Source organism: Sorangium sp. So ce693, from assembly GCF_051521375.1.
Lineage (GTDB): Bacteria > Myxococcota_A > Polyangia > Polyangiales > Polyangiaceae > Sorangium > Sorangium atrum.
Genome location: NZ_CP150347.1, coordinates 57672 through 115342, shown reverse-complemented (window position 1 = coordinate 115342; position 57671 = coordinate 57672). Strand labels below are relative to the sequence as shown.

Genomic DNA, 57671 nt, shown 5'->3' with positions numbered 1-57671 from the left:
CGCGCCGCGAGCAGCGTTGACATCACCGCCAGGCTTGCTCCAATGCGAGTGCCCGCTCCGCGCCGTTCAAACGAGGAGGCATCCGATGCGGCACTTCCTGACCACGATGGACTACACCCGCGCAGAGATCGAGGGCCTCCTCGAGCGCGCGCAGCGCTTCAAGCGGCGGCCGATCGAGCCGCGCCTCAAAGATCGCACCATCGCGCTCGTCTTCTTCAACCCATCGCTGCGGACGCGCACCTCCTTCGACGTCGGCATCCGGGAGCTCGGCGGCCACGCCGTCGTGCTCGAGCCTGGCCGGGGCGCCTGGCCCATCGAGTTCGAGGAAGGCATCGCGATGGATGGCGAGCCGGAGGAGCACATCCAGGAGGTCGCTCGCGTGCTCTCCCGCTACGCCGACCTCATCGGCGTGCGCGCGTTCCCCAAGTTCCAGCGCTGGGAGGACGATCGCCAGGACAAGGTGCTCCAGGGCTTCGCCCGTTACGCCACCGTGCCGGTCGTCAACCTGGAGACCATCACGCACCCCTGCCAGGAGCTCGCGCTCGCGCTCACCATGAAGGAGCGCCTCGGCCGCCTCGACGGCAAGAAGTTCGTCCTCACCTGGACGTATCACCCGCGCCCGCTCAACACCGCGGTCGCCAACTCGGCCGTTCTCATCGCGTCCAAGCTCGGCATGGACGTCACCCTCCTCTGCCCCAGCGAGGAGTACCACCTCGACGAGCGCTACCTCGACGCCGCCAGGAAGAGCGCCGAAGGCAACGGGCAGAAGCTCTCGATCACCTACGACATCAAGTCCGCCTACGAGGGCGCCCACGTCGTGTACGCGAAGAGCTGGGGCGCGATTCCCTACTTCGGGCGCTGGGAGCAGGAGAAGCCCATCCGCGACAGGCACAAGCACTTCATCGTCGATGAGCAGAAGATGGCGCTCACCGCGGGGGGGCTCTTCTCCCACTGCCTGCCGGTCCGGCGCAACGTCAAGGTCACCGACGCGGTGATCGACTCGCCAGCATCGATGGTCATCGACGAGGCAGAGAATCGGCTGCATGTCCAGAAGGCCGTGATGGACGTGCTGGCCAACGGGTGGTGACGACGATGGGTTCGACGCAAGACGTCATCGTCCGCCTGCTCAGGAACCTCGGCAGCCGCAAGGAGGTCGAGCAGTACCTGAAGCAGTACGCGGCCGTCGATCAGCAGAAGTTCGCCATCATCAAGGTCGGCGGCGCCATCCTCGACGAGGACCTCGAGGCGCTCGCGACCTCGCTCGTGTTCCTGAACCAGGTCGGGCTGTACCCCGTCGTCATCCATGGCGCCGGGCCGCAGCTCGATCGGGCGCTCGCCCAGGCGGGCATCCCGACGGAGCGGGTCAACGGCCTGCGCGTCACGACGCCCCGCATCCTGGAGATCGCCCGCCGCGTCTTCCTCCGCGAGAACCTGCGGCTCGTCGAGGCGCTCGAGGAGATGGGCACGCGCACGCGGCCGATCACGGCGGGCGTCTTCGAGGCCTCGCTGCTCGACGAGGAGCGCCTCGGGCTGGTGGGCAAGGTCGAGCGCGTCCATGTCGACGCGGTGAGGTCCAGCCTCCGCGCCGGGCACCTGCCGATCCTGGCCTGCCTCGGGGAGACGCCGGGCGGGCAGATCCTCAACATCAACGCCGACGTCGCCGCGCGCGAGCTCGCGCTCGCGACGCAGCCGTTCAAGATGATCTTCCTCACGAGCACGGGCGGCCTCCTCGACGAGCACGGGCGCATCATCTCGGCGATCAACCTCGAGGAGGATTTCGCGGGCCTGATGGCCCAGCCCTCGCTGAACGGGGGCATGCGCCTCAAGCTGCAGGAGATCAAGCTCCTGCTCGACGGGCTGCCGGCGACCTCCTCGGTCTCGATCACATCGCCGGATCACCTGGCGAAGGAGCTCTTCACGCACACGGGCTCTGGCACGCTCGTCCGTCGCGGCGAGCGGATCCTCCGGCACGACGCGCTGGACGACGCCATCGACCGCATCCGGCTCCGCGATCTGCTCGAGGCGTGCTTCCAGCGGAAGCTCGACGAGCACTACTTCGACAAGAAGCCTTTCTATCGCATCTACCTGTCCGACTCCTACCGGGCGACGGCGATCCTCACGCTCGACCCGGGCGGGAGGGCCCCGCTCACTCCGTACCTCGACAAGTTCGCGGTGACCTCGGAGGCGCAGGGCGTGGGAATCGGCGGCTCGCTCTGGACGCGGATGAAGAACGAGAACCCGAAGCTGTTCTGGCGCGCCCGGAACGGCAACGAGATCAACCCCTGGTATTTCCAGCAGGCCGAGGGCAGCTACCGCAACGAGAACTGGACGGTGTTCTGGTACGGCCTGTCGAGCTTCGACGACATCCGGGCCTGCATCGATCACGCGCTGTCCTTGCCAGCAACGCTGCGCCAGCACGGCAGGGTTTAACCCCGACCGACGCCGCCTTTTATCCGCCGTGGCGAGGGCGCCTCTTCGCGCTCGGGCTCACGGCGGGTCGCCCCCGCCGTCGGTCTCCACCTCGTCGAGCGGATCGCTCTCCTCGTCCGTCGCGGGGCCGGGCAGGCGCGACGTCGGCGGCGGGGCGCTCGACCTCTTCTCGCCGCCGCGCGCCTTCAGCGGTTTTCGCGGCGCTCGCTTCGGCTTCGCGGGCGCGCCGAGCGCGTCCGGGTTGCGGGGCTTCTTGAGCGCCCGAGGCGGCAGGAGCTCCGCGTCGACAGCGACCTTCTTCGCCATGAAGATCGCGGCGTCGAGCCGGTAGAAGCTGCGCTTCCGGTAGAACTTGAGGGCGCCGATGTTGTTCTCGGCCACCTCCAGCACGAGGTGGGTGCAACCGTGGATACGCGCGAGGTGCTCGAGCTGCTCGAGCATGAAGGCGCCGACGCCGCGGCCCTGGTACTCGGGGTGGACCGCGAGCTCCTCGACGAAGAGCGGGCGCATGTCGTGCTTCGTGAAGTAGCGCTCGTTCATCCAGTTATCGGTCCCGGTGATCTCGAAGGCGCACTCCGCGTAGCCGACGATCTCCTGACCATGCGCCGCTCGGACCTCGAAGAGGAGCTGCTCGACCCCTTCTTCTTCGTAGACCTCGAGGAACCGCTTCTTCGAGCGAGGCCGCTGGTATTCGACCGTCTCCCGGTTGACGTCACGGAACACCTTCTTGAGGAATTCCCAGACCCGGTTCAGGTCGCGCCGGTGGATCCGGCGCACGTAGATGAGGCTCTCTTCCCCGACGGCGCGGGTGCTCGGCTCGGCCTTGCTCATCGCCGCGCCCAGTCTACAGGACGAACGCGGCCGGGGCACTGGGGGCGAGCCATGATCTGGAAAGCCGCGTCTCGTTGGGCAGTCCAGCCCGAGGGGAAGGTGGTCGTCGCGTGGCGCAGGGAGCGCCGAACTCGCCGGTGGGACGGCGGGGGTGCAGGCCCCCGCCGTGCAACGAATCAACCCTGCTGAGCGTGCGGCCCGATCTGCGCGAGGCGCGCGTTGATCACGTCCCAGTTCAGGCCCGAGAGGACGTTGGCCACATAGTCCGCCTTCTTGGTCTGGTAGTCCGCAAAGTACGCGTGCTCCCAGGCGTCGACGGCGACCATGATATGCGTGTTCGCGAACAGACCGACATCGTGCTCGGTCCGGATGAGGTTATTGAAGAGCTTCTGCTCCTGGTAGTCGTACACGAGCACCGTCCAGCCGTGCGCGCTGAGGAGCGCCGCCTTCGCGTCGGCCAGCCAGGCGTCGAAGCTGCCGAACGACGCCTCGATGAGCTTCTTCGACTGGGCGCTCGGCTGCGTCGAGCCGTTGCCGATGTTCTCGAAGTACAGCTCGTGGAGCACCGTACCGTTGAAGGCGACCGGCTCGCGACGCTTCAGCTCGCTGTACGCGTTGTACGAGTAGTTCGGCGCGCTGCGGTCCGCCTTGCCAAGCTGCTCCCAGATCTCGTTGAGCTTCTTCACGTAGCCCTGGTACAGCGTGAAGTGCGCCTTGAGCTGCAGGTCGCTCAAGCCCTTGGCGTTGCCGCCGAGGAGGTTGTCGAAGTTCTTGGGTTCGCGCGCCATGGTCCCTCCTGAACGAGTACCGCGAGCAGTGCGTGCCGCGGGGTCAGGCGGCCGCTTTACCGCCGCCGCTCCCCGGTAGCAACCCTGCCGTACCAGGCGACACACCGCCGACTCACGACGCCAGCGGGCCTGACCTTCCGCGCAGGAAACTCCGGACGCCGGCTCGATCCGCGCCGTGAGCCGGCGAAGGAACGCCACGCCCCCACACCCCAGAGCGCAGCGCCCGAGCTGGCCCGATCGGCCGGCGCGCGTCCAAAAACCTCGTGAAACGTTGAACGCCGCCGCCGTTTCGGTCGATACTCCTGGAACTTGCTGTTCCTTCGCGCAGGGAGGCGACCTCGTTCATGCCGGCTCGTACACAGGGGACCCATCCGACGGCCGCGCTCGCGGCGGCGCTGTGCCTGCTCGGCGCAGCGGCTCACGCCGAGGCGCAGGAACCCGCGAGACCCGAAGGCTTCGCGCTCGACAGGTTCCAGCCTGCGCCCGCCGGCGACAGGATGTTCGGAGTCCAGTCCGCCTACACGGCAGGGAGCGCCACACCCCACCTCATGCTCCTCGGCGATTATGCCCAGGATCCGCTCGTGTTGCGGCGGTTGTCGGGGAACGAGGAGTTCGGTGACGGCAAGGTCGTCGGCAGCCAGCTCCTGCTCCACCTGAGCGCCTCGCTCTCTCTTTGGGAGCGCCTCACGGTGAACATCGATCTGCCCCTCGCGCTCCAGTCGGGCGACGGCGGGGCCGCCTCCGGCGCCTTGCTGCCGCAGCCGACCAGCAGCGCCCTCGGGGATCTCCGGCTCGGCGCGCGCGCGACGCTCTTCGGCGGCTACTTCGATCCGTTCCAGATCGCCCTCGGCGGCTACGTATGGCTGCCGACCGGCGATCCCGAGGCGTACTCGGGCGACGGCAGCGTGCGCGGCGGTCCGCAGCTCGTCCTCGGCGGCCACCTGGATCGCGCGGTGTGGTCGCTCGCCGCGGGGCCGGAGTTCCGGTCCACGAAGCAGTTCGCCAACGTCGAGCAGGGCATGACGGTGCACTGGGGCGCCGGCCTCGGGCTGCTGCTCGACGACGAGCGACGCCTGCAGATCGGCCCCGAGATCACCGGCGCCATCACGGTCACCGATGTCCAGCAGCGCACGACCAACCTGGAAGCCCTGCTCGGCGGGCGCTACCGCTTCGCGGACGACTTCGAGGCCGGGCTCGGCGTGGGCCCTGGCCTCACCCCCGGCGTCGGCACCCCCTCGTTCCGCGCGGTGGCCATGGTCTCCTACTCGCCCGAGGTGAAGCCGCCCGTGCAGGACCAGGACGCCGACGGCATCGCCGACGCGGACGACGCCTGCCCGCACACAGCGGGCGTCCGCAGCCCGGATCGCGCGAAGAACGGCTGTCCGCCGCCCAAGGACGCGGACCACGACGGCATCCTCGACGCGGTCGACGCCTGCCCCGCCGTGGCCGGCGTCGCCTCGCCGGACCCGAAGAAGAACGGCTGCCCGCCGCCAGGGGACCGCGACAAGGACGGCATCACGGACGACATCGACGCGTGCCCGGAGCAGGCCGGCCCGGCGAACGACGACCCGAAGCAGCACGGGTGCCCGCCGCCGCCCGATCGCGACGGGGACAAGGTCCCCGATGCGTCGGACGCCTGCCCGGATCTGGCCGGCCTCGTCACGACCGACCCGGCCACGAACGGCTGCCCGGGCGACACCGACGGCGACGGCATCCGCGACGACAAGGACGCCTGCCCGAACGAGAAGGGCAAGCCGAACGAAGATCCGACGCAGAACGGGTGCCCGGTCGCGGTCCGGGTGACCGAGACCGAGATCGTCATCCTGCAGCAGGTGCAGTTCGACATCGGCAAGGCGACCATCCGGCCGGTGAGCAACGAGCTGCTCGACGAGGTCGCCGGCGTGCTCAAGGACCACCCGGAGATCCTCAAGATCGAGGTCCAGGGCCACACGGACGACCGCGGCACGCGCCAGTTCAACACGAAGCTGAGCCAGGCGCGCGCGGAGTCGGTGCTGAAGGCGCTCGTCGATCGCGGCATCGCCGCCCAGCGCATGCAGGCGAAGGGCTACGGGCCCGACGTCCCGATCGCGGAGAACAAGACCGAGGCGGGTCGCCAGAAGAACCGGCGCGTCCAGTTCAACATCATCGAGAAGGAAAAGAAGCAGCCCTAGGCTGGAGGCGTCGATGGCAAAGCGATTGGCATTCACGGGGCTCACGAGCGCCGCGCTGCTCGGGGCGCTCTATGGGACCGCGAGCGCGGCTCCAGTGCGGCGGGTCCAGGTCGCGCAGCGGGGTGATTTCGTCCTCATCGGCAACACGCTGGCGCACGACTGCGCGTCGTCCACGCCCGCGCCGCTGGTGGGCACGGTCGGGACGTGCGGCACGGCCGCGACGCTGGCGGACTCGGCGCCCGACATCTACTGGCGGGGCGACAGCCCCCTCGCAGGACAGGCCGAGGCGAGCACCACCATCGATCCCGCGGCGGCCCGCAGCACCGCGGTCCTCAGCCTCCCCGCGGGCGCTCGGGTGACCCACGCGTACCTCTACTGGACGATGAGCCGCGACAGCGGCACCTCGGCCGATCTCACCGTGACCCTGGATCGGCCTGGCGTCTTCTCCTCCAGCGTGACCGGTACGGTCTCGGGCCAGACGGAGATCTCGGGCCTCGCCCACGCCCAGACGGTCGCCAACGTCACCTCGATCGTGCAGACGCGCGGCGCGGGGGCGTATCGCCTGAGCGGGATCTCCAACGGCACCGTTCTGAACAGCGTGAGCCAGCAGATCGCGTTCGCCGGCTGGTGGATGGTCGTGCTCTACGAGCTGACGACCGGGCCCGCGCGGAACCTCGCCGTCTTCGACGGGCTGGATCAGGTGATCGACGGCGCGACGGTGGGGTGGAGGATCTCGGGGTTCGTCGTCCCCTCGGGCGGGGGCCAGGCGAAGCTCGGCGTCGTCGGGTACGACGGCGACAGCTCGACCGGCGACGCGCTCGAGTGGAACGGGACCGCGCTGTTCGACGCGCAGAACCCGGTGAACAACTTCTTCAACAGCTCCCGCTCGTTCCTCGGCGCGCCGATGTCCTCGGCGGGCGATCTGCCGAGGCTCACCGGCGGGCCGCTGAGCATGAGCGGCATCGACATCGACGTGGTCCAGGTGCCGGCCGCCCTGCTCGCAGCCGGCGACACGGAGGCCCAGGTCGGAGCGGCCGTCAACGGCGCCGACAGCTACCTGCTCGGCGGCCTGATCACGTCGGTGCCGACGCGCCTCCCGGATCTCTCCACGTCGACCAAATCGGTCCTCGATCTCAACGGCGGCGGGGTCACGCCTGGGGACACGCTCGAATACACGATCATCGTCGCCAACACCGGGGATGACAACGCCGCGGCCGTCGTGCTGAGCGACCCGCTGCCCGCCGGGGTCACCTACGTGCCGGGCTCGCTCGAGATCGCCTCGGGCCCGAACCTGGGCGGCGTGACCGACGCGCCCGGCGATGACGAGGGCGAATACGTCGCGGCATCGAGGGCGGTCCGCGTCCGGCTCGGCGACGGCGCCGACGCGGCCCAGGGCGGGTCGCTCGGCGTCAACGAGACCACGACGGTGCGGTTCCGCGTGACCATCGATCCGGACACGGGCGGCGAGATCGCGAACCAGGCCATCATCACCGGGCAGAGCCCCGAGGGGGGCGCTGCCCAGGACTACCCGACGGACGGCAACGGCGCGGAGCCGGGCGCGCCGCCCACGGAGATCCTCGTCGACAGCGACGGCGACGGGCTGAGCGACGGAGACGAGAAGGCCGCTGGCACGGATCCGAACGACGTCGACACGGACGACGACGGCGTGCCCGACGGCGACGAGCAGCTCTGGGATCGCGACACCGACGGCGACGGCCTCATCAACGCGCGGGACGTCGACAGCGACAACGACGGGCTGCTCGACGGGACCGAGGTCGGGCTGGCGGACTGCGACGGCCCGGGGACGGACCCGCGGAAGGGGCACTGCGTGCCCGACGGCGACGCCGGGGCGACGACGACCGATCCGCTCGACGCGGACACCGACAACGGCGGCGTGCCCGACGGCTCGGAGGACGCCAACCTGAACGGCGTGCTCGACGCGGGCGAGACCGACCCGACGACCGGGCGCGGCGCCGACGACCGGCGCGCCGACACGGACGGCGACGGGCTCAGCGACGCTCTCGAGAGGACGCTCGGCACCGATCCGAACGACGCCGACAGCGACGACGACGGCGTGCGCGACGGCGACGAGCCGAACCCGACGGACGACAACGACGGCGACGGGCTGATCAACCCGCTCGACATCGACAGCGACGACGACGGCCTCTTCGACGGCACCGAGCTCGGCCTGGGCTGCGACGGTCCGGGCACCGACGCGGCGGCGGGCAACTGCGCTCCCGACGGCGACGCGGGCGCCACCAGGACGTCGCCGCTCGAGGCCGACACCGACCGCGGCGGCGCGAGCGACGGCTCCGAGGACACCAACCTGAACGGCGTGCTCGATGCGGGCGAGACCGACCCCCGCTCCGGCCACGGCGACGACGATCCGCAGAACGCGGACACCGACCACGACGGGCTGAGCGATGATCTCGAGGTCTCGCTCGGCACGGACCCGAACGACGCCGACACCGACGGTGACGGCGTCCGCGACGGGCTCGAGCCGAACCCGGCTCACGACACGGACGGCGACGGGCTCGTCAACGCGCTCGACGTCGACAGCGACAACGACGGCCTCTTCGACGGCACCGAGCTCGGCCTGGGCTGCAACGGCCCTGGCACCGCGCCGTCGCGGCACTGCGTACCGGACGAGGACGCCGGCGCCACGAAGACGTCGCCGCTCGACGCGGACACGGACAAGGGCGGCACGACCGATGGATCCGAGGACGCCAACCTGAACGGCGTCGCGGACGACGGCGAGACCGACCCGACCCGCGGGCACGCCGATGACGATGACGAGAACAACGACCGGGACGACGACGGGCTGAGCGACGACCTCGAGAGGACGCTGGGCACGGACCCCGGCGACGCGGACTCGGACGACGACGGCGTGCGGGACGGGCAGGAGCCGAACCCGTCGGACGACGCGGACGGCGACGGGCTCATCCACCCCCTCGACGTGGACAGCGACGACGACGGCCTCTTCGACGGCACGGAGATGGGCCTCGCCTGCGACGGCCCCGGAACCGACGCGGACGCCGGGCACTGCACGGCGGACGGGGACAGCGGGGCCACGACGACGTCGGCGCTGAACCGTGACAGCGACCGAGGCGGCACGACCGACGGCTCGGAGGACGCCAACCTGAACGGCGTGCGCGAGGCCAGCGAGACCGACCCGACCGCCGGCCACGGCGCCGACGACAGCCACAACGCCGACGGAGACGCCGACGGGCTGAGCGACGATCTCGAGGTGTTCCTCGGCTCGAACCCCGAAGATCGCGACACCGACAACGACGGCCTGCTCGACGGCGAGGAGCCGAACCCCAGCGACGACGGCGACGGCGACGGCCAGGCCGACGTCCTGGACGCGGACAGCGACGGCGATGGGCTCTTCGACGGCACCGAGGCGGGGAAGGACTGCGCGGACGCGGACACCGACGCCGCCGCCGAGAGCTGCATGCCCGACGCCGACGGCGGGACCACCACGACGAGCGTGGTGAATCCCGACACGGACCGCGGCGGCCAGAGCGACGGCGATGAGGACCTGAGCCACGACGGCAAGGTCGACGAGGGCGAGACCGATCCGAACGACCCCGGGGACGATCGCGGCGATCGCGACGGCGACGGCCTCTCGAACAGCGAGGAGACCGCGCTCGGCACCGATCCGGACGACGCCGACAGCGACGACGACGGCGCGCTCGACGGCGAGGAGATCGAGCCTGGCGTCGATACGGACGGGGACGGGAAGATCAACGCGCTCGATCCCGACAGCGACGACGACGGGCTCTTCGATGGGACCGAGCTGGGCAAGGGCTGCTCGCACGAGGACACCGACGCCGACGCGGAGACCTGCGTGCCGGACGGCGACGAGGGGGAAACGACGACCTCGCCGACGCAGGCCGACACCGATGGCGGCGGCGCGATCGACGGCGAGGAGGACGCGGACCACGACGGCGTGGTCGACGAGGGCGAGCGCGATCCGAACAACCCGGCGGACGATCAGCCTGCGGAGTGCGAGCAGGACAGCGCCTGCGGCACAGGGATGGTGTGCGACGAGGCCACGAAGGAGTGCGTCCCGGGCTGCCGCAACTCCGACGACACGATCGGTCCGTGCACGACGCCGCTCCCCGGTGAGGGCGTCGTGGTGCAAGGCGGCGGCTGCGCCTGCACGGTGGGCGCGGACGGCGACGGCGGTCGCTCGGCGCCGTGGGCCTTGCTCGCGGCCGGCGCCTGCGCCGCCGCGCTGCACCGGCGCCGCCGGCGCAGCTGAGCTCTCCCCCCCGGGCGCCCCCGCGTCGCGCAGCAGGGGGCGCCTGTGCTACAAGCCAACGGAATAACTATGCTTTTATGCGAGGCGCGCCCGCCCGCGGGGCGCCTCTGCCTGCGACGACCGATGCGCCGTGGGTTGCCATCGGCCGTCCGTGGCTTAACGATGTTTTCTCACGGGAGAGTGCCTCTTGCCCCGACCTTCTGATTCCGTCGTCCGTGCCATCACGATGGATGGCGCCTTTCGCGTCATCACGGCGCTGACCACCGAGACCGTGCGGGGGGCCGTCGCGGTGCAAGCTGCGACCGGCGCGACCGCGCAGCGGCTGGGAGAGCTGATCACCGGCGCCATCCTCGTGCGCGAGGCGATGGCCCCGAACCTGCGGGTCCAGGCGATCGTCAAGGGCGCGGCCGGTCACGGGAGCCTGGTGGCCGACTCGCACCCGGACGGCACGAGCCGCGGCCTGGTCAACCTCGGCAAGGGGGCCACGGCGGAGAGCGCGGTGGAGATCGGCGGAGGGTCGCTGCTTCAGGTCATGCGCACGCTGCCGAGCGGCATGCTCCACCAGGGGGTCGTCGAGATCCCGACCGAGGGCGGCATCTCCGCGGGCCTGATGGCGTACATGCAGGAATCGGAGCAGGTCGTCTCCATGATCGCGGTGGCGACGCTGATCGGCGAGGACGGCGTCGGCGCCTCCGGCGGCTACCTCGTGCAGCTGCTCCCGGAGGTCGAGCGCGGTCCGCTCATGGTGATGACCGAGCGGCTCAAGGATTTCGAGCGCCTCGACGACGTGCTCGCGCACGAGGGAGCCTCGGCGGACGTGCTGCTCGGCGAGCTGCTCTACGGCATGCCGTTCTCGCGGCTCGACGACTCGCCGCTCAGCTTCAGCTGCCGCTGCAGCGAGCTCCGGGTCATGGCCACGCTGGCGAGCCTGCCGCGGAGCGACATCGAGGAGATGGTCACGGACGGGAAGGTCCTCGACATCCGCTGCGATTATTGCGGGAAGGACTACCAGGTGTCGCCGTCGCAGCTCCGCTCGCTGCTGACCACAAGCTGAGCGGCCGCGCGCCCGCGCGCAGCAGGCGCGACCTCACGCTGGCTGGCCGGGCGAGAGGCCGCGGCTCACGAACGCGATGACCCGCTCGATCTCCGCCTCGTCGTCCCACGCCGCGTCGGGAGCGATGAACACGCGGTGGAGGATGTACCCCGCGAACGTCGAGACGATGCAGCGCAGGACGAGGGGCGGCGGCCACGGGACGACCTGCCCGTCGCGCTGGAAGCGCTCGATCAGGGCGATCCCCTTCGCGAGGATCGGCGCGTACACCCGGCTGGCGATGCCGATCCGCAGCTCGGCGTCGAACGGCAGCTCCTGCGCGAGGATGCGCGCGAGCTGCGGGTGCGCGCGGACGAACGCGGTGCGCTCGGCGAGGAGCGCCCGCAGGAACGCCTCGAAGGTCGGGTAGCTCGCGTCGAAGAGCGGATCCATGGAGCGCGCCATCGCGGGCCCCACGAGGTGCTCGATGGCGGGACCGAGCACCCCCAGGAGGAGGTCCCTCTTGCTCGGGAAGTACTTGAAGATCGTCGCCTCGGCGACCCCTGCGCGCCGGGCGATGTCCCGCGTCGCGGTCCCGTGGAAGCCCTGCTCGGCGAAGGCCGCCACGGCGGCCTCGACGATCTTCTTCTGCGCCTCGGTCAGCGTGTCGCTCGAGCGCGGTCGTCGGCTCATCGGCGCTCTCCCTGGCCACCGTCGGCCTCGGCCCTGCGCGTGAAGAGCCGGTCGAGGGCCCGGCGGAGCTCGCCCTCGTCGAGCGGATCGCTGCGCACGCTGACATGGCCGTCGGGCCGGACGAGGACGGCGGCCGCCGACGCGGCGCCGTACGTCGCGTGGGCGTGCCCGTCGGGATCCGCATAGCCTCCGGCCTCGGGCGCGCCGATGACCAGGGCCTCGAGGTCGGGTCCCCGGAGCTGCGCGGCGAGCTTCCGTGCCTGCTCGCGCGCCCCGCCGTCCGCCTGCGGGCCGGTGAAGAGCAGCAGCATCCATTCTGCGCCGCGCATCAGGTCGAAGAGGTGGACCTGCGCGCCCGCCTCGCTGCGCAGCACGACGTCCGGCGCGCGATCCCCGGCGTGGGGCCCGCGCTCGGGAGGGCTTCCGATCTGCACGGAGAGCGGGCTGTTCCGGTAGCGGATCTTGAGCTGCGAGAGGAATCCCACGATCCGGCGCTGCACGGCGGGGATGCCGAGGAGGCGGACCGCGAGGCGCGGCGCGACCGCGCGCAGCGTCCGGCCCAGCGGACCGTGCCCTGCCATGAGCCCGAAGAGGCGGTCCGTGAAATCGACGAGCCGACGGGCGACAGGCAGCCGCTCCAGCTCGTAGGTGTCCAGCAGCCATGCTGGCATCCGGCCTCGTTCGACGGCTGCGAGCTTCCACGCCAGGTTGTAGGCGTCCTGGATTCCGGTGTTCATGCCCTGCCCCCCGGCCGGGCTGTGGATATGCGCCGCGTCTCCGGCGAGGAAGATCCGGCCCTTGCGCAGCCGCGTGGCCACGCGGTGGTGCAGCCGGTAGCGCGAGAGGACGATCGCCCTCTCGACCTTGAACGATACCGGGATCATCTCGCGCATCGCGGCCTCGAACTCCTCGAGCGAGACCGGCGCGCCGTGCGCCGGCGACGGCTCGGGCTGGATGAGGACGACCCGGAACCGATGCGCGCCGGGCACCGGAAAGGCCGCTGCGACGCCGCGACGCGAGGGGCTGATGTAGATCTCGCCGTCCGGCAGCGGCCAGTCGACGATGAGGTCGCCGAGCATGCAGTGATCGTCGTAGGTGTCGCCCTCGAAGGCGATGTCCGCGCCCTTGCGGACGGCGCTGCGCGCGCCGTCGCAGCCGAGGAGCCACCTGGCGCGCACCTCCTCGATGCTCCCATCGGCCCGGCGGAGCGTGCAGGAGACGCCGGCGCTGTCCTGCGTGTAGGAGGCGAGCTCGACGCCGCGCTCGAGCGTCACGCCGAGCCCGGCTAGCCGGGAGCCCAGGACGCGCTCGGTGTCGAACTGCTGGACGGTGAAGATGCCCGGGATCGGCGTGGATAGCTCCGGGAAGTCGAGGGTCGGCAGCCGGGCGCGCCGTCCGTTCGAGAGGAGGACGTTGAGCCCTCCCACGCGCACGGCGTGTTCCATTGCGGCACCGAGGAGCCCCATCCTGCTGAAGAGCTCCATCGTCCGCGTCTGCACGGCGAGCGCCCGCGAGTGATCCGGCGGCGGCTCCGTTGCCTTGTCCACGATCCGCACCGTGAGCCCCCGCCGGGCGAGCTCCCCGGCCATCGTCAACCCGGTCGGCCCTCCGCCGACCACCAGCGCATCCAGTGCTCCTGTCATTCCCCGCCTCCGATTTGGTGAGTAAGTACTTACTCACTATAGGAAGGAGCGACGGGTTGGCAAGGAGCGACCGAACTCCCCGCTCATCCGCCCCGCCCCACCCTCGATTGGCGGACCGCCCGCGTGCTCCCCCAGCGAGATGGATGCAATGGTCGCCGCATGGAAGAGGTCCACGTCAATGTCTACATCCACGCGCCGGTCGAGCGGGTCTTCGACGCGGTGGCTGACCACGAGCGCTTCCTGCGCTCCGGGGACGGCACCCACACGAAGGTCGTCCGGCCAGGGCTCACCGAGCACAACGGCCTCGGCGCCCTCCGCGAGGTGCGCGTCGGGAAGCGGATCCGCTACGTCGAGGAGATCACGGCCTTCGAGCGGCCGTCCTCGTTCGACTACCAGATCGTCGAGAGCACGCAGCCGCTCCGGCACCAGGGCTCGCGTCTCCGCTTCACCCCGCGCGGCGAGGGCACGGAGATCGACTGGACATCGCGCTTCGACATCCCGCTGCCGCTCGTCGGCAAGCCGCTCGGGTCGCTCGCCAGGCGCATGTTCATCGCGGCGTTCACCGAGCTGCTGCTCGCCGAAAAGGCGCGGCTCGAGGCCTCGCAGCCCACGCGCGCCACGTGACCCCCTCGCGCCCTCGCCGACAGGCAGCGCTCAGAGGGACATCACCTTCGCCTCGAAGAAGGGGCGATCCTTGGACTCTGCGGTTCGGTGCTGCTCGATCTGTGGCCAATGCATGTAGACGGATACCTTATCATCTACGACATCGGCAGAAAGTTCCCATGGCCAGCCTCTTGCTGATGTCAGACGGTCTCGTATAAGCTGTTGGCCTCAACTTCCTTCCGTTCGGCCTTCGGATTTGGTCGAGCTGTCGCAGGGGTGTTCAAGATGCGACCGATGGTGAGGTGTGCGTCGCTGCTCGGCCAGATGGCCTCTGGAGCAGCTCGTATCGGGGGTTCCGGGGGGAAGCTGTCGACGAGGGCAGGAGCGCCACCGCAGCTGGGCAGTCGCGGTAATCGGGCCAACCGAGTCAACAGATCGAGCTGCTGGCCGAACGGAGCCACCGCGCTCTGTGCCATCTCGCTGCTGACGCTCGTGGCATGTGCCCAAGGCGCCAGCCTGGACGGCGAGAGCACGGGGGCCGGCGGCGCCAGCTCGGGTGGAGCGCCGTCGTCCAGCTCGGCCGGCGCCGGCTCCTCTGTGTCTGCAACGAGCAGCACGACAGCGAGCGGCACGACGGGCGCGACAGGCGGCTCGTCCAGCGCGGGCGGGACCGTCACGATCGCAGCGGTGAGCGGCTCGGCAGGCTCAGGTGGCGCCGACGGCACGGGCGGCGCCGGAGGCTTGGGCGGCGCTGGCGGTGAGGACGCCACGGGCTCAACGACGAGCAGCTCCGCGAGCAGCTCGGCCAGCTCCTCCGCGAGCAGCTCGGCCAGCTCCTCCGCCAGCAGCTCGGCCAGCTCCTCCGCCAGCAGCACGACAGGCGCCGGAGGCGGTACCGCCACGAGCTCCACTGCCGCAAGCTCCACCACCGGCGGCGATCCCACGGGGGAACTCGAGGTGCAGTACGCCACGAGAGACGCCGCCGCCACCCCCGCCTTTCTCTCCTTCAAGGTCCAGGTCAAGAACACCGGGAGTGCGAGCGTCCCGCTCCAGGATGTGACGATTCGCTACTGGTTCACGGCCGACGGTTTCACGTCGGCACTGATGAGCAACTGCGACTTCGCGTCGGTCATCGGTGGGCGCGACAACATCATCAGGACGTTTCACGAAGCGTCTGGCACGGACGCCGATCACTACCTCGAGATCGGCTTCGCATCCGCCACAGGCAGCCTCGCCCCGGGCGCCACCTCGGGATACGCAGAGATTGCCATCTACAACGCGAACTACGATAAGCTGACGCAGGCCAACGACTACTCCTTCAGCGCGACGGCGACCGCTTTCACGCCTTCGATGCAGGTGACCGGGTACCGCGCCGGCGAGCTCGCCTGGGGTATCGAGCCCTAGCTCGGCCGCACGCTTCCGCGGCTCCGCAACGCCGCGCTCGGCTGCCCGCGGCGGACGCGCCTCCGGTGGCCGCCGGCGCCTCGATGCGCGCGCGCCCCTCGTTTGCCTGCCCAGATCTCACACCGATCCAGCGCCTCCACGGAGGGGCACCTCGGCGCACCCGCTCGTGTGCTGTGGCAGCCTGTCTCGCCGCGCGCGCACGCCACACCCCGCAACATGCCGTTACACGCCCAGACCCGTCCCAGGCGGCCGCAATGTAACCAATTTTCCATGGAGTTCTGCCCTGCCCTGAGACGCGATCGCTTCCGCTGCGCCTGGAGACGGGCAGCACGGGCGGCACCATCCTTGAATGGCCCCGCTCGGACCCTGAACTCTATGGATGCCAACGCGCGCGCAACCCGTCCTCCCCCGTCGTCCCACACCCGGCCTGTGCAGGCCCCGATCTCACGTGATGCGCCGCGGAGCGGGCCGAGGCCCGGACACGGCCCCGATCCGTTCGACGCCTTGAAGCGGCGGGCCGCGGACACGCCTGGGCTCATCAGCTTCGCGGGCGGGCTGCCCGCCCCGGGCGAGTTCCCGCGCGCGAAGCTCGCGGCCTCGTTCGTTCGCGCCCTTCAGAACCCCAGCTGCCCGGCGCTCCAGTACGGCTGGCCCGAGGGCGACGAGGACCTCCGCGCCTGGATCGCCGGGCAGCTGCGCCGGCGCGGCGCCCAGGTGGCTCGCGACGACGTCATCGTGACCAGCGGCGCACAGCAGGCCGTGTCCCTCGCCGCGCAGCTGCTGCTCCGCGGACCGCGCGCCAGGACCGGCGTCGACCGCGAGAGCTACCCCGGGGCGCTCGATCTGTTCCGGGAGCTCGGCGCGACCGTCGTCGATGACGGCAGCCACGTCGATGCCTATTACCTCATGCCCGCCGTCTCCAACCCGCGTGGACGCAAGCTGTCGCGCAGCGATCGAGCCAGGGTCCTCTCGACCCTGCGGCCCATCATCGAGGACGACGCTTACGCGGATCTGTCCTTTGACGGCGCCGCCCCGCGACCGCTCCTCGCCGAAGCGCCCGATCGCGTGTTCCACGTCGGGACGTTCTCGAAGACGCTCTGCCCCGGGCTCCGCATCGGCTGGCTCGTGCCCCCGCGCTCGCTCCGGGCCGAGATCCTCCAGCTGAAGCAATCCGACGACCTGCAGGCAGCCAGCCTGCCGCAGGCCGTCCTGGAAGACTACCTCCGCACAGAAAACTTCGATCAGCGGCTCGTTCGCCTGCGGGAGTTCTACGGCCGCCGCGCCGACCGGATGGAGCGGGCGCTCCGGAGGCACCTGCCCGGCTGGCGGTTCGACCCCCCCACCGGCGGCTTCGCGATCTGGGTCGAGCCCGACGCCGAGCCGAACGAGGCCTTCCTCCTGGCCGCCGCCATCGAGCACGGCGTCGCCTTCGACCCGGGCTCGCTGTTCCGGGCCCACGGCGCCGTGAGCCCGTTCGCCCTCCGGCTCTGCTTCTCCTCGGTGGCGTGCGACGAGGACCTCGACGAGGGCGTGCGCCGCCTCGCGCGGTGCTGGGCCGAGGTCGCGTAGCGTCGCCAGCGCGCCGATTCACGCCAGATTCACGCCAGCGCCCCGATCACGTCGAGGCGCTGACCGAGCACCACCGTGGACGCCGCCGCGGGCCGCTCACTGCGCCAGCGGGCCGCCCGGCTTGTGCGGGACCGGCGGGCGGCGATCGAGCAGCTCCCGCGCCGCGGCCCGGACGACCGCGGGCACGTCCGCCGCCGCCGCGAGCCGCAGGAGCTCGGGCCGCAGGAGGAGGCGCACCATGGGCACCGCGATCTCCTGCGGCGCGCCCGGGTTCTGCACGATCGCCATGCGCACCCGCGCGCGCTGCGGCCACTCGGGGTGCTTCGCGATCTCCGTCAGGACCTCCGCGCTCGCCGGGCGCCGCGCCGCGAGGCGGACGACGTCATCCTCGGTCAAGCGCGGGTTGTCGAGCAGGTTGCGGATGACGAGCGGGTGCGGGTCCCGGAGCAAGGCTTCGAAGGCCGCGCGGGTCGGCCGCCGGGCCAGCGCGCGCCGCTCGCCGAGCGTGAGCGCGCGACCGGCGCTCGACGTGGCGAGGAGCCGCTCGTCGGGCGCCGGCGAGGCCGGCTGCACCTCGGGCCGCCGCGCCTTGCGGCGCAAGAGGCGCGAGAGCGGCAGCAGGGCATGGGAGGACGCGAGCTCCCGGAGCTGCTCGACGCGCTCCGAGAGCGCAGGATCCGCGAGGATCGGCACGACGGCACCCAGCACGTCGCGCGCGAGGGGGTTGGCCTGCTCGGCGTCGCGGCAGAGGTCGTCGAGCGCGCGGGCGACCGAGGGCGGGTCGGCCCGCAGCACCTCGCTCCGCAGGTACGCGACCCGCAGCCGGAGCTCCTTCAAGGACGAGACGGCTCGCCTCCATCGCCCGGCCAACGCATCCACGCCGTCAATCTACATCGCCGGCGTCCCGGCGTGGAGCGCGTGCCAGGCAGTTTGCGCTACGCAACGTGCGCGGGGCGGTTATCCTGCGCCGCGCCATGAGGGGACGGCGAAGCCGATCCCCGATCGTTGGAGGGGACGGAGCAGCCGATCCCCGGTTGCTGACGCGGACGGCGCAGCCGATCCCCGTCTCGAAAGGGAGGAGTCGCATGTCCGAAAAGGTTTCGTTCCCCGCGAAGGACGGGTCCTCGGCGACCGGCGAGATCGTCTGGCCGAAGCAGGGGGACAAGTCGCCTGCCGTCGTCCTGATCCAGGAGTGGTGGGGTGTGAACGACCACATCCGCTCTCTGCTCGACCGGCTCGCCGATGCCGGGTTCATCGCCCTCGCGCCCGACCTCTACCACGGCAAGACCACCAAGGATGCCACCGAGGCCAACCGGCTGATGGTCGAGCTCGACAAGCCGCGCGCCCTCGCGGAGATCGCCGGCGCCGTCCGCTTCCTGTCGGCGCACGAGCGGTCGACCGGCAAGGTCGGCGTCATCGGGTTCTGCATGGGCGGCGCGCTGAGCTTCGCCGCCGCGGCGACGATCCCCGAGCTCGAGGCCGCGGTGCCCTTCTATGGCATCCCGAGCCCCGCGCCCGACTATGCGCGCGTCAAGGCGCCGATCCTCGCCCACTTCGCCGCGCGCGACGGCTGGGCCACGCCGGCCGCCGCCGAGGCGATCCAGAAGGAGCTCGCCGCCCACGGCCAGTCCATGGAGCTCCACGTCTATGACGCCGACCACGCGTTCGTGAACGACACGCGCCCCGAGGTCTACGCCCCCGAGGCCGCCAAGCTCGCGTGGAAACGGAGCATCGCGTTCCTGAAGCAGCACCTCGGCTGAACATCGGCTGAGCACGACGCCGCGGACCTTCCCCGGGCTCCGCGGGGCGCGCGGGGCGTCGACCGGGCGCGTTCTTTGCCGTCGCGCAGGGAACCCTGATATACACGCAACCATGGCCCTCCCCCCGGTACTCCCGGGCTCGATCCAGCAGGCGGAGTCGCCGATCGACCGAGCGCTCTCGCTGGCGCTCGCGGGAGAGCGGGACGCCGCGCTGCGCTGGGCCGCTGCGCTGGTCCGGCACGACCCGACGATGCCGTCGGCGCTCTGCCTCTGCGGTCGCCTCCTCGGCGAGCTGAACCGGCACGAGGCCGCGCGCGAGGCGTGCTCCACCGCGATCGCCCGCGCGATCGACCTCGAGAACCTGCCGCTGGCCGTGGCGGCCGCGCGCGAGAGCGAGCGCTTCGGCGGCGATCCCGGGCCCGGGCTCGACCTGATCGCCGGGGCGTTCTGCCGGGACTCGCCGCGGCTCGGCGAGGGCGCGCCGCCGCCGCCGCCCCTGCCGGCCGCCGAGGCGTTCCAGCCGCTCGCCTCCGTGCTCACCGGCGCGCTCCTGCTCAACAAGGCGACGGAGATCATCCACGACGCCACGCGCAGGCTGGCCGCCCAGACCGATCACCCCGGGATCGCGCCCCAGCCGGTCTTCTCGTCCGTCGGGCGCGACGCGCTCCGCGCCCTGTGCGCCGCCTTCACGCCCATCTGGGTGGCGGCGGGGGCGATTGTGATCGAGCAGGGCGCCGCGCGCAGCGAGGCCTACTTCGTCGCGCGCGGGGAGCTCGAGGCGCGGCGCCGGCGCGTGGACGAGGAGATCATCCTCGCCCGGCTCACGAACGGCGCCATGTTCGGCGAGATGGCGCTGCTCTCCCGGGCCCCGCGCACCGGGAGCGTCGTCGCCACGCGGCCCTCCATCGTGCTCGAGGTGAAGCGCGACGCCATCGACGACATCGCGCAGCGCGAGCCCGAGGTCGGCCTGGAGCTCGCGGCCTACTGCCGGGACCGCATGGTGGAGAACCTCGTCCGGATGAGCGACGTGCTCCGCGTCGTGCCCGAGGCCGACAGGCCCGCGCTCGTGAAGCGGTTCCGCACGCGCACGTTCGAGAAGAACGAGCGGCTGCTCGTCCAGGATGAGCGCCCCCCCGGCCTGTTCCTCATCGCCTCCGGAGAGGTCGCCGTCGTCCGGCGCGACGCGGCGGACGACGCCCGCGTCGAGCCGCTCGTGCTCTCGACGCTCGGCCCCGGCGACGTCGCCGGCGAGATCGCGATGGTCCTCCGCCGCGCGGCGAACGCCGATGTGATCGCCGTCCACCCCACCGTGACGCTGTACCTTCCGGCCACCGAGTTCATGGGTCTGGTCGAGGATCACCCGGCCGTGCTGGCGCAACTCTACAAGCTCGCCGTCCAGCGCGACGACGAGACCACGAGCATCATGGCCGAGGAGGTCTCCGTGGCCGAGGACTTCGTGTTGATCTAGGGTACCGATCCGATCGAAAAAATTGACGAAACGAACCACGGATGTGCGGAGGTTTTGTTGTTGTCGCTTCTGTGTCTCTGTGGTTCAAACTCTCTCTCGCGCGGCGTTTCAACCTGTTCGGTGCTCTAGCGACGTCCCACGAGCACGCGGCGGGTGCACCGATTGACGCTCCGCGCCACGCCCCGTAGACTTTCAGTCTATCCGTTGTTGTTGACCGGCACTGAACAACCACCAGCGTAGGGAAGGCCACGCTCGCATCACAGGTCCTGCGACAATGACGACGAACGCGTTCGCGCTGGAGGGACAGGTGCTGGTCGGCCGATATCGGCTGCTCCGCCCCCTCAGCTCGGGCAGCATGGGCACCGTCTGGCGCGCGGACGATCTCACGCTGGGCTCGCCGGTCGCGATCAAGATGCTCGGGCCTCTCTACGCGAAGGACGAGACGGTCCGCGCGCGCTTCTACCAGGAGGCGCAGGCGGCGGCGGCGCTCCGCAGCCCGAACGTCGTGCAGATCCTCGATCACGGCGTCGAGAACGACGTCCCCTTCATCGCGATGGAGCTCCTCGAGGGCGAGGACCTCGCGCACCGGCTCGAGCGTGTCGGCGCGCTCGAGCCGGCCGATACGGCGCGCATCTTCGCCGACGTCGCGCGCGCCGTGCGCAAGGCCCACGACGCCGGCATCGTCCACCGCGACCTCAAGCCCGACAACATCTTCCTCGCCCTCGACGACGACCGGGAGGTGGCCAAGGTCCTCGATTTCGGCGTCGCCAAGACGCGCATGTCCGGCAAAGAGGGCATCGGGACGCAGGCGGGCGTGCTGATCGGGACGCTGCCGTACATGAGCCCTGAGCAGGCGCAGGGCGCGACAGTCGATTATCGGTCGGACCTCTGGGCGCTCGGGGTGATCGCGTTCGAGTGCGTGTGCGGCCGGGCGGCGATCACGGCCGAGGCGCCTGGCGCGATGATCCTCGAGATATGCAGTGATCCGCTGCCTGTCCCCTCGAAGGTGGCGTCTGTGCCCGTGCCGCCGGCGTTCGACGAGTGGTTCATGCAGGCGTGCAGCCGTGACCCGAACGGGCGGTTCGCCTCGGCGACGGCGATGGTCGACGCGCTGCGCGACGCGCTCTTGCCGCCCAGCGACGCGCAGGAGGGCGGGCGCGCCTCGGTGAGCTCGATCCCCGGGGGCGCGGGCACCGCGTCGCCCTCCGTCCCGCCGATGTCCGCCGCGCCGCTCTCCGCCGCGCCGCTCTCCGCCGCGCCGCTCTCCGGTCCGCCGATCTCGACCTCCCCGCTCTCCGTCTCGCCGGGTGGGAGCGTGGCCTCGCGGCCGGGCCTCTACGACGAGGCGGGGGCCGACTCGAGGCCTCGCCGCAGGATCCCGGTCCCGGCCGTCGCGCTCGGCCTCGCGGCTTCGGTCCTCTGCGGGGTGCTCTTCATCGGCTGGCGCGCGCTCGGCGAAGATCCGATCCCGCATGCACCGCCGTCCGGCGCGGCCTCGCCGCCGGGGACGCTCGAGACACCGCCTGTCGTCGTCCCGGCGAGCAATCCGCCGGCGGAAGCGAATTCGCCCAGGGGGGCGCCCGAGCTCGCGCCTTCCCAGGACAAGACGGCCGCGGCGACCTCGACGCCCGCGCCCCGCGCCGGCTCCGCGCTGGATGCCAGCGCTCCGGCCGCGGCCGCCTCCTCGGCCCAGGCGGCGCCCGCTCGCCCGGGCAAGGCCGCGTCCTCCTCGCCGCGGCCCAGGTCCGCGGCCCCGCCCGCGGCCTCCAGCGCGACGCGCCCCAGGTCCGACCGCCTCGGCTTCTGAGGAGACGAATGCGCGCGCGATCGAGCGTCTCGGGCACCGCCACCATCTCGTTCGCGCTCGCGCTCGCGCTCGCGCTCGCGCTCGCGGCCACCGCGCGGGCGGCCGACGTCGACCCCGCCACCATGAACGCCGCCCGGGCCCTCGCCGAGGAGGGCCTCGACCTCTTCGACAAGGGCCAGTATGCGGCGGCGCTCGACAAGTTCGGGCGCGCGGACCAGCTGATCCAGGCGCCGACGATCGACCTCTATGCCGCGCGGTGCCTCGAGCAGCTCGGGCGCCTCATCGAGGCCTCCGAGCGCTACCTGCAAGTGAGCCGCACCTCGCTCGATGCCTCGGCCAGCGACGTCTTCAAGGCCGCTGTCGCCGACGCCGGGAAAGCGTACGACGATCTCAAGCCACGAATCCCCAGGCTCGCTGTGGCGGTGCGCGGCGCCCCGGAGCGCGAGGTGCAGATCACCATCGACGGTAAGCCGATGCCGCCGGCGCTGGTGGGGGTCAGCCAGCCTGTCGATCCTGGCAAGCACGTCGTCGAGGCCGTGTGGACGGGGCGTGTCGTCCGGCGGGAGGTCGCGCTGCAGGAGCGGCAGGAGGCGGCGGTCACGCTCGAGTTCCCCGTCGGTGTCCGCCCGCCCATCGTCCTCCCCCCGCCTGCCGGCCCCGCACCGGGGACCACGCAGCGCGTGCTCGGCTGGACCGCCGTCGGCACGGGCGCCGCGGCGCTCGTGGCCGGTGGCGTCACGTTCGGCATCACGAGCGCGCTGCGCAGCGATCTTATCGACCTCGGGTGCACCGAGGACGTCGTGTGCCCGGACACGCCGAAGACGCGCGACAAGCTGGGCTCGTACAACGACATGCGCCTCGTCCCTGCGCCGGCGTTCATCGTGGGCGGGGCGCTCGCCGCGGGCGGCGTCGCGCTGCTCCTCACCGCACCGTCGGCGGCGGCGAAGCCCAAGGGCGCAGCGGTCCGTCCATGGATATCGCCGTGGGGTGCCGGGATCGCGGGGGTGTTTTGATGAAACGCAACGGCTTCATGATCCTTGGCGGCGCGGTCGGCCTGGCCGGCGCGCTGGGCGGGTGCTTCGACGAGGGCGTGCTCGTGCCGGGCGCCATCAGCGGCAGCGGCGCCGCGCAAGGGGGGATGGGCGGTGTGGGCGCCGCGGGAGGCGCGGGCGGCACGGGCGGCGCAGGCGCCGCGGGAGGCGCGGGCGGCGCAGGCGCCGCGGGAGGCGCGGGCGGCAACGAGCCCTGCACGCCTTGTTATACAGGCCCCGAAGCGACCAAGGGGGTCGGCGAGTGCAAGGAAGGCTGCCTGCGCGGCGGCTCGTGCGACGGCGAGGTGGTCCCCACGGCCGAGGGCTGTACGACGAAGGAGAACGACGAGAGCTGCGACGGCGTGGCGGCGTGCATCGGAGCGCACGACTGGAGCGCCAAGCTCGGAGGGAACGGCGACCAGATCGGGGTTGACGTCACGTTCGACAGGGAAGGACATATCCTGGTCGCGGGTGCCTTCAGCACCAGCCTGGATTCCGTCGGCAGCCAGGGAGCGCCCGTCGGCAGCCTGGGAGCGTACGACGGCTTCGTCGTCCAGCTCGGTCCCGGCGGCGCGAGGGGGTGGTCGAAGGCGTTCGGGGGGAACGGCTCGGATTTTTCCACTCGCGTGGCGCTCGACAAGAACGGCGGCGTGATCCTGGCCGGGACCTTCGAAAACACACTTAACTTCGACGGGGCGTCGCTCACGAGCGCAGGCAGCTCGGACGTGTTCGTGGCGAAGCTCGACGCGATTGGCGGCCTGGACTGGATCAAGACGATCGCCGGTCCGAGCGTCGATAGAGTTTACGGGCTCGCGGTGGATTCGAACGACAACATCGTCGTCGCTGGCAGTTTCACCGACTCGGCCGACGTGCTGGGCGGGCAGCGGATGGGCGGGAACCACCTGGCGAGCAAGGGTGGAGAGGACATCTTCGTCGTGAAGATGGACGCCCTCGGGAACCTCGCCTGGAGCAGGAACTTCGGCGATACGACAGCTGAGGTCGCGAACGACGCTGCCGTCACGCCCGACGGAGGCGTGGTCCTGGTCGGCCGCATCGCAGGCAGGGTGTACTTCGGGACGACGCTCCTCACGGCTCAGGGCGACGACGCCTTCATCGCGAAGCTCGACGGGAGCGGGACGCCGCTCTGGGCCAAGATGTTCGGCGACACCATGAGCCAGGAATTCACGGCGGTCGCGGTGGACGCGAAGGGGGACATCGTCGTCGCAGGGAGCACCGGGGGAACGATCAATTTCGACGGAGCGCCGCGGAGATACGCCGGAGGAAACGACGCGGTCGTCGCCGCCTTCAACGCGGAGGGCAAGCACCTCTGGAACCGTCTGTACGGGGACGCCCGAGATCAGAAGGCGCTGGGGGTGGCGGTCGACCAGGCGGGCAACGTCATCGTTGTCGGAGAGTTCGAGAGCGCCATCGACTTCGGCGCCCCGAGCCCGAAGCTCCAGTCCCTCGGCGGCAACGACGCCTTCTTCGCGAAGCTCGCTCCGAACGGCGATACGGTCTGGGCCAAATCGTTCGGCGACGCGTCGGAGCAGCGCGCCCGGGCCGTCGCCGTGGATGAGCTGGGAGCCATCGCGCTGACGGGCAGCTTCAGCGGCAGGATCGATCTCGGGGGGGAGCCCCTGATGAACACCGGGGGCCCCGACGCCTTCGTCGCCAAACTGCAGCCCTGACGGCCGGCAGCCACCTCGCGACGAGGCGCTCGCGTCACCGGATCCCGCGGAGGCGCGGCAGTGGCCGGACTACGGCCGCAAGTGGCCGGAATCGTTGACTCGATCGGGGCGCTTCCGGTCGCTGCCCGGAGGCGGCCCTCCCTCCGCGCCGGCAGCACCGTGTTGCCAGCGCGTGGTGCAGGACCTCCGTTGGACCAGGGGACGCATCGAGGTCCGGTGAGCCGTCCATGCACCAGAACGAGTGATCCACCCGGATCTCGCGCGACTCGCCTCCGGAGCACCTCGTGAGTCCTCGTTTTGCGGTGGGAGTCCACGTTTCGCGCCGTGAGCCATCGCTTTGCGGTGGGAGTCCTCGCTTTGCACCGCTGTTTGCTTCACGGACGATGCACACGGTGCCAGCGCAAGGCGAGCTCACCTGGCACCACACTTGCCAGGAGGCCCCCCCACTTGCTTAGAGGAGGAATGGCTCACGCAGGAGGAGGTCTCGCGCGATGAGGAACACGCAACAAAGCCCGGGAGGGCTCTACCAGGCCCCTGCCACGTACACCCAGGGGACGAGAGGGCCCGCCAGCATCGCGCCGGTGGCGGCCAGCGTGCCGCCCATGTCGGGCTCGGGGGACCTCGAGCGCGAGCTCGAGGCGATCGCCCAGGGCGTGCGGCAGAAGCGGCGGGGTCGGTTCGCGTTCTGGATGGGTCTGGTCGTGGCGGCCGTGGCCGCGGTCGCGGTGACCACCTTCGCCGGCAAGGTGAAGGAAGCCGAGGCGGGTCAGGCCGAGGCCGTGGCCGCCCGCGTCGCCGAGCAGGACAGGATCGCGCAGCTCAACCTCCAGCTCGACGAGCGCAACCGGAAGATCACCGAGCTTACCCTCGCGCTCGATGCCGCCAAGAGCGACGCCGAGAAGGCCCAGAAGGCGTTCGCCGATTACAAGGCGACGGCGGCGACCAAGGCGCTGGCCGAGGGTGATGACGTGGCCGACGCGAAGACGCCGACCGTCAAGGGGACCGCAACCCTCCGCGGCCGAGCGGCGACGTCCGGCAAGGCGGCGCGGGGCGCCAGCGCGGCGGTGCGGGGCGCCAGCGCGGCGGCGCCGGCCAAGAAGGGCGGAAAGTGCGTGTGCAAGGCGGGCGACCCGCTCTGCGGCTGCCTGTGAGCGCCCGCTCACGGCTCATCCCTCCTTGATTCTCCCTATCTTCTCCAGACACAGCCGACAGAACGAAGACACCGGCGAGCGCGGCGTGGACCGCGCGGCGGCGCCGGGCGAACGGCGGGCCGCCGAGGCGCGCTGCGCTGAGGAGCGCGGCGCAGCGCCTCGGCCGGGGCTCACGGCACGTTCGCCGCACCAGGGGTGATCGTCGCGGAGAGCGCCCAGTCGGCGGCGGCCTGGTTCGTGTCCGTCCCGTCGGGCAGGCGGCAGAGCGAGCCAGCCGCCGTGCCGCCGTCCGCCACGGTGGCCGGCAACGCGTCGCCTTCGACGAGGCTCACGCTGGCGCTCCCGATCGTGACGGCGGTGATGCTCCCCTCGTAGGAGAGCGCGTCGATCACGGCCCCTGTCATGGTGTTCATCAGCGCGATCCCGTCGGAAGCCCCGTTCTGCATCCGGTCGGTCTGCGCGCCAGAGAACGCGATCGTCACCGCACCTTTCGCCACGACGCCAGGCATGGTGTCGGTGCCGACCACCGCCGTGCTGCCGACGACGAGGTACTGGCCAGCCGCGAGCGTGCCGGCGGAGCTCAGATCGAGCGTCCTGTAGGCGGAGGGCGCGCTGCTGGATCCATCGACCAGCACGAGCGCATGGCCCGTGAGATCCACGGGCGCGCCGGTACCATTGTAGATCTCGATGAACTCGGCCCCATCGCCGCCCGGCTGATCATAATCCACCTCGTTGATCACGAGCCCTGCCGTCGCGGCCTCCGCCCCGAGGGTCGTCACGAGGTCATCGACGCCGCGCGGCTCGACCTTCGAGTCGTCGTTCCGGTGGGTGAGGACGCCGCGGAGGCTCGCGAAACGCTGGCCTTCCGCCGGGAAGGGGCTCGACCGATACAGGAGGTCGTCCACGCACAGATCGCCTGTGACGACGAACTCATGATATCTCGTATCGAGCCCGATCACCGTGACGTCCTCCACCTCGACGAGGACCCCCTCGAGCGCGGCAGCGCGCGCGCCGCCCGTCGCGATGTCGGCCGGCGCGACGAGCTCCGGGGCCGGCGCCGCCTCGCCGAGCGACGCGATCACCTCGACCACGGCGGACCCGAGCTGGATCTGCCCGAAGTAACTCGCGATCACCGCGCTCGGGATCCGCACGCGATCGCCGACCAGCACGGTGTTCTGCGGGCTGTACACGTAGACGCCGGAGTACGCCGACCCCGCGTACCCCGGGTCCCCTGGCTTCGCCTGGACGAAGAAGCCGCTCCCGTGCTTCCCGGTCACGAGCACGTCCTCCAGGGCCACCGTCTCGCCCTCCGCGCGCGTGCCGTCCTTGATATCGTAGATCGCCACCGTGCAGCCCAGGGCCCCTGCGTTCGCCTGGTCCGGGCACAGGTCGCACGGATCGCCCTTGCCGTCGCCGTCCGCGTCGGCCTGATCGGGGTTCTGGAGGCTCGGGCAGTCGTCCGCGCCGTTCTCGATGCCGTCGTTGTCGGCGTCGTTCGGGTCCGGCGGCGAGCAGAGCGAGCTGCCGGCGTCGAGCGGGCACGCGTCGCAGGCGTCACCGTCGCCGTCGCCGTCGAAGTCGGCCTGGACCCCGTTGTCGAGCGGCCGGATCGGGTTGAAGACGCTCGGGCAATCGTCCGCGCCGTTCTCGATGCCGTCGCCGTCGAGATCCGCGTCCGTCGGCTGCCCGGTGTAGACGGTCGAGCCGTTCACCGAGGCGTTCCGGGGCGCGCTCTCCGCGCGCGACGGGGTGCAGAGCGGCTCGCGCTCGGGCTCGCCGCAGAAGAAGGCCGGATAGATCTCGCCCGCCTGCCGCTCGAGGTCCTCCAGCGTCATCCCGATCTCGTCCTGCAGACAGACCTGCTTCGACGCGCCGCACACCTCGACCGCGTCGCACGCGTCCGCGCCCCGGACCGCGGACACCACGGCCGCGTCGCCGTACAGGACCTTTCCGCCGCGCATCACGAGGACGACGTCCTCGGGATCGGCGGCGACGACAGCGCGGTGGCTCTCGCGCTCTCTGCCGTCGAAGATCGCGATGTCGGCGACCTTCCCCGTGGACAGCGCGCCGATCACGTCGTCCGTCGCGGTGACCGCGGCGGCGCTCCCGGTGACCATCCTCCACAGCTCCTCGTCGGTGAAGAAGCCGTCGTAGTACGTCTCGTTGAGCGCCGCCGCGCACCGGAGCTCCCGCAGGAGGTTCATCGACCCGGTCGCGATCCAGTCGGTGCCGAGCGCGATCTGCACCCCGAGGCGGGCGGCGGCGGTGACCACGGCGGTGTCGCCGTAGAGCGTGATGTTGGAGCGGGGAGACCAGATGAGCGCCGTGCCCTCCGCCGCCATCGCCGCGTAGTCGGGCGCGGTCAGCCCGATCCCGTGGATGAACGCGCTCTGCGGCTCGAGCACGTCGTTCGGCTTTGTCTTCAGGCAGACGAACTCGTTGCGCGCCGACGCCTCGATCCCCTCGGCGACATGCGGGCAATAGGCGTCTTCCCCCTCGACGTCCTCCCCCGTCACCATGTCGGCCGAGTAGCCGCAGCCGCTCACGATCTCGCGGCCGCCCGTGTCGTCGAGCGGGAACGTGTCGAAATGGACCGCCTTCTGGCCCAGGCCCTCCTGGTCGGCCCGGTCCAGGTTCCTGAGGAGCCCTGGCGCGCTCCCCGAGCCGACGATCGAGGTCGCGCCGCCCATCAGGAAGCGGAGCTCGCCCCAGCGGATCTGTGCCTCGCTCGCCATGCCTGGCGCGTCGATCCTCGTGTGCTTGTTGTTGCCGGTGCGCCAGTCGTGGCGGTGCTCATAGCGCTCCTCGGTCGGGGTATACGGGCTGTTCTGCGTGTACGTGATGTGATCGTGCGTGTTGATGAGCGCCGGGGAGACGACGCCGCTCGGGCACGTGATCTCCGTCGCGCCCGCCGCCTCGCAATCGCAGCCGACGCACGCGATCGCGCCCCGCTCGTCCACGAGCACCCGCCCGCCCCGGTACACCCTGCCCGGGGCCAGCACGACGCCCCGGATCAGCGTCGCGCCCGCGCCGGCGACCACCTCGCACGTCCCCTGCGGGAGCGGCGAAAGCTCCTCGCAGACGGTCTCCTCGGCCGGCGTCTTCGTGCAATCGATCTCGCAGCCGTCGCCCGTCGCGACGTTCCCGTCGTCGCACGGCTCCCCCGGATCGAGGGCGCCGTCGCCGCAGCGCGGGGGCACCTCGATCTCGCACGCCGCCGAGCAGCCGTCCCCGGCCGCCGTGTCGCCGTCGTCACACGCCTCGCCCGCGTCGAGCGCGCCGTCGCCGCAGCGGGGCGCCGCTGGCTCCTCGCGCTGGCACGTGGGCGAGCAGCCGTCGCCCTCCGCGGTATTGCCGTCGTCGCACGCCTCGCCCTCGTCGACCACGCCGTCGGTGCAGACGCCGAAGCGAACGCCCGCGGCGTCGTCCCCGCAGCCATTGAAGAGCAAAAGGACCACGCGCACGGCCATCCGCCGCGCGAAGCGCGCCGAGCTGTGAGGCATGCCTCACCTGTCGGCGACGAGAGCGCCCGAGTTGCCTTCAAATGACGCGGCGGCAGCGCACCATCGCGATCGCGCCGATCGCGAGCAACGCGAGCCACCCCACATCGGGCCGCGTTCCGCCTTCGCTGGTCGCGCCCGCGGCATAACTGCAGGAGCTCGCGCGCCGCTTTCCGTCGATCGGCCGCCCCATCTGCCCGCTGCTTCCGGGCGGCGAGCCGGCTGCAACGCCGCCGCCGCTCGATCCGCTCCCCCCGCCGCCGCTCCCCGTCCCCCCGCCTTGCTCCGTCGGCTCGCAGTTGTCGGCCGACTCGCTGAACGCGTCGAGCGCGAGCTTCTCCACCCCGGCCTCGTCGACGAGGCCGAAGGGCTGCTCGTCGAGCGGCGCGTCCTGGTAGCTGGCCCAGACGACGCTGGCGACATCGTCGCGCTCGGAGAGGAGCTCGAACGATGTGGTCAGGTTCGCCGCCTGGAGCTCCTCGCCGACGAGCGCGCTCGACCACGCGATCCCGGTCACGGCGAAGGGGCTCTCGTCTCCCTCCTCGTCGGCGAGATCGCGCAGCTCGTCGAGGTAATCGCCGAGCGCCACCGGATCGGCCTCGGTGCCCTGATGGAAGAACAGCTGTTGACCGAGGCGAGACCACGGCGTCCGCCGCCCGAAGCGCGCCTCGAGATCGTCCCACACCGGCTGCGCGTAGAGCTCGCGCAGGTAATCGACCCCCGAGAACGGCGCGGCCGGGTCGTCCGAGGCGAGCAGGCCGCCCGTGGTCAGCGACAGCTCGTCGACGTTGAAGAGCGCCTCGTTGCGGATGCGGATCTCGGCGAGGATCCGCGCGAGCACCCGGGGCAGGATGAAGGTGCAGCCCGCGTGCTGCGGGTCGAGCGTGGGGTCGGGGAGCTCGGAGCAGTTCGGCTGACTCCAGATCTCCCACTGGACGACGTCCCCGGCGTACCTCGTCATGAGCGCCTCTGCCGTCTCGGCGAACGCCTCTACATACGGGTTGTTGCCGTCCCGGTCCCGATCGTCATTCCAGACATCCTGTTCTTCTCCGAGCGTGCGGTGAGAGAGGAGCCCGACCGGCTCGAGGCCCGCGGCGCGCGCCGCGTCGATGATGGCGTCGTACTCCTCGAGCTTGTCGTCGTCCCACGCGTCGGCGCCGTCGAGCAGGAACTCGACGCGCACGGCACCGGCGCCCGCCCGCGCGAGCCGTTTCGCGTGATCGCCGTCGAGGATCACCTCCCCTGCGTCGATGGGCGCCCCGGGATCGATGCCATAGAAGCCGCACGGCACGCCGCGGGCACAGAGCGCCGGGGGCGCGACGAAAAGCGCGGAGGAGGCGGCAAGAGCGACAATGGCTGCACGCATGTCGCAAGGATAGCTGGGATGAGCGCCTCGACCAAGAAACGACCCCGACATGAACCATCCATGGTAGGGAGAGGCTTCACATGGCTTTCCTGGAACCGGAAGAAGCAGAGCACGGGCAACTCGGGGTCGCCCCTCCGAGCGGCGAGGCAGACGGCGACCTGGAAGCGGCGGGCGACGGGGGCGTCGAAGACGCGCCCCCGGCCCGACGCTTGCGCGACTGGCTGCGAGGCGCGCCGCTCTCCGAGCGCCTGCACCTCGCGTTCGGCCTCGTGTTGCCGGCGTTCCTCCTCGTCGTGAACATGGTGCGTGTGCGCTCGTTCACGATCGACGACGCGTACATCTCCTACCGCTACGCGCGCAACTTCGCCCGAGGCCTCGGGCTCGTCTACAACGCCGGCGAGCGCATCGAGGGGTACACGAACTTCCTCTGGACCGTGCTGCTCGCGGGCGGAATCAAGCTCGGCCTCGACCCGGACATCGTCGCCAAGGTGCTCGGCGGGCTCGCCGCCTGCGGCTCGCTCGGCGCGCTCTACCTCCTCTCGGCCCGGCTTCACCCGCGCGGCGCGGTCCCTTGCATCGCCACGTGGCTGTTCGCGAGCTCGATCGTGCAGAGCGGATATGCCGTCTTCGGCCTGGAGACGCCGCTGTTCGTCCTGCTCGTCCTCGCGGGCACCGAGATGATGTTCCGCGAGCGCGATCGGGGGACCGGCTTCCCGTATTCGGGCCTCGTCTTCGGGCTCGCCGGCCTGACGCGCCCGGAAGCGCCGATGTTCATCGGCATACCGATGCTCTTCCTCGGCCTTCGCTTCTTCGGGCGGCAGAACCTCCTCCGCGGCGTCGTCTTCGCCGCGCCCATCGCGTGCCACATGCTCTGGCGGCACAGCTACTACGGCACGTGGCTGCCGAACACGCTGAGCGCCAAGACCGGCAGCCTCGCGGAGCAGCTGGCCGGGGGGCAGCGCTACCTCGCGGAGTACGCGGAGCACACGTGGCCGGCGCTCCTGCTCGGGCTCTTCGGCCTCTGCGTGGCGATCGTCGCGCGCCACCGCGACGCGCTCTGCGTCGGGGCCCTCGCGCTCGCGGTGGGCGGCTACGTGCTCCTCGTGGGCGGGGACTGGATGCCGTACTACCGCTTCATGAGCCCGTTCGAGCCGTTCTGCTTCCTGCTCGCGGGCCTCGGGGCGCGCGCGCTTCTCGAGCCGCTGCTCGCCGAGCTCTCGGCCCGCGCCGCGGACGCGCCCGAGGGCAAGGCGATCGCCCTCGCCGCGGGGGCCGGCGTGCTCGCGCTCGGCTGCCTCGTCGCGCTGGGCGTCTTCCGGGCGCAGCGGATCGAGCGCGCCCAGCACCGGATCCTCGACGACGAGAAGCGGTTCTGGGACAGCGCCGCGGGCGGCGTGGCCAGCTGGTTCCAGGAGCACGGCAAGCCCGGCGAGGTCGCCGTGGGCGACATCGGGTACATCGGCTATGTGACCGACTATCCGGTGCTCGATCTCCTCGGCCTCGTCGATCCCGTGATCTCCAAGCTCCCGGGCGGCTACACGCGCAAGACGGGCTCCGGCTACGTGCAGCACGTCTTCGACAAGATGCCGCGTTACTTCGTGTTCGTCGGCGGCGCCGACACGTGCGACAAGCTCCCGTTCCCGGCGCAGGAGAAGCTCCGCAAGGACCGGCGTTTCCGGGGCGTTTACGAGGTGGCCGGGATGGTGCGCCACAGCAAGAACGGCTACTGGTGCGTCTTCGAGCGGTCGAACGACGCCGCTCCGGCGCCGGCGCCCTGACCCTCGCCGCTCCGCGGCGAGGCGCGCCACGGCAACACGCGTCGGATGCCGGATGGCGGATGGGTGGCGAGACGAGGGCGGCCCTACCGCGGGCGCGCGCGACCCCACCGCAGCTCCGCGAGGTTTGCTAGCATCGCCGCCCCATGCCCTGGCTCTGGTACGTAGGTCCCCTTGCGTTGCTCGTCGTCTGGTTCCTGACCGGCTTGCGCGGTCGGCACGAGGCGCGGCGCGACCGCGAGCTCGCGCGGTGGCGCGCGCTGATGACCCCGGAGGCGGCCCCGGCCCGTCCCGGCGCGAAGCCCGGCGGCCGGAAGGCCGACGCCGGCGGCGACGGCCCTCGTCCGGTGCGCTCGTTGCCGTCCAGCCTCGAGCACACGCTGCAGGAGACGGGCGGCGGCGCGGTCCTCGCCCGCTACGAGCTCGTCCCGAAGCTCGCCTACGTCGCGGTCGTGGGGCCGGACGCGAAGAACGGCAGCGAGTACCAGGTGGTCCTCACAAAGCTGGCCAAGGCTGCTCCCCGGCTCACCGTGTGCCCGCTGCCCATCGTCGATGGCACGCGTGCCCCCAACACCGGCGTCCAGTTCAAGAAGGACCCGGAGTTCATGGAGCAGTTCCTTGTCGAGGGGCCCGAAGCGAAGGCCATCGGTAGGTGGCTCTCGAAGCCCATCCGCGACGCCCTGCTCGACTTCCCCGATGCGTGGCTGTTCGTGCAGGATCGCGCCATGGCGCTCGCCGTGTACGGCCCCGTCGACGCCGACCGCATGGAGGAGCTCGTGATCGCCGCCGACGCGATCTTCGCCGAGCACGGCAACGAAGGCGCTCCCTCCCTGCTCTTCGACGGCAGCGGCGACGCTGACGACGACAGCGAGGAGGACGACGACGAGGACGAGGAGGACGACGACGAGGACGAGGAGGCCGCGGGCGCCGAGGGCGCCGTTCGCTGACCACGGCCGAGCCGAGCCATGGTAGTCCTCGCAGGTGGGCCTGATTGAACGCGAGATCGCTGCTCTCCTCCGCTCTCCTGCTCTCGCTCTGGCTCACGGCGCCACCTGCCGCTCCGGCCGAAAAGAACAGCTGGGCTAAATCCCAGGGATCGCGTGCGGAGATCGAGCTCGACGTCCTGAGCAAGTCGGCCTCCTGGGCCATGGACGATGTCACGTCCGAGGTGAGCACGTTCGGGCTGACCTTCGATCTCCGAGGTCAGCTCGAGCGGTTCGGCCGGCTCCACCTCGACGTGGATCTCCCGCTCGTCTACGGCGACGTCTCTGCGACGTTCCGGTCCACCCGGCTCGGCGTCGACGAGAGCAGCAGCGCCGGCAGCCTTCTCTTCGGCAATCCGACGGTCGGCGCCCACTATGCGCGCGCCCTCTCGCGCAAGCTCACCGTCTTCGGCGGCGGCGCGCTCTCGATCCCCGTCCTCAGCGCCCCCGACGCCGACGCCCGCGCCACGCTGCAGGCGACCGCCCCCGCGCGCGCCTCCTTCGACCTGCACCGGCTCACCGCCGGGCACCTGCCCCTGAGGGTCCTCGGCGGCGTCGAGGCGGAGCTCGCCGCCCGGCTCGTCTACCGCGCGGACACCGCGGTGATGTTCGCCCTCCCGACCAGCAGGGCCGGCGTCGAGCTCGTGGTCGAGCAGGGCGACGAGCTCGAGCTGCGCGGCCGAGGCCCCTACGGCGGCGGGCTCCGCCTCCAGGCCGCGCTGACGCCGACCCGCGACGACAGGATGCAGCTCGCGATGGAGCCGTTCTTCACCTACACGCTGAAGCAGCCTGGCTTCTATGCCCGGGCGGGCCTGCTCGTGGCGATCGACGCGCCGCTCGGGTTCGGCCTCGCCGAGGACAAGGTCGCCACGCTGCGGCTTGCGGCCGGCCGCAGCTTCTGACCGCGCCGGGCCGCAGCTTCTGACCGCGTCGCCCGCCTTCGCCCGCCGCCGCGCCGCCCGCGCCGAGCCAGACGCCCGCCGTCCGTCAGGGGATCTCCCGCGCCCCCTGTCGCTCGCCGTCGTAGGCTTCCCTGGAGCGGGAGCGAGCGAAAGGCGGGGCGGTCACCATGGGCGAGCAGCACGTCTCCGAGCAGGCGAGCGAGGAGCAGCACCACGCGTTCATGCGGGCGCTGCTCGACGACGTGGAGGCGCTCGAGCGCCTGCTCCGGGAGGATCGCATCGAGTCCGGCGTGCGCCGCATCGGCGCCGAGCAGGAGATGTTCCTCGTCGATCGCGCGCTCCGGCCCGCCCCGCTCGCGCTGGAGGTGCTCGAGCGGGCCGCCGACGCTCGGCTCACGACCGAGCTCGCTCGCTTCAACCTGGAGGCGAACCTCACCCCCCTCCCGTTCGGCGGTGACTGCCTGCGGCGGCTCGAGGCCGAGCTCACGGAGGTCATCGGGCGGGCTGCCGAGGCCGCGCGCTCCGTCGGCGCCGACGTCCTGCTCACGGGCATCCTCCCCACCCTGCGCGCCGGCGACCTCCGCCTCGAGAACCTCACGCCGGCGCCGCGCTACCACGAGCTCAACCGCGCGCTCTTGCGGCTGCGCCAGGGCGACTTCCGCGTCTCGATCCACGGGCTCGACGAGCTCGAGATGACCCACGACAACATCCTGCTCGAGTCGTGCAACACGAGCTTCCAGGTCCACCTCCAGGTCGGGGCGCGGGAGTTCACGTCGCTCTACAACCTCGCGCAGGCGGTGACCGCGCCCGTCCTCGCCGCCGCGGTCAACTCGCCGCTGCTCCTCGGGCAGCGGCTCTGGCACGAGACGCGGATCGCCCTCTTCGAGACGTCGGTCGACACCCGCCCGACCGCGCTCGAGGGCCGGCAGCACAGGCCCCGCGTCCACTTCGGCGACGGCTGGGTGCAGGGCGGCGTGCTCGATCTCTTCCGCGAGGACATCGCGCGGTTCCGCGTGGTCATGACCGCCGAGACCGGCGAGCCCCCCGCGGCCGTGCTCGCGCGCGGGGAGGTGCCGGATCTCAAGGCCCTGCGGGTCCACAACGGCACCGTCTACCGCTGGAACCGCCCCTGTTACGGGGCCGTGGCCGGGGTCGCGCACCTGCGCATCGAGAGCCGCGCGCTGCCCTCGGGGCCAACGGTCCTCGACGAGGTCGCGAACGCCGCCTTCTTCTTCGGCCTCATGTCCGGCCTCGCCGCCGAGCACCCGCGCATCGACCTCGAGATGCCGTTCGAGGACGCCAAGGCGAACTTCTTCGCGGCGGCCCGCCACGGCCTGAAGGCGCAGCTCACGTGGATCGGCGGCCGGAGCCTCCCTGCCCCGGAGCTCATCCTCTCGCACCTCCTCCCCGCCGCCCGGGCGGGCCTCTCGGCCGCGGGCATCGACGCCGCCGACGTCGACCGGTACCTCGGCGTCGTCGAGGAGCGGGTCCGCCGCGGCCAGACGGGCGCGCAGTGGGCGCTCGGCTCGCTCGCGTCCATGGCCGGGCGGGGCACCCCGGAGCTGCGGAACCGCGCCCTCTGCGCCGCGATGCTGGCCCGCCAGCAGGAGGAGGCCCGGGGCGGCGGGGCCGGGCGCCCGGTGCACGCGTGGGAGCCCGCCGCGCTCGAAGACGACCAGGACCTCGTGCGCGACAGCTACCGGACCGTGGGCCAGTTCATGTCGACCGATCTGTTCACGGTGCGGCCCACCGACATCGTCGACTTCGCCGCGAGCGTCATGGACTGGCGGCACGTGCGCCACGTCCCGGTCGAGGACGAGCAGGGCCGGCTCGTCGGCGTCGTCTCCCACCGCGCGCTGCTCCGGCTCGTCGCCCGCGGCGCCGCGGCGGCGCCGAGCGGATCCGCGCCGCCCACGGTCGCGTCCATCATGCGGCCCGATCCCGTGACCGTCGCGCCGGACACGCCGACGCTGGAGGCGATGCGGATCATGCGCGAGCACCGCGTCGGCTGCCTGCCCGTCGTCGCGGGCGACCGGCTGGTGGGCATCGTGACGGAGCGCGATCTCCTCGACGTCTCGGCGGCGCTGCTCGAGGCCTTCCTGCGCGAGGCGTGAGGGCCGCCTGCCGCCCAGAGGCGCCGGAGCGAGAGGGCAGGTGGCCGCGAAAACGCCAAAAAGACGCCAGAAGACGCCAGAGAACGAGTTTCTCCCTCTGGCGTCTTCTGGCGTCTTGGCGGTCGGCTCCTTCGAGCCGCTCAGCGCCCTACGCGCCGGGCGCCTTTCGACCCCGCGCGGAGCTCACAGATCGCTGATCTCGACGCACGTCATTGCGTCGCCCTTGGCCTGGCAGTCGAACACGGTGCCGTAGGTCTTGAAGAAACCCTGCTTCGTGCGCGTGACGTGGTACCGCGTCCCGTCGATCTGCCGGATGCTCGTGTAGCTCCCCTGACAGCCGATCGCGCCGAGGCTCGCGAGCAAGAGCCCGAAAATCAAAGAACGCTTCATTCGCTCGCCTCCGTCGTTACCTCGACCTCGGTGCACTCCGCCTTGCCCGGCGCGTCAGGGCACATCCACATCGCAGGCTGGTTGTTCTTGTGACCGGACACATACACATAACCCGGCGCCGCCGGCGCCGAGTCGCTTGCAAACGTCGCACACCCAGCGAGCGCCGACGCGCCGCAGAGCAACGCACTGCATAGAATGAGTTTCCGCATGGCCAACCACGCTATCGGCAAGCTCAACCGTGGGCCAAATTAGCGCTCAGGCTGTCCCAACCGCTCTTCCTCCCACGTCGCTTTCTCGTGGAGCGCCTCGCCGCCTGCGACACGCTCGCCGCCCACGGTTGACACGCCGCGTTAGCGCACCTAAGGGAATTGCCCCAACCGGTGTGCGCTGGCACGCCGGGATCCGGGGGGCTGCGCGGGGCGCGCGGGGCGGGCTCGCGATGGGCTCTCCGGCAGCAGAGGAGTCGACATGGCTTCAGGCAAGAATGGGAAGGGCGGCAAGGACCGGGTGGCGGTCGTTGCCGGGCTGCGCACGCCGTTCACCAAGGCAGGGACGGCGCTCAAGGCGCTGCGCACCGTCGATCTCGCCGCCACGGTGGTCAAGGAGCTCCTCCAGAGGAGCGAGGTGACCCCGCGCGACATCACGCTGGTCGTCTACGGCCAGGTGGTGCCGACGCTCGACTGGCTCAACATCGCGCGCGAGGTCGTGCTGCGCACCGGCCTGCCCAAGGACACCGACGCCTACAGCGTCTCGCGCGCGTGCGCGACGTCGCTCCAGGCCATGACGAGCGCCGCCGAGGCGATGCTCGCCGGCCAGCACCACGTCGCCCTCGTCGGCGGCGCCGACAGCATGAGCGACGTGCCGCTCGGCGTCTCCCGGAAGCTCGCCTCCGCGCTGACCGACTTCCAGAAGGCCAGGTCGCTCGGCGCCCGGCTGGAGATCCTCTCCCGCCTCTCGCTGAAGGACCTCGTGCCCCCGATCCCGGGCTTCTCGCGCGAGCCGACCACGGGCGAGCAGATGGGCGAGGCCGCCGAGAAGATGGCGAAGCAGAACGGCATCTCGCGCGCCGAGCAGGACGCGATCGCCCACCGCTCGCACACGAACGCCGCGCGCGCCTGGCGCGACGGCACGTACGCCGCCGAGGTCATGCACGTGATCCCCCCGCCCTACGACAAGCCGGTCGAGCGCGACAACGTGGTCCGCGACGACTCGACCCTCGAGGCCTACGCGAAGCTGTCGCCGGCCTTCGATCGGCGGCACGGCACGATCACCGCGGGCAACGCGTCGCCGCTCACGGACGGGGCGAGCGCCCTGCTCCTGATGCGCGAGGGCAAGGCCAAGGCGCTCGGCTACCAGCCGCTCGGGTACGTCAAGTCGTGGTCCTACGCGGCGGTCGACCCGGGCTGGCAGCTCCTGATGGCCCCGGTGCTCGCCGTGCCGCGGGCGCTCGAGCGCGCCGGCCTCTCGCTCGCCGACATGGACCTCGTCGACATGCACGAGGCCTTCGCCGCCCAGGTCGCGTCCAACCTGAAGGCGCTCGCGTCGCCGTCGTTCGCCGCGGAGAAGCTCGGCCGGTCCGCCCCCGTCGGCGAGATCGATCCGGAGAAGCTCAACGTCAACGGCGGCTCGATCGCGCTCGGCCACCCCTTCGCGGCGACGGGAGGGCGCATGGTGCTCTCCACGCTCCGCGAGCTCAAGAAGCGCGGCGGGCATCACGCGCTCCTCACCGTCTGCGCGGCGGGCGGCCTCGGCGCCGCCGTCGTCCTGGAGGCCGCATGACCACGACATCCGCCGCCGCCACGCCGGCCCCCGCGGCCGCGAGCCCGCTCTCCCTCGAGGTGCGCCCCGACGGCGTGGCCGTCGTCACCTACGATGTCCCGGGAGAGGCGGTGAACACGCTGAAGCCCACGTTCACCGGCGATCTCGAGCGGATCGCGGGCCAGATCGCGAGCAACCCGCTCATCAAGGCGGCGATCCTCGTGTCCGGCAAGGCCGACACCTGGATCGCGGGCGCCGACATCGAGATGCTGAAGAGCGTCGCCACGCCGGCCCAGGCCGAGGCGATGTGCCGGGCCGGCCACGAGGCGATCCTGCGGATCGTGCGCTCGCCGAAGCCGATCGTCGCCGCGATCCACGGCGCCGCGCTCGGCGGCGGCCTCGAGGTGGCGCTCGCCTGCCACGCCCGGGTGCTGAGCGACGACCGGAAGACGGTGCTCGGCCTGCCCGAGGTGCAGCTCGGCCTGCTCCCCGGCATCAACGGGCTCCAGCGGCTCGCGGAGCGCGCCGGCCTCCAGGTAGCGCTCGACCACGGCCTCACCGGCAAGAACATGCGCCCCTCGAAGGCGCGGCAGCTCGGCGTCGCCGACGACGTGGTCCCCGTGGCCATCCTGAGGGAGACGGCCGCGGCGCTCGCGCTCAAGCTCGCGCGTGTCGAAGCCGGCCCGCCGTTCCGGCCCAAGCGCGGGAGCGCGCCGAAGCTCGACTCCGCCGCGCTCACCCGCGCGGCCCTCGAGCGGAACCCGATCGGCCGTGCCCTGCTCTTCCAGCAGGTAGCGCGGCAGGCGCGCAAGAAGACCGGCGGGCACTACCCGGCGCCCGAGCGGATCATCGACGTGCTGAGGACCTATGCAGAGAAGGGCTTCGAGGCGTCGAAGGAGGTCGAGGCGCGCGCGTTCGGCGAGCTCGTCGCGTCGAGCACGGCGCACCGGCTGATGGAGCTCTTCTTCGCGACGAACGCGATGAAGAAGGACACCGGCGTGGACGACCCCGCCGTGCAGCCGAAAAAGGTCGAGAAGATCGCGATGATCGGCGCCGGCCTGATGGGGGCAGGCATCGCCTATGTCAGCCTGAACGCCGGCATCCCCGTGCGGCTCCGGGACCGCGACGACGCGTCGATCGGCCGCGGGCTCAAGTACGTGGCCGACATCCTCGGCGAGCGGGTGAAGAAGAAGCAGCTCACGCCGCTCGAGCGCGACGAGAAGCTCGCGCTGCTCACCGCGACGACGGACGGCTCGGGCCTCCGGAGCGCCGATCTCGTGATCGAGGCGGTCTTCGAGGATCTCGCGGTGAAGCACGCGGTCCTGCGGGACGTCGAGGAGCACGGCAAGGACGGGGTGATCTTCGCGTCGAACACGTCGTCGATCCCGATCTCCCGGATCGCGGCCGCGTCGAAGCGCCCGCAGAACGTGGTCGGGATGCACTACTTCAGCCCGGTGCACAAGATGCCGTTGCTCGAGGTCATCCGGACCGAGGCGACGTCTCCCGAGGTGGTCGCGACGGCGGTGGCGGTCGGCAAGCGGCAGGGCAAGACGGTCATCGTCGTGAACGATGGAGTCGGCTTCTACACGAGCCGGATCCTCGGGCCGTACATGAACGAGGCGAGCTGGCTGCTCGCCGAGGGGGTCGCGATCGAGCAGGTCGACGGGGCGCTCGTCGCGTGGGGCTGGCCGGTCGGCCCGCTCGCGCTGCTCGACGAGGTGGGCATCGACGTGGCGGCGCACGTCGGCCCGATCATGCTCGAGGCGTTCGGCGACCGCCTCGCGCCGCCTCCCACGATGGCCCGGCTGGTCTCGGACGACCGCAGGGGCCGCAAGAACGAGCGCGGGATGTACCTGTACGGCGCGGCGGCGAAGAAGAAGGGCAAGGGCAAGCACGCCGACGAGAGCGTCTATGGCGTGCTCGGGCTGCCGGTGCCGAGGGCGAAGGACGGCCCGCCGGTGCCGATCGAGGAGATCCAGCTGCGCTGCTCGCTCCAGCTCGTGAACGAGGCGCTGCACTGTCTCGGCGAGGGGATCCTCCGGAGCCCGCGCGACGGCGACGTCGGCGCGATCTTCGGCCTGGGTTTCCCGCCGTTCCGCGGCGGGCCGTTCCGCTACGTCGACAGCCTCGGCGCCGCGGAGGTGCTCCGCCGCATCGAGATCTACGAGCGCCGCTTCGGCAAGCGCTGGACGCCCGCCCCGGCGCTCGTCGAGGCGGCGAGGACGGGCAAGCCCTTCTACGGCTGACGCGCCTCGGACGGCCGACGCGCCTCGGGGCGCGTGTCACGCACGCCGTACCGGCGCTGCCCCCCCTCACCCGCGCCGTTCGTCTCGGCGACGAGCCGCTCGCCCTCGTACTCCAGCCGGAGCTCGTTGCCGTGCACATCCCGGATCGCCCGCAGCCGCGCCCTCATCGCGCCTCCGTCGGCCGCGAACACCCGCACGCGCCGCGTCCCGAGCTCCACGACACGGTACTCCCGCGCGCCGTCGGCGCTCGTTGCGCGGGAACCTCGTCGGAATCGTGGTGCGCTCGCCTCTCTCAAGAGGAGCCGTGAGCTGACGCCCTATCCTCGGTCAACACGTCGTTGTCGACCCTGTAAATGATGATGTTCTCCCCATCTTCCCCTCGCGCGTGGAAATATCCTGAGATCTCGACCTTCAGGAGCGCGAGCTCGCGGATCGTGTCGCAGAGCAATCTCAGACCTTCCTCTGTGACGTCTGCGCCGTAGAACAGATAGCGTGTCCAGTTGATGGGTTCCTCGCTCCAGCACCAGCCCTTCATGTAGAGCCGCTCTTTGTCGTGACTCTGCCACCGCTCGCGGAGAGAAGTTATGGTAGATATGATCTTCGAGAAGTCGCTGGGTGATGCTTCCAGCCAGCCACGGACCGAGTAAAAATACGACATGGTGCGCCTGGGCAGCTATTGACTCGTGTCAGTCCTATTCGAGTTTTGAGTGTTAAGAGGAGCACTTCCCCTGTGTTGGTGGGGGGAGGCCGACGCGTACTTCGGCGCCCTTACCTTCGATGTAGCTCCGTACTTCTGGGTGCGGTTCCTCTTTGAACCAATATACCGGCTTCTTGTTGCGCTCATCAGCGAGGCGGGCCGTTTCCTTGATCTGGTTTCTGGTGCTCTTGCTGAGGAAATTCTTTGGCTTGTCGACCGCGGCCGGCGAGTCCTTCGCCTGGATGAGTTCTGTAGGTGTTACCGAGTCAATTTCGCGTCCCTCAATGATCTGAGATGTGCCTCCGCTGGCTCTTCTGACCTCTTCCTCCCACGCCTTTCCTGCCTCACCGAGGACCTTACCCTTGGCAAGCCCAAAAGGATCGATGTGCGCGGTCGGGCTGCCGTCGAACGCGAACAGGTTGGGCCCGCCTGCAATCCCCAGGGGATCCGGGTTGCACCACCCGCCGATCTCGGGATCGAAGTACCTGAACCGCGTGTAGCAGAGCCCTGTCTCGTCGTCGGCGTACTGCCCCAGCAGCCTGAACGGCGACTCAACTGCGGTCCTGTGATTGAGCACGCTGATCGGATCCCGCCACACCTCGGCGACCTTCCCCCAGGCCGAGTGCGCCGCCGACCACGCCACGAGCCCCTGTGGATCGAGCAGCTCCTTGGGCGTGCCGAGGTGGTCGTTGACGTAGGTGAGCACGCGCCCGTCCTGCTGCTGCAACACCGGCACGAACGTCCCCGGCGCGTGCACGAACGTCCGCGCTCCTCGCTCGCTGTCGACATCGGCCGCCAGCACATCGCCATCCCACACGAACTCCACCACGCGCGGCAGGCCAACCGCGGCCGCGCCGAGCACCTCCTTGCGCACCCGCCTCCCGAAGGCGTCATAGGTCATGGCGACCCGCGTGCCATCCGGCCGCCGCACCTCGCACAGCCGGTCGCGGCAGTCCCAGGTGTACCGGGTCATGTCCTGCTCGGTCACGGTCCCGCCGTTCGGGTGGCTCTCCCGGTAGCGCGCCAGCTCCATCTTGGCCGTCCGCCGACCGCGCGCGTCGACCTCGTACGCCGCCGCCTCGGTCCTGCGCAGCACCCCGCCGCGCTCGATCTGCCACGACGGCTGCATCCCGTCCGGCGCCTGCTGCGCCTGCGCCAGCAGGCCCACGCCGCCCTGTTCGACGAGCTCGTCGAGCATGCGCGTGATCGAGCCGGCCGGATCGTACGCGAACACCTCGCGCCTGCCGCCGCGCTGCGCGGACAAGAGCCGATCGACGCGGTCATACCGGTACGCCGTCGCCCCCCAGCGCGCGTCGTCGATGCGCTCGACGCGCCCGCGCGCGTCATACGACCATTGCCGCATGACCAGCACCTTCGGCACCCCCGGCGCGGGCGCCGTCGCGCGTTGCCCGCGCCGTTCGTCTCCGCGACGAGCCGCCCGCGCTCGTCGCGCGCGAACGAGGTCGCCTCGCCCGTCGGCAGCAGCACCGCAGGGATGCACCGCTCACGGTGTGACCGCTCGTCGAGGCCTCGGAAGCCGCGGGTCATGCGGGCTGCGGCGCGGAAGTGGGAGCGGCTGGGCGCGTAGGAGGCCATGCGACCGGGCTCTCGCTGCGGCGCTGCCGAGGCGTCATCCCCTCAGGTGCTGTTCTCCGTACCAGTTTGTTCGCTTCGCTGGTCATCGCTCTCGATGCTGTGCGGGTTTGGCGCCCTCCCATCGTGACAAGCTTGTTCCTTGCCTCCTCAAGAATACATCTGTAGAGGAGCGGCCACAGATCGAGAGCAAACTGTCGGCTCACACGCCGCAATGTTTCATTTAGATGCGCCGCTCGGTCTCGTGGTGGTCTGCCATGGGTCGGTTGTTGCACCTTGTTCGCCAAATGCTCCGCCGGTGGACTTGGAGGTGGTCCGATTCGCTGGCGTGTAGGCGCATGCTTGGTTGTGGTTCGCTTGATGGCTCTGTTTCTGCGTGTTCTAATTTCATCTGTACTCGAGCTCGGTAAGCGGTGAAGAGCAGTGCGCGCCAGCTCGCCCCAGTAGGTACCTTCCCAGCTGTGCTCCACCGACGCCCAGAACTCCAGAAGGCGCGGCCTGTTGAGTTTGAACAGTGATTCAATGGCACGCTCCTGGACGTAAACGTCCGGGTCTTGTGTCAGCTTGAGCAGTGTATTTATGGATGTCTCAGAGTTATAGTTCTTCAGCTGCTCGGCGATGATTTGTCGAGGCCGGCGCGAAGGATGAGGACGGAACGCCTCGGACACTAGGAGCCTGAAGATGTCTTCGGATCGATATTTGTTGAGCTCCTGAAGCGCGGCTTCGCGCACATCCTGCGAGGTGTCTGTCGCTGCCATCTCCAGCAGGATCGGAATGGCGCGTTCGTCAATCACGTCTTCAAGCGCATCTACCGCCGCAAGACGTGTGCCAGGGTCTGGACACTCGAGGAGTGGGCTCAGCACCCCGAAGGGATCGCTCACCCGCAGCGTGCCGAACCTACGTGCGGAAAGCCGGCGCGCTCTGGGGTCCTGGCTCTTCAGACCCGCCAACACAGCCTGAAGCTCCGCGGAATTACCTGCTACTTCTTGCATTGCTTGACGTAGCTGGCGGGGATCTGTCCCTCGATCAAGATCTCGTTGTTCTTTTTCATGTCCTGCATTACACCCTGAATGGAGGGCTTGGACATTCCTTCATTTTCCATCATCGTCTTTACGTGTTCGGGTGTTAATACCTTTATAGTTCCGCTCTTCTCGAGCTGCTCTATGTCCTCTCTAGGTATCTTGTAGGTCGATCCGAACTTGGCCGCATTCTTTTGCTCTGTTGCTAGTGATGTGTACCTGCTGGTCATATTGCTCTGCTTCTTCTGCACGTGATCCCATGGCGTTTGTATGTTGGCACTGCTCGCCTCGGGGCTGCCCAGAGGATACCCGACCGGGTCGGTCTTGCCTCGGTAGTCGTCTCCACGATACATGTACTTCGACAGGCCGAGTGGATCCATGGTATTGGCTGGATCTCCAGCCCAGCTGAGAAGATTGCTCCCGCCATGTAGTCCCAGCGGATCGGGGCTGCACCACCCGCCGATCTCGGGATCGAAGTACCTGAACCGCGTGTAGCAGAGCCCTGTCTCGTCATCGGCGTACTGCCCCAGCAGCCTGAACGGCGACTCAACTGCGGTCCTGTGATTGAGCACGCTGATCGGATCCCGCCACACCTCGGCGACCTTCCCCCAGGCCGAGTGCGCCGCCGACCACGCCACGAGCCCCTGTGGATCGAGCAGCTCCTTGGGCGTGCCGAGGTGGTCGTTGACGTAGGTGAGCACGCGCCCGTCCTGCTGCTGCAACACCGGCACGAACGTCCCCGGCGCGTGCACGAACGTCCGCGCTCCTCGCTCGCTGTCGACATCGGCCGCCAGCACATCGCCATCCCAGACGAACTCCACCGCGCGCGACCGGCCCGCCACGGCCGTGGTGATCACCTCCTTGCGCACCCGCCTCCCGAAGGCGTCATAGGTCATGGCGACCCGCGTGCCATCCGGCCGCCGCACCTCGCGCAGCCGGTCGCGGCAGTCCCAGGTGTACCGGGTCATGTCCTGCTCGGTCACGGTCCCGCCGTTCGGGTGGCTCTCCCGGTAGCGCGCCAGCTCCATCTTGGCCGTCCGCCGACCGCGCGCGTCGACCTCGTACGCCGCCGCCTCGGTCCTGCGCAGCACCCCGCCGCGCTCGATCTGCCACGACGGCTGCATCCCGTCCGGCGCCTGCTGCGCCTGCGCCAGCAGGCCCACGCCGCCCTGTTCGACGAGCTCGTCGAGCATGCGCGTGATCGAGCCGGCCGGATCGTACGCGAACACCTCGCGCCTGCCGCCGCGCTGCGCGGACAAGAGCCGATCGACGCGGTCATACCGGTACGCCGTCGCCCCCCAGCGCGCGTCGTCGATGCGCTCGACGCGCCCGCGCGCGTCATAGAGCCACTGCCGCGCCGCCAGCACCTTGGGCACCCCCGGCGCGGGCGCCGTCGCGCGCTGGTCGATCAGCCGGTCCATCGCGTCGTAGCTGCTCCGCACCGCGATCGCGGCCTCGCCCTCCTCGCCGATCTCGCCGCTCGTCCTCTGGAGCTCCCGCCCGAGCACGTCGCGCTCGATCCCGAGGCGGTGCCCGTCGTGCTCGATCGCGCTCAGCGCATCGAGCGCATCGTACGCGTACCGCGTCCTCGCCCCGTCCGGCATCACCCGCTCGACGCGCCGCCCGCGCGCGTCGTACCGGAAACGGACCGCCTTGTCGCCCTGCCGCTCGCACACCACGCGCCCGAACCGGTCGCGCTCGAACCACGTCTCGACGCGCTGCCCGCTCGCCTCCTCGAGCACGGCTCCGTGCAGCCGCCCCACCCGGTCGCGCTCGTAGCGGATCAGCCCGTCCGGGGTCTCGTCGCCCGTGAGGTTGCCCGCGCGGTCGTAGAACAGGTCGCGCCACGTCCCGTCCGCCGCGAGCTCGATGCGCCCGAGCCGCCCCGAGCCGTGGTAGCCGTAGCGCAGCGTGCGCCCGTCGAACGTGTCCTCCTGAGCCACCCTGCCCGCTTCATCGTAACGGAAGGCGTACCGCTCGCCCTTCGGGTTGGTGATGCGGCGCAGCCGCTCCTTCTTCGTGTACTCGAACCTCCACACGCCCCCGCCCGGCTCGACGACCTGCGCCAGCACGCCCGTGCCCTCGTACGCCAGCTGTGTCGTCTGCCCCAGGGAATCGACCAGGCGCGCCGGGTTGCCCATGCGATCGTAGGTCGCGACGGTCCTCGTCCCGTCGGGCCGCTCCACGCGCACCGGCCGCCCCATCGGGTCGTACGTCACGCGCGTCGTCCGCTCGAGCGCGTCGGTCCTCGTTACCGGCCGGCCCATCCCATCATGCGTGTACGCCGTGCGCCCGCCTCGCGCGTCGGTCTCGGCGACCACGTTGTGCCGCGTGTCGTGCTCGTAGCCCAACAGCAAGCCTTCCTGCTCGCCCCCGTGCCCGTACACGCCCGTGACCCGCCCCTGTTCATCGCGCGCGAACGAGATCGCTTCGCCCGTCGGCAGCAACACCGCGCTCACCTCGCCGCGCGCGTCACGCACCACCTGCGTCACCAGCCCTTCCGGGCTGATCTCGCGCACCACGAGGTCGCCCTCGTGCTCCCACCGCGTCTCGTTGCCGAGCGCGTCCACCTCGCGGATCGCGTTCCCGCGCGCGTCGTACCAGCGCTGCACCCCCTCGCCCGCGCCGTTCACCTCCGCGACGAGGAGCGCGTCCTCGTCGTACGCCCGCTCCCACAGCACCGTCCCATCCGGCAGCGCCGCGCGCGTCACCAGCCCGTGCTCGTTCCATGTGTACACCCGCGGCTCCTCGCCGCGGACCTCGGTCGTCCTCGCCCCCGCGTCGCGCCGCAGCTCCACCTCGTGCAGCCCGTCTCGCCCGCCGGTCCTCCGGCACCGGTGCCCGTGGTCGCTCTCGTACGCGTACCAGAACCGCTCGCCGTTCTTCAGCGTCGTCGCGGTCATCCGGTGCCGGACGTCGACCTCGTACGCCTCCACGCCGCCCACCGCGTCGACCGCAGCGATCAGGCAGCCTGCGCGGTCGTAGCGATAATCCACCCACTGCCCCAGCCGCCGCTCCGCCCACAGCTCCAGGCGCGTGATCCGCCCGTCCTTCCACCGCACCTTGAGCTCTCGCCCCGCGGTGTCGATGATCCGGACGAGCCGCTCGCCCTCGTAGTCCAGCCGGATCTCGTTGCCGTGCACATCGCGGATCACCCGCAGGAGCGCCCTCGCCGACCCACCCTCCGCCGCGAACAGCCGCACCTGCCGCGACCCGAGCTCCACCACCCCGTACTCCCGCGCGCCGTCGCGGTGGAGCTCGATCCGCTCGCGCCGGTGGAACGCGCTCTCCCCGGGCTCCACCTTCTCGTACCAGATCCACCGCCCCTCACCGTCGCGCAGCGCGAGGACCTGCTCTCCCTCCTCGATCCATTGCTCGTACGAGAACGCCCAGCCAGGCCCCAGCGCCGCGTCTCGCTCGCTGCACCGCGACGAGCGATAATGCCGCGCCCACACGAGCGGGATCCTCCCCGGGACCGAGATGTCCGTCGCCGCGTCGACCACCGCGCCGTCCGTGACATCGACCGGGTGCCCCTCGGTCGTGCACTGGTCCACCGGCGGCGACGACGACTTTCCCGCCGTCGCCCCCTTGTGGCTTCGCCCGCCTCCGCCCCCTCCACCGCCACCCGGCGCGCTCGGTCCGCGCCCGCCCGGCGCCCCCGCGCCGCCGCCCGCACCACCGCCACCCGCGCCCCCGACACCGCCCGTCCCGCTCGCGGTCGTCCCGGCGCCGGCGGTGACCGACTTGTTCATCTGCCCCATGCTGCCGGTGATCCCGGCCATCCCCAGCTCGATGAGCACGTTCGGCGCGCCGAGCCACGGGAAACAGGGGCCGCCCGTGTTCAGGCTCAGCACCTCTTTCAACGTGCCCGGCTCGTTGCCGTGACACGCCTTCATGCACCCGCCGACCGTGAGGATCTTCCTTCCCTCGATCTTCGTCCGCATCGGCGCGTCGATGACGCCTTCGGCCACCGTGCCCATCGTCGGATAGGGGATCGGCAGCGGGCTCGGCGCGGCCGGCGTGGTGCACACGCTCACGGCCATTCCTGTCATCTGATGGCCAGAGCCCTCGTGCACGGTATCCAGCCCCAGCGCAGTGACCTTGCTCATGGCGACAGCAGGTTCGCCCATGCCCCGCCGGGCATGCAACCGCCGCCCGCACGCGCACGATGCCGACGCGACGCCGGCCTCGCCGATCCCGGCGGCGAAGGAACCGTGCGCCCCCCCTTGCACGCCTCGCCACGCCTCTGCGACCCTGAGCCGCTTCACCCTACCTCAGGAGGTACTCATGGCAGACCCCTACATCGATCCGTTCGAGACCAAGGCGTACGGGAAGTTCGCGCGGGAGCAGATGGCCTCGGTCCTGATGGGCAAGCTCGCCGCGCTCGACGGCATGATCGAGTTCGCCATCGGCCAGCAGATCGCCGCCGATCAGGCGATGGCGGACGTCCTCGCGCGCCAGCCGAAGCCCGCGCCCGAGCTCGACTCCGCCGCCGTCCTCGCCGAGGCGCGCGACGTCGTGACCCGCTTCGCATCCTACCTCGACTCGCTCAAGGGCCGCCCGGTCGACCCGAAGCTGTTCTTTCGCGGCGAGGTGCCGAGCATCCTCGCGCGCCGCCGGCTCACCAAGCTCACCGCCGGCGTCGGGCACATCCTCGAGGAGCTGGAGCGACAGAAGGCGAAGATCCGCGGGGCCGAGATGTGGCTCGAGGAGATCGCCGAGACGCACGAGAAGCTCTCGCGCCTCGAGAAGCAGCAGCGGGCCTCCCGCGTCGAGAAGCTCGAGATCGGCCCCGAGGTCGGCGCCGCGCGCAGGGCATGGCTCGAGGTCTACGACGCCAACAAGCTGCTGGTCCGGGGGATGCTCGCCCACCTCAAAAAGCCCGAGCTGCTCCCGCTGATCTTCGACGACCTCGCCGAGATCCACCGCGCGAGCGGCGTGTCGGACGAGCTGCCCGCCGAGCCGCAGGCCGGCCCCGCCGCGCCCGCGAGCCCAGAAGCCCAGCCCGACGCTTGAGGGTGACAACCCGGCCGCTGCAACGCTCGCTGCAAGCGTTGCAGCGGCGACTCGGACGCCGAGTCGGCGATTTCAACGCTTGAAAGGCCGACTCGCCGCGCGAGCGGGCACCTTCAAGGCTCGAAGGCGCCCGCTGGAATCCCCGGAACCCCATCCCGGCCCTTGAAAGTGCTCGCTCGATTTTCGAGTGAGCGCTTTCACGCGTTGAAGGCGTCCACCTCGGCACGCGATCAAGCATTGCGCACACGCACAGGCACGAAAGGCGAGCACGACGACGCGGACGGGAGACTGGGGACCGGACACCGGGGGGCGGGAGAGCAGGAGAAGCGCCGCTCCATCCCGCGGACCCGGATTCCCGGGACACGACCCGGGCCAGCATGGACCGCGGGTTGCTCTCCTCCCGATGCGAGGCAGACCGCGCAGGAGGGGGCCAGTCATGCGGAAGTGCATTCGCGACGCGGTGGTCGTTATCACCGGGGCGTCATCGGGCATCGGCAGGGCGGCGGCGCTCGCGTTCGCGAGGCGCGGCGCGCGGGTCGTCATCGCCGCTCGGAACGAGGCGGCCCTCGAGGAGGTCGCCGCCGAGTGCGCCAGCGTCGGCGCGCGGGCGCTCGCCGTCCCGACGGACGTGAGGGAAGAGCACGCCGTCCGAGCGCTCGCCCGCGCCGCCGTCGAGGTGTTCGGCAGGATCGACGTCTGGGTGAACAACGCCGCCGTGTTCCTCTACGCGCGCGCGGACGAGGCGCCCTACGAGATCTACCGCCAGGTCATCGAGACGAACCTGCTCGGCTATGTGCACGGGGTGCGGGCCGTGCTGCCCTGTTTCCGCGCGCAGGGCGCCGGGGTGCTCATCAACAACGTCTCCGCTCTTGGCAAGTTCGGCGCGCCGACGATGAGCGCCTACGTGATCTCCAAGTTCGGGATCATGGGCCTCTCGTCCTGCTTGAGACAGGAGCTCTCCAGCACCCCGGACATCCACGTTTGCACGCTCCTGCCCGCGACGGTCGACACCCCCATCTACCAGCATGCCGGCAATACGACCGGCCGCGCCGTCCAGCCGATGCGGCCGATCGTCGACCCCGAGCGGGTCGCGGCGGCGATGGTCTCGCTCGCAGAGCGGCCGCGGCGCAGCGTGTATGTCGGCGCCGCGGGACGCATCGCCGCCGCGGCGTTCGTCGCCTTCCCGGGCCTCATGGAGCGGTTGTTCGCGGCCTACGCGATCCGCGCGACCTTCCTGGATCGCGCGGCGCCGTACACCGACGGCAACATCTTCGTGCCCATGAAGCACTGGACCGGCGTGACCGGCGGATGGCGCTCGACCTCGGGCCTCGCCGCGCTCCTCGACACCGCCCGGGTCTTCGCCGGCCTCGCGCTCACACTCCCGTCCACAGCGGCAGAGCGCCTCAGGCCACGATGACATAGCCGTCCTGGCACCCTCCGTACGCGATTCCCCAGCCATCTTGACGCGCCATCGCCCCCGACGTGTCTCTCAACCTCGGGGGTCCTGTGACGTGTTCTCCACGGAGTCCCGGCATGCTGCGCCCACAACGACGATTCAATTAGAATAAGGAGGCGCAACGATGAGCCGTTATGTGGCGCGCACGCTCCGAAGCGATGACTTTTCGACTCTGATGGAACTGGAGACGACCCTCTTCGGCGACGCGGGCGAAGGGGAGCTCGGGCGGTATTACATCCGCCTTTGCTGCGACTTCTTCAAGGACTCTTGCTTCATGGTCGAGGCCGCGGGGAAGCCCGCGGGCTACCTGCTCTCCTTCACGCGCGGCAAGGAGGTCTACTGCACGACCCTCGCCGTCCTGCCCGAGTATCAGGGCTCCCGCGCGACGCACACGCTCCTCCGCGCGTTCGTCGGGTCGATCCTCGGATGGGCGGAGTCGTGCTGGTTCACCGTCGAGGAGGACAACCACGCCGCGCGGGCGCTGCACGCCATGCTCGGCGCCAAGGAGATCGAGGTCCGCCCCGATTTCTACGGGACCGGGCACCCGCGCATCATCTCGCGCATCGATCGCGACGCGTTCATGGCCCTCCGGGCCCGCTTCGAGAAGGTGGGGCTCGTCGATCGCCAGGCGGACGCGAAGGAGCCGCGCGCGGCGGAGAGCAGCGGCATCGCCGCGGTGGCCTGAGGCCGACAGACCATGACGACCACCGCTCCGCTCGACCACGGCCGCCGCGCGCCGGCGGCGGCCGACCGGCCCTGGACCGAGGCGCTCTCCATCGCCAGCCGGCTCTCCGGCGTGATGGGGCTCGCGCTCGACACCATGTTCCGGACCAGCCTGCTGCCCACGCTGCCCGCCTCGCGCCACCGCGAGAGGGCGCGCCTCCTTCACGGGATCGCCCGGGACCTGTGCGCGCAGCACTCCCTGCGCGTCCGCGTGACCGGCGCGCTCCCCGCGTCGCCGTTCGTGATCGTGGCCAACCACGTCAGCTACCTCGATCCGATCCTCCTCGCGTCGCTCACCCCCTGCACCGCCATCGCGAAGCAGGAGATCGGCAGCTGGCCGATCATCGGCGATCGCGCGCGCGATCTCGGCGTGATGCTCGTCGATCGGCGGCGCCCGGCGAGCGGGGCGCGCGTGCTCCGGTGCGCGCTCCGGGCCCTTCGCCATGGCGTCCCGGTGCTGAATTTCCCGGAGGGCTCGACCACCCGTGGAGAGAAGGTCCTCCCCTTCCGGAAAGGCATCTTCGGCGTCGCCCGGATCGCGGGTGTCCCCATCGTGCCCACGGCCATCACCTACGATGATCCGGAGCTCTGCTGGGCGGGCGACGACACCTTCCTCCCCCATTTCCTCCGCTTCTCCAGCCGCCGAGAGGCGAGCGCCCGCGTCGCCTTCGGCCCGCCGCTCGGCGATCACGGCGGCGCGGCCGATCTCGCGGACCGCGCCCGCGCCGTGATCCTGGACCTCTTGAGCCTGTAGGAGATCTCATGTCTCAACAACGAGCAGCCGCGTACCTGCGGCACGGGCAGACTCCGTTCTTTCGCCTCCCGACCGCGGGCTTCCACGAGGCCGGCGCGTCCGCCTATTCCGGCGCCGACGCCGTGCTCCTCGGCGTCCCGTGGGACGGGAGCGTCACATACCGCCCCGGCGCGCGGTTCGCCCCCTACGAGCTGCGCCGCGTGAGCGCGCTCGTGCAGTCGTATCACCCCGGCCACGGCGTCGACGTGTTCCGCGCGATCGACGTGCTCGACGGGGGCAATGTGCCCTTTCCCCCGTTTCACGCGGACTCCGTGCGCGAGCTGATCCAGGCCTCGGTCGACGAGGTGCTCGCGGCCGGCGCGGTCCCGTTCGTCGTCGGCGGCGACCACTCCATCGCGCTCCCGGTGCTCCGCGCGCTGTCGCGGCGCCACGGCCCCGTCACGGTCGTCCACGTCGACGCGCACCTCGACACGAGCACCTCGGAGGTGTGGGGCGAGCCGTTCCACCACGGCACGCCGTTCCGCAACGCGATCGAAGAGGGGCTGATCGCGCGGAGCGCGCTCCACCAGATCGGCATCCGCGCCACGTGGGGCCACCCGGAGGAGGGCGCCTTCGCGGCGCACGCCGGGGCTACCCTCTACGGCATGGATCGGATCGACCGCGACGGCGCTCACGCGGTCGCCGCCGCCATCAGGGCAGCCGCGGGCGAGTCGCCCGTCTACATCTCCTTCGATATCGATGGCATCGACCCGGCCTATGCCCCGGGCACCGGCACGCCCGTGCCCGGCGGGCTCACGTCACGCGAGGCGTTCCAGCTGCTCCGCGGCCTCGCGGGGATCAACCTGGTGGGCATGGATCTCGTCGAGGTATGCCCCGCCCTGGACCACGCCGACATCACCCTCCACCTCGGCGCGCACCTCCTGTTCGAGGGCCTGGCCCTCCTCGCGACGCGAAACGGCAACCAGCGCGACAAGCGCAACCAGCCGCGCGGATGACGCGAATCACGCGAATCGTGGAATCGCGCCACGTGAATCCACTCAATCCGCTGGCGTCCGCCGCCATTCCGGTGTCACATAAGAGACACTGGGATGACACGCTCGCCCGATCTTTGTGGCCGCTACGCCGATCTCCCGCAGCTCGATGACGCCTGGGCACGCCTGGCGCGCACCTACGGCGGACGGGAAATAACGATCGGGACGTCCGCAAACGGAAGGCCATTGCGGCGCTACGACTTCGGCAATCCGCTCGGTCCGACGTTCCTGCTGACGTCGCTCATGCACGGGGTCGAGGTGATCGGCGGGCTCGCGCTGCTCGATGCGGTCCGGTCGATCCTGGCGAGCGGGCGCGCGGGCGTGGCGGCGCGGGCGCGGCTCGTCGTGGTGCCGGTCGTCAACCCCGACGCGTTCGCCGACAACCTGGAGCGCCTCCGCGGCGAGCGGCGGGCGTCGCAGCGCTGCAACGCCCGCGGCGTGGATCTGAACCGGAATTTCGCGCCGCTGTCCTCGTCGCGGCCGCTGCACCCGTTCGCGGGCTCGCGGTTCCGGTGGTCGCCGCACTACACGGGGCCGCACGCCTTCTCGGAGCCCGAGTCGCGCGCCCTGCGCGACGTCGCGCTGGAGACGCGGCCTGCGCTCGCGATCGGCTTTCACAGCTGCGGCAACTTCCTGCTCTACCCGTGGGCGCACACCGACGTGCCCAACCCGCGCGAGCCGCTGTACCGGGCGCTCGGCGACGCCTTCTGCCAGGCTCTGCCGCGCGAGCGGTACGAGGTACGCCAGGCGGCGCACTGGTACCCCACGGTCGGCGACATGGACGACTGGCTCGACGCCAACCTGGGAACGCTCGCCTTCACGGTGGAGGTCAGCCGTCCTGCACGCTCCTTCCGCGACATCCGCCGGCTGCTGAACCCGTTCTGGTGGTTGAACCCGCGCGAGGCCGACGAGGCGATCGGCAACGTCGTCCCCGGCGTCGGCGCGCTCCTCTGCGACGCCCTCGACCGCGGCGTGGGCGGCGCGCCCTCGCGGGCGGCCCCGCCGATCGACGCGTCGCCTGTGGAGCTCTTCGCCGACGCCGCCGAGTGAAATGGCCGCGCTCGCGGCGTGCGCGCCGATGTCGGCGGTCGCCATCCCGCGCTGGCCAGAGGGCGACGGCGGCGAGGGCTGTCGAAAAGTGCCAGTCACGCGCGCAGCATCCACTATCCTTCGGGCGTGGACGCCGCCACGCCCCGCATACCGCCGACCGTGCGGATCAGCCCGAGCGCGGCGGCTCGTCACGCCGGCGCCGACGAGTCGGACATCTGGCAGCACACCCCCGACGAGGTCGTCGAGGGCAAATACCGGCTGGTCCAACCGCTCGGGCGCGGGGGCATGGCCGAGGTCTGGCTCGCCGTGCACGTCACGCTCAAGACCGAGCTCGCCGTGAAGTTCCTCAGCGCCTCGCTGACCGGCGACGCGGAGCGGAGCCGCACCGTCCTGGAGAGGTTCCGGTTCGAGGCCCAGATCTCGGCCCGCCTGAGCGCGCGCACGCGGCACATCGTCGCGGTCCACGACGCGGGGGTTCACGACGACATCCCTTACCTCGTGATGGAGTACATCCCGGGGCGAACGCTGTTCGCCGAGGTGCGCCAGAAGGGACCGATCGATCCGGTGCGCTTCGGGCACATCCTTGATCAGATCGGGGACGCGCTCACCGTGGCGCACGACATGGGCATCGTGCACCGCGACCTGAAGCCTTCGAACGTGATGCTCGTCGACACGCCCGGCGCGGAGCTGACGGTGAAGGTCGCGGATTTCGGCATCGCCAAGGCGCTGCACGGCGATCTGGGCCTGGATCGACCGCAGGAGACGGAGGCCGACGTCATGCTGGGCTCGCCGAACTACATGAGCCCGGAGCAGCTCGCCTCGCCGCTCGCGGTCGACGCGCGGGCCGATGTCTGGGCGCTCGGCGTGCTGGCCTACGAGGTGCTGACGGACTGGACGCCTTTTCACGGCAACAGCATCGCGGAGATCATCGTGGCGGTCAGCACCCGCGATTTCGAGCCTGCCACGGAGATCAAGCGGTCGCTTCCCCCGGGGCTCGACGCCTGGTTCTCGCGCGCCCTCGCGAAGGGGCCGGCGCAGCGGTTCGCCTCGATCCGCGAGATGGTCGGGGCCTACCACGCCGCGCTCTCGGCGCCGCCGCCCGAGCGGCCCGCGGAGGTCGCGCCGCCGCGGCGGCCTCGGGTGGCGCCCGCCGTGGCGCTGGCCTGCCTGACCGCGCTCGTCGGAGGGACCGCCGCGCTGGCGGCGCGCCTGCTCGATCGGCCGCGCCTGGAGCAGCCGGCGCGGCTGGTGGCCCCCGGCGTGCGGGGCGCGCTCCAGGGCGTGGCGCTGCGCTCGCCGCCAGCGCCGCAGCAGCCCACCGCAGCCGAGCAGCCGGCCTCCGCGGCGGCGCCTGCTTCCACAGCCGCGCCCGCGCCGCCGGCCTCCGCAGCGCCTGCGCAGCCGCGCTCGTCCCAGCGCCGCCCCGGGAGTGACAGGGTCGCCCCGCGCGCGACGGCGACCGCCGCGCCCACGGTGCCCCGGCGCCGCAAGGAGATCGACAAGAGTGAGACCTTTTGAGCGACGGCTCATCACGCTCTGCAGCGTCGCCTTGCTCGCGGCGGCGCCGGCGCGCGCGCTCGCCATCGGGGCCGAGGAGGACGCGAAGACGCTGTTCGCCCGGGGCCGCGAGCTGCGGAGCGCCGGACAGTGCGACCAGGCGGTCCTCGCCTTCCGGAGCGCGCTGGAGATCTACCCCGAGGGGCTCGGCGCGCTCAGGAACATCGCCGAGTGCGAGGAGGAGCTCGGCCGTTATGCCTCGGCGAGGCGAGACTGGTGGGATCTCCGGCGCGCCGCGCTCCAGTCCAACGAGGCGAAGTACGCCGGGTGGACGGAGGACGCCGAGGCCCGCTACCGGGCGCTCGGCAGCAAGGTCGGGACGTTGACCGTCCGGCTGAAAGGCGCCGAGGGGAAGCCGCCGGTCCAGGTGGTGCTGGACGGCAAGCCCCTCGACCCGAGGCTCCTCGGCGTCGAGCTCGAGCGCGATCTCGGCGCCCACACGGTCGAGCTGTTCTACGGCGGCGCCGCGCCCATCGCGGAGCGCGCCGAGCTCGCGCCTGGCGCCCGTCAGGTCGTGACGCTGACCGTGCCCGCTCCGCTCCCGGCGCGCGACGCGCCCTCCGCGCCGAGCACCTCCGGCACGCCGCCCAGCGGCATTCGCATGGGCGGCTACGTCGCGCTCGGCGTCGGCGGCGCGGGCGCGATCGCGACCGTCGTGGCGCTGGCCGTGCGCGCCGGCGCGCTGTCCGCGGTCGAGGACGGGTGCTCCCCCGCCGGCGGAGGCGCCTACGAGTGCCCGCCGTCGCTCCAGGGCGACTACGACACGGGCAAGACCGCCTCGACGCTCGCCAGCGTCTTCGCCGGCGTCGGCCTGGTCGGGATCGGCGCCGGCGTCACGCTGCTCCTGCTGAGCCCTTCCGAGCCCACGTCGCCAGCCCCTGGCAAGCCGGCGGCAGAGCTCGTCCTCACGCCGACCCCGGGCGGCCTCGGCTCGCGCCTGCTCGTGAGGTTTTGAGGTCCAGCGATCGGACGCGGCCGGCGCCGTGACGCGGCAGGCAACGTGGGGGCGCGCGTCGCTGAGCTTGTCTTTCCGCACCCGGGCGCTACCCCATGATCGAGGCGAGGGCGCGCGAGGCGGGGAGGTCGAGATGAGCTCACAGCGAAACAAGATCCTTGGTTCGATTGCAGGGAGCGGCGCGGTCGCCGTCCGCGGGGCGGCGGAGGCGCTGTTCTCGGCGGCGGGCAAGAGGCTCCTCGACGAGGGCACGCGGGAGGGCCTGCGGCGCGTGATGGTCGAGAACACCACGGCGGTCGTGGACGCGCTGGCGCCCGGGCTCTCGCTTGGCGCGCAGACGACGGCGAAGATCATCGCGGAACAGGGCGGAACGCAGGCCGCCGCGATGGTCGCGCAGGCAGCGGGGCGGCACGTGGGCCAGGCGGCGCTCACCGACGGCGTCTCGGCCGCGG

Annotated in this window: 44 protein-coding genes (1 of these 44 only partly in view); 29 read left to right on the top strand and 15 right to left on the bottom strand. The window is 71.0% G+C overall.

Features of this window, described 5'->3' with window-relative positions; all coding sequences use genetic code 11:
• Positions 1-85 precede the first annotated feature (85 nt).
• Positions 86-1087 (top strand): N-acetylornithine carbamoyltransferase, encoded by a 1002-nt coding sequence (locus WMF14_RS00430; protein WP_437798202.1) that lies wholly within the window; start codon positions 86-88, stop codon positions 1085-1087.
• 5 nt (positions 1088-1092) lie between these two features.
• Entirely contained in the window at positions 1093-2430 is a 1338-nt protein-coding gene (locus WMF14_RS00425; protein ID WP_437798200.1) for an acetylglutamate kinase, read from the top strand.
• A gap of 57 nt (positions 2431-2487) precedes the next feature.
• On the opposite strand, the gene WMF14_RS00420 is transcribed toward WMF14_RS00425, so the two are convergent.
• A complete protein-coding gene (locus WMF14_RS00420) occupies positions 2488-3261 on the bottom strand; it encodes a GNAT family N-acetyltransferase (RefSeq protein ID WP_272097124.1) in 774 nt (257 codons plus the stop codon).
• 176 nt (positions 3262-3437) lie between these two features.
• Positions 3438-4049 (bottom strand): superoxide dismutase, encoded by a 612-nt coding sequence (locus tag WMF14_RS00415; protein ID WP_272097123.1) that lies wholly within the window; start codon positions 4047-4049, stop codon positions 3438-3440.
• A gap of 344 nt (positions 4050-4393) precedes the next feature.
• Here WMF14_RS00415 and WMF14_RS00410 point away from each other — a divergent pair, with 344 nt between their 5' ends.
• From WMF14_RS00410 to WMF14_RS00400, 3 genes are all read left to right on the top strand, one after another.
• On the top strand, positions 4394-6220 hold the full coding sequence (locus WMF14_RS00410) for an OmpA family protein (RefSeq protein ID WP_437798197.1): 1827 nt from the start codon (positions 4394-4396) through the stop codon (positions 6218-6220).
• Positions 6221-6233: 13 nt separating this feature from the next.
• Entirely contained in the window at positions 6234-10487 is a 4254-nt protein-coding gene (locus WMF14_RS00405) for a hypothetical protein (RefSeq protein ID WP_437798195.1), read from the top strand.
• A 187-nt stretch (positions 10488-10674) separates the two neighbouring features.
• Positions 10675-11541 carry an Hsp33 family molecular chaperone HslO gene (locus WMF14_RS00400; protein ID WP_272097120.1) on the top strand — a complete coding sequence of 289 codons (867 nt, stop codon included), beginning with the start codon at positions 10675-10677 and terminating at the stop codon, positions 11539-11541.
• A gap of 33 nt (positions 11542-11574) precedes the next feature.
• Here WMF14_RS00400 and WMF14_RS00395 read toward each other — a convergent pair whose 3' ends face one another.
• Positions 11575-12210, bottom strand: a complete 636-nt coding sequence (locus WMF14_RS00395; RefSeq protein WP_437798193.1) for a TetR/AcrR family transcriptional regulator — start codon at positions 12208-12210, stop codon at positions 11575-11577.
• Positions 12207-13853: an FAD-dependent monooxygenase gene (locus WMF14_RS00390; RefSeq protein ID WP_437798191.1), complete on the bottom strand. Its 1647-nt coding sequence runs from the start codon at positions 13851-13853 to the stop codon at positions 12207-12209. The genes WMF14_RS00395 and WMF14_RS00390 overlap by 4 nt, the downstream gene beginning before the upstream one ends.
• Positions 13854-14012: 159 nt before the next feature.
• Between WMF14_RS00390 and WMF14_RS00385 the strand changes: the two genes are divergently transcribed.
• Positions 14013-14477, top strand: a complete 465-nt coding sequence (locus tag WMF14_RS00385) for an SRPBCC family protein (protein ID WP_437326926.1) — start codon at positions 14013-14015, stop codon at positions 14475-14477.
• Between the two features lie 179 nt (positions 14478-14656).
• Here WMF14_RS00385 and WMF14_RS00380 read toward each other — a convergent pair whose 3' ends face one another.
• On the bottom strand, positions 14657-15382 hold the full coding sequence (locus WMF14_RS00380; RefSeq protein ID WP_437798189.1) for a hypothetical protein: 726 nt from the start codon (positions 15380-15382) through the stop codon (positions 14657-14659).
• 31 nt (positions 15383-15413) lie between these two features.
• On the opposite strand from WMF14_RS00380, the gene WMF14_RS00375 reads away from it, so the two are divergent.
• Positions 15414-15860 carry a cellulose binding domain-containing protein gene (locus WMF14_RS00375; protein WP_437798187.1) on the top strand — a complete coding sequence of 149 codons (447 nt, stop codon included), beginning with the start codon at positions 15414-15416 and terminating at the stop codon, positions 15858-15860.
• A 504-nt stretch (positions 15861-16364) separates the two neighbouring features.
• A complete protein-coding gene (locus tag WMF14_RS00370) occupies positions 16365-17429 on the top strand; it encodes a PLP-dependent aminotransferase family protein (protein WP_272097114.1) in 1065 nt (354 codons plus the stop codon).
• A 96-nt stretch (positions 17430-17525) separates the two neighbouring features.
• Here the strand turns inward: WMF14_RS00370 and WMF14_RS00365 are convergent, their stop codons facing one another.
• Positions 17526-18266 (bottom strand): hypothetical protein, encoded by a 741-nt coding sequence (locus WMF14_RS00365; protein ID WP_437798185.1) that lies wholly within the window; start codon positions 18264-18266, stop codon positions 17526-17528.
• A 248-nt stretch (positions 18267-18514) separates the two neighbouring features.
• Between WMF14_RS00365 and WMF14_RS00360 the strand changes: the two genes are divergently transcribed.
• From WMF14_RS00360 to WMF14_RS00335, 6 genes are all read left to right on the top strand, one after another.
• Positions 18515-19189 carry a dienelactone hydrolase family protein gene (locus WMF14_RS00360; RefSeq protein WP_437798183.1) on the top strand — a complete coding sequence of 225 codons (675 nt, stop codon included), beginning with the start codon at positions 18515-18517 and terminating at the stop codon, positions 19187-19189.
• Between the two features lie 112 nt (positions 19190-19301).
• Entirely contained in the window at positions 19302-20657 is a 1356-nt protein-coding gene (locus WMF14_RS00355; protein ID WP_437798181.1) for a cyclic nucleotide-binding domain-containing protein, read from the top strand.
• Positions 20658-20931: 274 nt separating this feature from the next.
• Positions 20932-22464 carry a protein kinase domain-containing protein gene (locus tag WMF14_RS00350; RefSeq protein ID WP_437798179.1) on the top strand — a complete coding sequence of 511 codons (1533 nt, stop codon included), beginning with the start codon at positions 20932-20934 and terminating at the stop codon, positions 22462-22464.
• A gap of 8 nt (positions 22465-22472) precedes the next feature.
• Entirely contained in the window at positions 22473-23477 is a 1005-nt protein-coding gene (locus WMF14_RS00345; RefSeq protein WP_437798177.1) for a tetratricopeptide repeat protein, read from the top strand.
• Positions 23477-25183, top strand: a complete 1707-nt coding sequence (locus WMF14_RS00340) for an SBBP repeat-containing protein (protein WP_437798175.1) — start codon at positions 23477-23479, stop codon at positions 25181-25183. The genes WMF14_RS00345 and WMF14_RS00340 overlap by 1 nt, the downstream gene beginning before the upstream one ends.
• A gap of 491 nt (positions 25184-25674) precedes the next feature.
• Positions 25675-26334 (top strand): hypothetical protein, encoded by a 660-nt coding sequence (locus WMF14_RS00335; protein ID WP_437798173.1) that lies wholly within the window; start codon positions 25675-25677, stop codon positions 26332-26334.
• A gap of 170 nt (positions 26335-26504) precedes the next feature.
• On the opposite strand, the gene WMF14_RS00330 is transcribed toward WMF14_RS00335, so the two are convergent.
• Both WMF14_RS00330 and WMF14_RS00325 read right to left on the bottom strand, forming a co-directional pair.
• Positions 26505-29837 carry a lamin tail domain-containing protein gene (locus WMF14_RS00330; RefSeq protein WP_437798171.1) on the bottom strand — a complete coding sequence of 1111 codons (3333 nt, stop codon included), beginning with the start codon at positions 29835-29837 and terminating at the stop codon, positions 26505-26507.
• Positions 29838-29874: 37 nt separating this feature from the next.
• Entirely contained in the window at positions 29875-31200 is a 1326-nt protein-coding gene (locus WMF14_RS00325; protein WP_437798169.1) for a hypothetical protein, read from the bottom strand.
• An 80-nt stretch (positions 31201-31280) separates the two neighbouring features.
• Between WMF14_RS00325 and WMF14_RS00320 the strand changes: the two genes are divergently transcribed.
• The 4 genes from WMF14_RS00320 (at position 31281) to WMF14_RS00305 (ending at position 36974) form a co-directional block, all read left to right on the top strand.
• Positions 31281-32978 carry a hypothetical protein gene (locus tag WMF14_RS00320; RefSeq protein ID WP_437798167.1) on the top strand — a complete coding sequence of 566 codons (1698 nt, stop codon included), beginning with the start codon at positions 31281-31283 and terminating at the stop codon, positions 32976-32978.
• Positions 32979-33121: 143 nt separating this feature from the next.
• Positions 33122-33922, top strand: coding sequence for a hypothetical protein (locus WMF14_RS00315; RefSeq protein WP_437798166.1), 801 nt, complete (start codon positions 33122-33124; stop codon positions 33920-33922).
• Between the two features lie 200 nt (positions 33923-34122).
• A complete protein-coding gene (locus tag WMF14_RS00310; protein WP_437798164.1) occupies positions 34123-34860 on the top strand; it encodes a hypothetical protein in 738 nt (245 codons plus the stop codon).
• Positions 34861-35027: 167 nt separating this feature from the next.
• Positions 35028-36974, top strand: a complete 1947-nt coding sequence (locus WMF14_RS00305) for a CBS domain-containing protein (RefSeq protein WP_437798162.1) — start codon at positions 35028-35030, stop codon at positions 36972-36974.
• Positions 36975-37157: 183 nt separating this feature from the next.
• Here WMF14_RS00305 and WMF14_RS00300 read toward each other — a convergent pair whose 3' ends face one another.
• Both WMF14_RS00300 and WMF14_RS00295 read right to left on the bottom strand, forming a co-directional pair.
• Positions 37158-37364, bottom strand: a complete 207-nt coding sequence (locus WMF14_RS00300) for a hypothetical protein (protein ID WP_272097100.1) — start codon at positions 37362-37364, stop codon at positions 37158-37160.
• Complete coding sequence (locus tag WMF14_RS00295) at positions 37361-37573, bottom strand: hypothetical protein (protein ID WP_437798160.1); 213 nt, start codon at positions 37571-37573, stop codon at positions 37361-37363. The genes WMF14_RS00300 and WMF14_RS00295 overlap by 4 nt, the downstream gene beginning before the upstream one ends.
• Positions 37574-37832: 259 nt before the next feature.
• Between WMF14_RS00295 and fadI the strand changes: the two genes are divergently transcribed.
• Entirely contained in the window at positions 37833-39143 is a 1311-nt protein-coding gene (gene fadI, locus WMF14_RS00290) for an acetyl-CoA C-acyltransferase FadI (RefSeq protein ID WP_437326908.1), read from the top strand.
• Positions 39140-41368: a fatty acid oxidation complex subunit alpha FadJ gene (fadJ, locus tag WMF14_RS00285; RefSeq protein ID WP_437798158.1), complete on the top strand. Its 2229-nt coding sequence runs from the start codon at positions 39140-39142 to the stop codon at positions 41366-41368. The genes fadI and fadJ overlap by 4 nt, the downstream gene beginning before the upstream one ends.
• On the opposite strand, the gene WMF14_RS00280 is transcribed toward fadJ, so the two are convergent.
• The 5 genes from WMF14_RS00280 to WMF14_RS00260 all read right to left on the bottom strand — a co-directional run bounded on the left by WMF14_RS00280 (position 41359) and on the right by WMF14_RS00260 (position 48786).
• Positions 41359-41586 (bottom strand): hypothetical protein, encoded by a 228-nt coding sequence (locus WMF14_RS00280; RefSeq protein WP_437798156.1) that lies wholly within the window; start codon positions 41584-41586, stop codon positions 41359-41361. The two genes, fadJ and WMF14_RS00280, sit on opposite strands and share 10 nt — an antisense overlap.
• 74 nt (positions 41587-41660) lie before the next feature.
• Positions 41661-42026, bottom strand: coding sequence for a hypothetical protein (locus tag WMF14_RS00275; RefSeq protein WP_437798154.1), 366 nt, complete (start codon positions 42024-42026; stop codon positions 41661-41663).
• A 52-nt stretch (positions 42027-42078) separates the two neighbouring features.
• Positions 42079-43446, bottom strand: a complete 1368-nt coding sequence (locus WMF14_RS00270) for a restriction endonuclease fold toxin (protein WP_437798152.1) — start codon at positions 43444-43446, stop codon at positions 42079-42081.
• Positions 43447-43609: 163 nt separating this feature from the next.
• A complete protein-coding gene (locus WMF14_RS00265; RefSeq protein WP_437798150.1) occupies positions 43610-44650 on the bottom strand; it encodes a HEAT repeat domain-containing protein in 1041 nt (346 codons plus the stop codon).
• On the bottom strand, positions 44638-48786 hold the full coding sequence (locus WMF14_RS00260; RefSeq protein WP_437798148.1) for a PAAR-like domain-containing protein: 4149 nt from the start codon (positions 48784-48786) through the stop codon (positions 44638-44640). Before WMF14_RS00260 ends, WMF14_RS00265 begins: the two co-directional genes overlap by 13 nt.
• A gap of 178 nt (positions 48787-48964) precedes the next feature.
• On the opposite strand from WMF14_RS00260, the gene WMF14_RS00255 reads away from it, so the two are divergent.
• From WMF14_RS00255 to WMF14_RS00215, 9 genes are all read left to right on the top strand, one after another.
• Positions 48965-49693: a hypothetical protein gene (locus WMF14_RS00255; RefSeq protein ID WP_437798146.1), complete on the top strand. Its 729-nt coding sequence runs from the start codon at positions 48965-48967 to the stop codon at positions 49691-49693.
• Positions 49694-50129: 436 nt separating this feature from the next.
• Positions 50130-51110: an SDR family oxidoreductase gene (locus WMF14_RS00250; RefSeq protein ID WP_437798144.1), complete on the top strand. Its 981-nt coding sequence runs from the start codon at positions 50130-50132 to the stop codon at positions 51108-51110.
• A 163-nt stretch (positions 51111-51273) separates the two neighbouring features.
• Entirely contained in the window at positions 51274-51834 is a 561-nt protein-coding gene (locus WMF14_RS00245; protein ID WP_272097094.1) for a GNAT family N-acetyltransferase, read from the top strand.
• Between the two features lie 12 nt (positions 51835-51846).
• Positions 51847-52626: a lysophospholipid acyltransferase family protein gene (locus WMF14_RS00240; RefSeq protein WP_437798142.1), complete on the top strand. Its 780-nt coding sequence runs from the start codon at positions 51847-51849 to the stop codon at positions 52624-52626.
• Positions 52627-52634: 8 nt separating this feature from the next.
• Positions 52635-53621, top strand: coding sequence for an agmatinase (speB, locus tag WMF14_RS00235; RefSeq protein WP_437798140.1), 987 nt, complete (start codon positions 52635-52637; stop codon positions 53619-53621).
• 93 nt (positions 53622-53714) lie between these two features.
• Complete coding sequence (locus WMF14_RS00230) at positions 53715-54707, top strand: M14 family metallopeptidase (protein WP_437798138.1); 993 nt, start codon at positions 53715-53717, stop codon at positions 54705-54707.
• Between the two features lie 126 nt (positions 54708-54833).
• Entirely contained in the window at positions 54834-56225 is a 1392-nt protein-coding gene (locus WMF14_RS00225; RefSeq protein ID WP_437798136.1) for a serine/threonine-protein kinase, read from the top strand.
• The gene (locus WMF14_RS00220; protein ID WP_437798135.1) at positions 56212-57219 is read left to right on the top strand and encodes a tetratricopeptide repeat protein; all 1008 of its coding nucleotides are present in this window, start codon (positions 56212-56214) and stop codon (positions 57217-57219) included. Before WMF14_RS00225 ends, WMF14_RS00220 begins: the two co-directional genes overlap by 14 nt.
• 133 nt (positions 57220-57352) lie before the next feature.
• Positions 57353-57671, top strand: the beginning of a protein-coding gene (locus WMF14_RS00215; RefSeq protein ID WP_437798133.1) for a hypothetical protein. 389 nt of this gene lie beyond the right edge of the window; 319 of the gene's 708 nt are visible here — the first part of the coding sequence; the start codon lies at positions 57353-57355; its stop codon lies beyond the right edge, outside the window.

Excerpts from the sequence above, each read along its gene's own strand:
- WMF14_RS00345 (WP_437798177.1), top strand. The coding sequence starts at position 22,473 with ATGCGCGCGCGATCGAGCGTCTCGGGCACCGCCACCATCTCGTTCGCG.
- WMF14_RS00275 (WP_437798154.1), bottom strand. The coding sequence starts at position 42,026 with ATGTCGTATTTTTACTCGGTCCGTGGCTGGCTGGAAGCATCACCCAGC.
- WMF14_RS00325 (WP_437798169.1), bottom strand. The coding sequence starts at position 31,200 with ATGCGTGCAGCCATTGTCGCTCTTGCCGCCTCCTCCGCGCTTTTCGTC.
- WMF14_RS00390 (WP_437798191.1), bottom strand. The coding sequence starts at position 13,853 with ATGACAGGAGCACTGGATGCGCTGGTGGTCGGCGGAGGGCCGACCGGG.
- WMF14_RS00230 (WP_437798138.1), top strand. The coding sequence starts at position 53,715 with ATGACACGCTCGCCCGATCTTTGTGGCCGCTACGCCGATCTCCCGCAG.
- WMF14_RS00410 (WP_437798197.1), top strand. The coding sequence starts at position 4,394 with ATGCCGGCTCGTACACAGGGGACCCATCCGACGGCCGCGCTCGCGGCG.
- WMF14_RS00265 (WP_437798150.1), bottom strand. The coding sequence starts at position 44,650 with ATGCAAGAAGTAGCAGGTAATTCCGCGGAGCTTCAGGCTGTGTTGGCG.
- WMF14_RS00395 (WP_437798193.1), bottom strand. The coding sequence starts at position 12,210 with ATGAGCCGACGACCGCGCTCGAGCGACACGCTGACCGAGGCGCAGAAG.
- WMF14_RS00335 (WP_437798173.1), top strand. The coding sequence starts at position 25,675 with ATGAGGAACACGCAACAAAGCCCGGGAGGGCTCTACCAGGCCCCTGCC.
- speB (WP_437798140.1), top strand. The coding sequence starts at position 52,635 with ATGTCTCAACAACGAGCAGCCGCGTACCTGCGGCACGGGCAGACTCCG.
- WMF14_RS00260 (WP_437798148.1), bottom strand. The coding sequence starts at position 48,786 with ATGAGCAAGGTCACTGCGCTGGGGCTGGATACCGTGCACGAGGGCTCT.
- WMF14_RS00420 (WP_272097124.1), bottom strand. The coding sequence starts at position 3,261 with ATGAGCAAGGCCGAGCCGAGCACCCGCGCCGTCGGGGAAGAGAGCCTC.
- WMF14_RS00350 (WP_437798179.1), top strand. The coding sequence starts at position 20,932 with ATGACGACGAACGCGTTCGCGCTGGAGGGACAGGTGCTGGTCGGCCGA.
- WMF14_RS00295 (WP_437798160.1), bottom strand. The coding sequence starts at position 37,573 with ATGCGGAAACTCATTCTATGCAGTGCGTTGCTCTGCGGCGCGTCGGCG.
- WMF14_RS00245 (WP_272097094.1), top strand. The coding sequence starts at position 51,274 with ATGAGCCGTTATGTGGCGCGCACGCTCCGAAGCGATGACTTTTCGACT.
- WMF14_RS00300 (WP_272097100.1), bottom strand. The coding sequence starts at position 37,364 with ATGAAGCGTTCTTTGATTTTCGGGCTCTTGCTCGCGAGCCTCGGCGCG.
- WMF14_RS00310 (WP_437798164.1), top strand. The coding sequence starts at position 34,123 with ATGGACGATGTCACGTCCGAGGTGAGCACGTTCGGGCTGACCTTCGAT.
- WMF14_RS00340 (WP_437798175.1), top strand. The coding sequence starts at position 23,477 with ATGAAACGCAACGGCTTCATGATCCTTGGCGGCGCGGTCGGCCTGGCC.
- WMF14_RS00430 (WP_437798202.1), top strand. The coding sequence starts at position 86 with ATGCGGCACTTCCTGACCACGATGGACTACACCCGCGCAGAGATCGAG.
- WMF14_RS00305 (WP_437798162.1), top strand. The coding sequence starts at position 35,028 with ATGGGCGAGCAGCACGTCTCCGAGCAGGCGAGCGAGGAGCAGCACCAC.
- WMF14_RS00255 (WP_437798146.1), top strand. The coding sequence starts at position 48,965 with ATGGCAGACCCCTACATCGATCCGTTCGAGACCAAGGCGTACGGGAAG.
- WMF14_RS00385 (WP_437326926.1), top strand. The coding sequence starts at position 14,013 with ATGGAAGAGGTCCACGTCAATGTCTACATCCACGCGCCGGTCGAGCGG.
- WMF14_RS00405 (WP_437798195.1), top strand. The coding sequence starts at position 6,234 with ATGGCAAAGCGATTGGCATTCACGGGGCTCACGAGCGCCGCGCTGCTC.
- WMF14_RS00360 (WP_437798183.1), top strand. The coding sequence starts at position 18,515 with ATGTCCGAAAAGGTTTCGTTCCCCGCGAAGGACGGGTCCTCGGCGACC.
- WMF14_RS00315 (WP_437798166.1), top strand. The coding sequence starts at position 33,122 with ATGCCCTGGCTCTGGTACGTAGGTCCCCTTGCGTTGCTCGTCGTCTGG.
- WMF14_RS00330 (WP_437798171.1), bottom strand. The coding sequence starts at position 29,837 with ATGCCTCACAGCTCGGCGCGCTTCGCGCGGCGGATGGCCGTGCGCGTG.
- WMF14_RS00425 (WP_437798200.1), top strand. The coding sequence starts at position 1,093 with ATGGGTTCGACGCAAGACGTCATCGTCCGCCTGCTCAGGAACCTCGGC.
- fadI (WP_437326908.1), top strand. The coding sequence starts at position 37,833 with ATGGCTTCAGGCAAGAATGGGAAGGGCGGCAAGGACCGGGTGGCGGTC.
- WMF14_RS00355 (WP_437798181.1), top strand. The coding sequence starts at position 19,302 with ATGGCCCTCCCCCCGGTACTCCCGGGCTCGATCCAGCAGGCGGAGTCG.
- WMF14_RS00320 (WP_437798167.1), top strand. The coding sequence starts at position 31,281 with ATGGCTTTCCTGGAACCGGAAGAAGCAGAGCACGGGCAACTCGGGGTC.
- fadJ (WP_437798158.1), top strand. The coding sequence starts at position 39,140 with ATGACCACGACATCCGCCGCCGCCACGCCGGCCCCCGCGGCCGCGAGC.
- WMF14_RS00240 (WP_437798142.1), top strand. The coding sequence starts at position 51,847 with ATGACGACCACCGCTCCGCTCGACCACGGCCGCCGCGCGCCGGCGGCG.
- WMF14_RS00415 (WP_272097123.1), bottom strand. The coding sequence starts at position 4,049 with ATGGCGCGCGAACCCAAGAACTTCGACAACCTCCTCGGCGGCAACGCC.
- WMF14_RS00250 (WP_437798144.1), top strand. The coding sequence starts at position 50,130 with ATGCGGAAGTGCATTCGCGACGCGGTGGTCGTTATCACCGGGGCGTCA.